Origin of the sequence: Salinibacterium sp. CAN_S4 (assembly GCF_015752305.1) — a bacterium.
Classification (GTDB): domain Bacteria; phylum Actinomycetota; class Actinomycetes; order Actinomycetales; family Microbacteriaceae; genus Rhodoglobus.
Genome location: NZ_JADOVB010000005.1, coordinates 112,983 through 170,653, shown reverse-complemented (window position 1 = coordinate 170,653; position 57,671 = coordinate 112,983). Strand labels below are relative to the sequence as shown.

At 65.2% G+C, this 57,671-nt stretch carries 52 protein-coding genes (1 of these 52 only partly in view); 18 read left to right on the top strand and 34 right to left on the bottom strand.

Annotation, left to right across the window (positions count from 1 at the left end):
• Window positions 1-369: the 5' portion of a Pr6Pr family membrane protein gene (locus IWX81_RS13040; protein ID WP_199281755.1), read on the bottom strand. The gene continues 279 nt to the left of window position 1, outside the view; only the first 369 of its 648 coding nucleotides appear in the window; its start codon is at window positions 367-369; its stop codon lies beyond the left edge, outside the window.
• 45 nt (window positions 370-414) lie between these two features.
• Between IWX81_RS13040 and IWX81_RS13035 the strand changes: the two genes are divergently transcribed.
• Window positions 415-1,779 carry an amidohydrolase family protein gene (locus IWX81_RS13035; RefSeq protein WP_199281754.1) on the top strand — a complete coding sequence of 455 codons (1,365 nt, stop codon included), beginning with the start codon at window positions 415-417 and terminating at the stop codon, window positions 1,777-1,779.
• 106 nt (window positions 1,780-1,885) lie between these two features.
• Here the strand turns inward: IWX81_RS13035 and IWX81_RS13030 are convergent, their stop codons facing one another.
• The 11 genes from IWX81_RS13030 to IWX81_RS12980 form a co-directional block, all read right to left on the bottom strand.
• On the bottom strand, window positions 1,886-4,771 hold the full coding sequence (locus IWX81_RS13030) for a cell wall-binding repeat-containing protein (RefSeq protein WP_334594252.1): 2,886 nt from the start codon (window positions 4,769-4,771) through the stop codon (window positions 1,886-1,888).
• Window positions 4,772-5,148: 377 nt separating this feature from the next.
• Window positions 5,149-6,177 (bottom strand): ketol-acid reductoisomerase, encoded by a 1,029-nt coding sequence (gene ilvC / locus IWX81_RS13025; RefSeq protein ID WP_199281752.1) that lies wholly within the window; start codon window positions 6,175-6,177, stop codon window positions 5,149-5,151.
• 58 nt (window positions 6,178-6,235) lie between these two features.
• Window positions 6,236-6,742: an acetolactate synthase small subunit gene (gene ilvN / locus IWX81_RS13020; protein WP_199281751.1), complete on the bottom strand. Its 507-nt coding sequence runs from the start codon at window positions 6,740-6,742 to the stop codon at window positions 6,236-6,238.
• Between the two features lie 25 nt (window positions 6,743-6,767).
• Window positions 6,768-8,567 (bottom strand): acetolactate synthase large subunit, encoded by a 1,800-nt coding sequence (locus IWX81_RS13015; RefSeq protein ID WP_199281750.1) that lies wholly within the window; start codon window positions 8,565-8,567, stop codon window positions 6,768-6,770.
• 40 nt (window positions 8,568-8,607) lie between these two features.
• Complete coding sequence (gene ilvD / locus IWX81_RS13010; protein WP_199281749.1) at window positions 8,608-10,323, bottom strand: dihydroxy-acid dehydratase; 1,716 nt, start codon at window positions 10,321-10,323, stop codon at window positions 8,608-8,610.
• 1 nt (window position 10,324) lies between these two features.
• Window positions 10,325-10,756 (bottom strand): monovalent cation/H(+) antiporter subunit G, encoded by a 432-nt coding sequence (gene mnhG / locus IWX81_RS13005; protein ID WP_199281748.1) that lies wholly within the window; start codon window positions 10,754-10,756, stop codon window positions 10,325-10,327.
• Window positions 10,753-11,094: a monovalent cation/H+ antiporter complex subunit F gene (locus tag IWX81_RS13000; RefSeq protein WP_442977800.1), complete on the bottom strand. Its 342-nt coding sequence runs from the start codon at window positions 11,092-11,094 to the stop codon at window positions 10,753-10,755. Before IWX81_RS13000 ends, mnhG begins: the two co-directional genes overlap by 4 nt.
• 8 nt (window positions 11,095-11,102) lie before the next feature.
• Window positions 11,103-11,762, bottom strand: a complete 660-nt coding sequence (locus tag IWX81_RS12995; protein WP_199281747.1) for a Na+/H+ antiporter subunit E — start codon at window positions 11,760-11,762, stop codon at window positions 11,103-11,105.
• On the bottom strand, window positions 11,755-13,332 hold the full coding sequence (locus IWX81_RS12990; protein WP_199281746.1) for a Na+/H+ antiporter subunit D: 1,578 nt from the start codon (window positions 13,330-13,332) through the stop codon (window positions 11,755-11,757). Before IWX81_RS12990 ends, IWX81_RS12995 begins: the two co-directional genes overlap by 8 nt.
• Window positions 13,329-13,838, bottom strand: a complete 510-nt coding sequence (locus tag IWX81_RS12985; protein ID WP_199281745.1) for a Na(+)/H(+) antiporter subunit C — start codon at window positions 13,836-13,838, stop codon at window positions 13,329-13,331. Before IWX81_RS12985 ends, IWX81_RS12990 begins: the two co-directional genes overlap by 4 nt.
• Window positions 13,835-16,747, bottom strand: coding sequence for a Na+/H+ antiporter subunit A (locus IWX81_RS12980; protein WP_199281888.1), 2,913 nt, complete (start codon window positions 16,745-16,747; stop codon window positions 13,835-13,837). The genes IWX81_RS12985 and IWX81_RS12980 overlap by 4 nt, the downstream gene beginning before the upstream one ends.
• A 125-nt stretch (window positions 16,748-16,872) precedes the next feature.
• Here IWX81_RS12980 and pdxH point away from each other — a divergent pair, with 125 nt between their 5' ends.
• A complete protein-coding gene (gene pdxH / locus IWX81_RS12975; protein ID WP_199281744.1) occupies window positions 16,873-17,514 on the top strand; it encodes a pyridoxamine 5'-phosphate oxidase in 642 nt (213 codons plus the stop codon).
• A 13-nt stretch (window positions 17,515-17,527) separates the two neighbouring features.
• On the opposite strand, the gene otsB is transcribed toward pdxH, so the two are convergent.
• Window positions 17,528-18,343, bottom strand: coding sequence for a trehalose-phosphatase (gene otsB, locus IWX81_RS12970; protein ID WP_199281743.1), 816 nt, complete (start codon window positions 18,341-18,343; stop codon window positions 17,528-17,530).
• On the bottom strand, window positions 18,343-19,848 hold the full coding sequence (otsA, locus tag IWX81_RS12965; RefSeq protein WP_199281742.1) for an alpha,alpha-trehalose-phosphate synthase (UDP-forming): 1,506 nt from the start codon (window positions 19,846-19,848) through the stop codon (window positions 18,343-18,345). The genes otsB and otsA overlap by 1 nt, the downstream gene beginning before the upstream one ends.
• A 58-nt stretch (window positions 19,849-19,906) precedes the next feature.
• On the opposite strand from otsA, the gene IWX81_RS12960 reads away from it, so the two are divergent.
• The 3 genes from IWX81_RS12960 to IWX81_RS12950 are packed head-to-tail and all read left to right on the top strand — an operon-like array spanning window position 19,907 to window position 22,100.
• Window positions 19,907-20,923 carry a magnesium and cobalt transport protein CorA gene (locus tag IWX81_RS12960; RefSeq protein WP_199281741.1) on the top strand — a complete coding sequence of 339 codons (1,017 nt, stop codon included), beginning with the start codon at window positions 19,907-19,909 and terminating at the stop codon, window positions 20,921-20,923.
• Window positions 20,924-20,972: 49 nt separating this feature from the next.
• Entirely contained in the window at window positions 20,973-21,353 is a 381-nt protein-coding gene (locus tag IWX81_RS12955) for a hypothetical protein (RefSeq protein WP_199281740.1), read from the top strand.
• Window positions 21,354-21,398: 45 nt separating this feature from the next.
• Complete coding sequence (locus tag IWX81_RS12950; RefSeq protein ID WP_199281739.1) at window positions 21,399-22,100, top strand: hypothetical protein; 702 nt, start codon at window positions 21,399-21,401, stop codon at window positions 22,098-22,100.
• Here the strand turns inward: IWX81_RS12950 and IWX81_RS12945 are convergent.
• Window positions 22,055-23,344 (bottom strand): glycosyltransferase, encoded by a 1,290-nt coding sequence (locus IWX81_RS12945; RefSeq protein WP_199281738.1) that lies wholly within the window; start codon window positions 23,342-23,344, stop codon window positions 22,055-22,057. The genes IWX81_RS12950 and IWX81_RS12945 overlap by 46 nt on opposite strands.
• The gene (locus tag IWX81_RS12940; protein ID WP_199281737.1) at window positions 23,341-25,497 is read right to left on the bottom strand and encodes a glycosyltransferase; all 2,157 of its coding nucleotides are present in this window, start codon (window positions 25,495-25,497) and stop codon (window positions 23,341-23,343) included. The genes IWX81_RS12945 and IWX81_RS12940 overlap by 4 nt, the downstream gene beginning before the upstream one ends.
• A 117-nt stretch (window positions 25,498-25,614) precedes the next feature.
• Between IWX81_RS12940 and IWX81_RS12935 the strand changes: the two genes are divergently transcribed.
• The 3 genes from IWX81_RS12935 to IWX81_RS12925 all read left to right on the top strand — a co-directional run bounded on the left by IWX81_RS12935 (window position 25,615) and on the right by IWX81_RS12925 (window position 28,883).
• Complete coding sequence (locus IWX81_RS12935) at window positions 25,615-26,805, top strand: polysaccharide pyruvyl transferase family protein (RefSeq protein WP_199281736.1); 1,191 nt, start codon at window positions 25,615-25,617, stop codon at window positions 26,803-26,805.
• A 210-nt stretch (window positions 26,806-27,015) separates the two neighbouring features.
• On the top strand, window positions 27,016-28,038 hold the full coding sequence (locus tag IWX81_RS12930) for a TerC family protein (protein WP_199281735.1): 1,023 nt from the start codon (window positions 27,016-27,018) through the stop codon (window positions 28,036-28,038).
• Window positions 28,035-28,883: a hypothetical protein gene (locus IWX81_RS12925; protein ID WP_199281734.1), complete on the top strand. Its 849-nt coding sequence runs from the start codon at window positions 28,035-28,037 to the stop codon at window positions 28,881-28,883. Before IWX81_RS12930 ends, IWX81_RS12925 begins: the two co-directional genes overlap by 4 nt.
• A gap of 199 nt (window positions 28,884-29,082) precedes the next feature.
• On the opposite strand, the gene IWX81_RS12920 is transcribed toward IWX81_RS12925, so the two are convergent.
• From IWX81_RS12920 to IWX81_RS12910, 3 genes are read right to left on the bottom strand one after another with little or no spacing between them, the layout of a single operon-like run.
• Window positions 29,083-30,786, bottom strand: a complete 1,704-nt coding sequence (locus IWX81_RS12920; RefSeq protein WP_199281733.1) for a YhgE/Pip family protein — start codon at window positions 30,784-30,786, stop codon at window positions 29,083-29,085.
• On the bottom strand, window positions 30,783-33,710 hold the full coding sequence (locus IWX81_RS12915; RefSeq protein WP_199281732.1) for an MMPL family transporter: 2,928 nt from the start codon (window positions 33,708-33,710) through the stop codon (window positions 30,783-30,785). Before IWX81_RS12915 ends, IWX81_RS12920 begins: the two co-directional genes overlap by 4 nt.
• A 43-nt stretch (window positions 33,711-33,753) precedes the next feature.
• Complete coding sequence (locus IWX81_RS12910; RefSeq protein ID WP_199281731.1) at window positions 33,754-34,302, bottom strand: TetR/AcrR family transcriptional regulator; 549 nt, start codon at window positions 34,300-34,302, stop codon at window positions 33,754-33,756.
• Between the two features lie 385 nt (window positions 34,303-34,687).
• On the opposite strand from IWX81_RS12910, the gene IWX81_RS12905 reads away from it, so the two are divergent.
• Both IWX81_RS12905 and IWX81_RS12900 read left to right on the top strand, forming a co-directional pair.
• On the top strand, window positions 34,688-34,879 hold the full coding sequence (locus IWX81_RS12905; RefSeq protein WP_199281730.1) for a hypothetical protein: 192 nt from the start codon (window positions 34,688-34,690) through the stop codon (window positions 34,877-34,879).
• Between the two features lie 2 nt (window positions 34,880-34,881).
• Window positions 34,882-35,433, top strand: a complete 552-nt coding sequence (locus IWX81_RS12900) for a hypothetical protein (RefSeq protein WP_199281729.1) — start codon at window positions 34,882-34,884, stop codon at window positions 35,431-35,433.
• A 197-nt stretch (window positions 35,434-35,630) separates the two neighbouring features.
• Here the strand turns inward: IWX81_RS12900 and IWX81_RS12895 are convergent, their stop codons facing one another.
• The 5 genes from IWX81_RS12895 to IWX81_RS12875 are packed head-to-tail and all read right to left on the bottom strand — an operon-like array spanning window position 35,631 to window position 40,639.
• Complete coding sequence (locus tag IWX81_RS12895) at window positions 35,631-36,356, bottom strand: FadR/GntR family transcriptional regulator (RefSeq protein ID WP_199281728.1); 726 nt, start codon at window positions 36,354-36,356, stop codon at window positions 35,631-35,633.
• Complete coding sequence (locus tag IWX81_RS12890) at window positions 36,353-37,141, bottom strand: 3-oxoacyl-ACP reductase (RefSeq protein ID WP_199281727.1); 789 nt, start codon at window positions 37,139-37,141, stop codon at window positions 36,353-36,355. The genes IWX81_RS12895 and IWX81_RS12890 overlap by 4 nt, the downstream gene beginning before the upstream one ends.
• 24 nt (window positions 37,142-37,165) lie before the next feature.
• Window positions 37,166-38,527, bottom strand: a complete 1,362-nt coding sequence (locus IWX81_RS12885) for an aldehyde dehydrogenase family protein (RefSeq protein WP_199281726.1) — start codon at window positions 38,525-38,527, stop codon at window positions 37,166-37,168.
• Entirely contained in the window at window positions 38,524-39,279 is a 756-nt protein-coding gene (locus IWX81_RS12880; RefSeq protein ID WP_334594164.1) for a gamma-glutamyl-gamma-aminobutyrate hydrolase family protein, read from the bottom strand. The genes IWX81_RS12885 and IWX81_RS12880 overlap by 4 nt, the downstream gene beginning before the upstream one ends.
• On the bottom strand, window positions 39,266-40,639 hold the full coding sequence (locus IWX81_RS12875; RefSeq protein WP_199281724.1) for a glutamine synthetase family protein: 1,374 nt from the start codon (window positions 40,637-40,639) through the stop codon (window positions 39,266-39,268). The genes IWX81_RS12880 and IWX81_RS12875 overlap by 14 nt, the downstream gene beginning before the upstream one ends.
• A 202-nt stretch (window positions 40,640-40,841) precedes the next feature.
• Between IWX81_RS12875 and IWX81_RS12870 the strand changes: the two genes are divergently transcribed.
• The 3 genes from IWX81_RS12870 (at window position 40,842) to IWX81_RS12860 (ending at window position 43,812) form a co-directional block, all read left to right on the top strand.
• The gene (locus tag IWX81_RS12870; RefSeq protein ID WP_199281723.1) at window positions 40,842-42,386 is read left to right on the top strand and encodes an amino acid permease; all 1,545 of its coding nucleotides are present in this window, start codon (window positions 40,842-40,844) and stop codon (window positions 42,384-42,386) included.
• A gap of 106 nt (window positions 42,387-42,492) precedes the next feature.
• Window positions 42,493-42,930 carry a DUF2269 family protein gene (locus IWX81_RS12865; RefSeq protein WP_199281722.1) on the top strand — a complete coding sequence of 146 codons (438 nt, stop codon included), beginning with the start codon at window positions 42,493-42,495 and terminating at the stop codon, window positions 42,928-42,930.
• A gap of 228 nt (window positions 42,931-43,158) precedes the next feature.
• Window positions 43,159-43,812, top strand: a complete 654-nt coding sequence (locus IWX81_RS12860) for a M23 family metallopeptidase (protein ID WP_334594161.1) — start codon at window positions 43,159-43,161, stop codon at window positions 43,810-43,812.
• A 10-nt stretch (window positions 43,813-43,822) separates the two neighbouring features.
• On the opposite strand, the gene IWX81_RS12855 is transcribed toward IWX81_RS12860, so the two are convergent.
• Window positions 43,823-45,127: an alanine racemase gene (locus tag IWX81_RS12855; protein WP_334594159.1), complete on the bottom strand. Its 1,305-nt coding sequence runs from the start codon at window positions 45,125-45,127 to the stop codon at window positions 43,823-43,825.
• A gap of 45 nt (window positions 45,128-45,172) precedes the next feature.
• Between IWX81_RS12855 and IWX81_RS12850 the strand changes: the two genes are divergently transcribed.
• A complete protein-coding gene (locus IWX81_RS12850; RefSeq protein WP_199281721.1) occupies window positions 45,173-46,222 on the top strand; it encodes an LLM class F420-dependent oxidoreductase in 1,050 nt (349 codons plus the stop codon).
• A 1-nt stretch (window position 46,223) separates the two neighbouring features.
• Here the strand turns inward: IWX81_RS12850 and IWX81_RS12845 are convergent, their stop codons facing one another.
• The 6 genes from IWX81_RS12845 to IWX81_RS12820 all read right to left on the bottom strand — a co-directional run bounded on the left by IWX81_RS12845 (window position 46,224) and on the right by IWX81_RS12820 (window position 51,022).
• A complete protein-coding gene (locus IWX81_RS12845; RefSeq protein WP_199281720.1) occupies window positions 46,224-46,904 on the bottom strand; it encodes a response regulator transcription factor in 681 nt (226 codons plus the stop codon).
• 56 nt (window positions 46,905-46,960) lie between these two features.
• Entirely contained in the window at window positions 46,961-47,584 is a 624-nt protein-coding gene (locus IWX81_RS12840; RefSeq protein WP_199281719.1) for an alpha/beta hydrolase, read from the bottom strand.
• Window positions 47,585-47,591: 7 nt separating this feature from the next.
• Entirely contained in the window at window positions 47,592-48,560 is a 969-nt protein-coding gene (locus IWX81_RS12835; protein ID WP_199281718.1) for a ring-cleaving dioxygenase, read from the bottom strand.
• 76 nt (window positions 48,561-48,636) lie between these two features.
• Entirely contained in the window at window positions 48,637-49,437 is an 801-nt protein-coding gene (locus IWX81_RS12830) for an ABC transporter permease subunit (RefSeq protein ID WP_199281717.1), read from the bottom strand.
• A complete protein-coding gene (locus IWX81_RS12825) occupies window positions 49,430-50,365 on the bottom strand; it encodes an ABC transporter ATP-binding protein (protein ID WP_199281716.1) in 936 nt (311 codons plus the stop codon). The genes IWX81_RS12830 and IWX81_RS12825 overlap by 8 nt, the downstream gene beginning before the upstream one ends.
• A gap of 102 nt (window positions 50,366-50,467) precedes the next feature.
• The gene (locus IWX81_RS12820; protein ID WP_334594155.1) at window positions 50,468-51,022 is read right to left on the bottom strand and encodes a flavin reductase family protein; all 555 of its coding nucleotides are present in this window, start codon (window positions 51,020-51,022) and stop codon (window positions 50,468-50,470) included.
• Between the two features lie 170 nt (window positions 51,023-51,192).
• Here IWX81_RS12820 and IWX81_RS12815 point away from each other — a divergent pair, with 170 nt between their 5' ends.
• Both IWX81_RS12815 and IWX81_RS12810 read left to right on the top strand, forming a co-directional pair.
• Window positions 51,193-52,599: an LLM class flavin-dependent oxidoreductase gene (locus tag IWX81_RS12815; protein ID WP_199281715.1), complete on the top strand. Its 1,407-nt coding sequence runs from the start codon at window positions 51,193-51,195 to the stop codon at window positions 52,597-52,599.
• Between the two features lie 87 nt (window positions 52,600-52,686).
• Complete coding sequence (locus IWX81_RS12810; RefSeq protein WP_199281714.1) at window positions 52,687-53,835, top strand: MalY/PatB family protein; 1,149 nt, start codon at window positions 52,687-52,689, stop codon at window positions 53,833-53,835.
• 137 nt (window positions 53,836-53,972) lie between these two features.
• Here the strand turns inward: IWX81_RS12810 and IWX81_RS12805 are convergent, their stop codons facing one another.
• Window positions 53,973-54,779, bottom strand: a complete 807-nt coding sequence (locus IWX81_RS12805; protein WP_199281713.1) for a restriction endonuclease — start codon at window positions 54,777-54,779, stop codon at window positions 53,973-53,975.
• A gap of 158 nt (window positions 54,780-54,937) precedes the next feature.
• On the opposite strand from IWX81_RS12805, the gene IWX81_RS12800 reads away from it, so the two are divergent.
• Window positions 54,938-55,687, top strand: a complete 750-nt coding sequence (locus IWX81_RS12800) for a site-specific integrase (RefSeq protein ID WP_199281712.1) — start codon at window positions 54,938-54,940, stop codon at window positions 55,685-55,687.
• A 25-nt stretch (window positions 55,688-55,712) separates the two neighbouring features.
• Window positions 55,713-56,345 (top strand): hypothetical protein, encoded by a 633-nt coding sequence (locus IWX81_RS12795; RefSeq protein WP_199281711.1) that lies wholly within the window; start codon window positions 55,713-55,715, stop codon window positions 56,343-56,345.
• On the opposite strand, the gene IWX81_RS12790 is transcribed toward IWX81_RS12795, so the two are convergent.
• Window positions 56,342-56,758: a hypothetical protein gene (locus tag IWX81_RS12790; RefSeq protein WP_199281710.1), complete on the bottom strand. Its 417-nt coding sequence runs from the start codon at window positions 56,756-56,758 to the stop codon at window positions 56,342-56,344. The two genes, IWX81_RS12795 and IWX81_RS12790, sit on opposite strands and share 4 nt — an antisense overlap.
• Before the next feature lie 46 nt (window positions 56,759-56,804).
• Window positions 56,805-57,632 carry a hypothetical protein gene (locus tag IWX81_RS12785; protein ID WP_199281709.1) on the bottom strand — a complete coding sequence of 276 codons (828 nt, stop codon included), beginning with the start codon at window positions 57,630-57,632 and terminating at the stop codon, window positions 56,805-56,807.
• Window positions 57,633-57,671 lie beyond the last annotated feature (39 nt).

Genomic DNA, 57,671 nt, shown 5'->3' with positions numbered 1-57,671 from the left:
CAGCGGAATCCAGACGTGCATGAGTTCACCGGGCCAGCGCGATTCGATGAATCCCTCCTCGGGGATGCCTCTCAGCAGCACGTTGTACACCACCGCGGTGACGACGGCGTAGGAGAAGACCGACATCCGCACGACCGTGTACAGCACGGTGTCGACGGGCAGGCGGAGGGCCATCACGCCTCCGACGATGAGGGCCACAGCAGCGATCAGCGACGACTGGATCGTGAAGTAGCTGAAGTACTGGTCAGCCACCATGTCGTTATTGGCGACCTTCTCGATGATCTGGAAGGTGAGGGCCGCCGCGAGGGCGAAGCCGGCGGCGAGGCGGAGGATGCCGACGATGCGGCGGGCGGGTGTCGACTCTGGCACGGGCTCACATTACCCGGTGTTGCGTCGGTGAGGCAGAATCGAACCATGCTGCTCGTGACGAATGCCAGACTCATCACCATCGCCCCCGTCGGCCCCGCCGTGATCGACGAGGGATGGATGCTCGTCGCCGACGATGGCCGCATCGATTCCGTCGGCTCCGGCACCCCGCCACGGGTCGAGGCGGCCGAAGTTCTCGATGTGGCTGGGTCGTTCGTGGCACCAGGATTCGTCTCGTCCCACAGTCATCTCTTCACGAGCGGATTGCGCGGACTCGGCGTCGACGCGACGCTCTACGGCTGGTGCGATTCGATGCTCGGCTTCACCGCCGCGATGAGTGCAAAGAATATCTACTGGTCCACCCTTCACGGTTCCCTGGACTTCCTGTCCAATGGCGTCACGTCGGCATTCGACTTCACGGATCCGAGGCTCAGCTGGGTGCCGATGGTCGAGGGTGTGCGCAGCGGCAACGGCACGCTGCGCGACATCGACTACGTCTTACGGCAGGCCGACGCGAAGGCCGACAGCGGCATCCGCTACATCAATGCGGTCGGTATGGATGTCACGGTCGGCAGCGATGACGAGATCTTCGAGCGATTCGCGGCTGCCGTCGCTCACGACGTAGCGGCTGACCCGTCGCGGATGCTCGGCTCGGCCGTCTTCGGGGCGGTGCAGTGGTCTCCCCGCCGGGATGCGGCAGAACTCGAGGTGGAGGCGATGCGCCGCTTCGGCGTGATCAACCAGGCGCACTTCCTGGAGACCCGCGAGGAGGTGGAGCTGCAGCGTTCGAAGTTCGAGTGGTACGCGGAGGCCGGTGCGCTCGGCCCTTCGCTGGTGTTCGGCCACTTCATCCAGACCACCGCGGACATCATCGACCGGGCGGCGGCGGCCGGCAGCGGGATGTCGTGGCAGCCGGCCTCGAACGGGCGCCTCGCGTCCGGGATCGCCGATCTGCCCAGGATGCGCGAGCGGGGCATGACGATCGGCGTCGGTCTCGACGACCAGGCCTGCACGGACGTCTCCGACCCGTGGCAGAACATGCGCATCGGCATCTTCCAGCAGCGCGCAGCCACGGGTGACCCGAACGCGATGTCCCCGGCCGACATGCTCAGGATGCACACCCTCGGTTCGGCGCAGGTGCTCGGCATCGCCGACCGCGTGGGCAGCCTCGAGCCCGGCAAGTTCGCCGACTTCGTCGTGGTCGACCCGCGCTCCCCCGATATGGGCCCGCTGTGGCATCCCATCGACAACTATGTGCTGTCGAGCAGCCTGCGCAACCTCAAGCAGGTCTACATTGGCGGTGTTCTCGTCAACGAGAACGGAGTCTCGACGAGCCCGCTGGCCGCCGAGGCATCCGCGAAGGTGCACGAGCAGCTGCCGGCCCTCGCCGCGAAGCACGGCTGGCCCGCCTGACGGTTCCCGCTTTCGCAACGTATGGCACTCCGCCATACCCTGCCCGCGAGCATCCATTCTTGGTCCGACATGACGAGGGACGCAAGCGCCACCTGCCGAAACGCTCCTACCTCGGAGGCTCCTCGGGCGCGACTCTGAGCGCTGGGCGATCTCCCGGTTGCCGCACCGACGGACCGACGGTGGAGGTTCCTGCCCCCCGCTCAACCTTCGCCACCGAGCGCGCGCCGCTGACGCAGGGCTTGAGGGAGGCGACCTCCGAGGTGAGGGTGGCAGTCCCCCCGAGAAGTACGATCTCCTGAGTTCCCAGGGTCTCCGCCTGCGCGAGGATTGCGGCAGGAACGCAATAACCAGGCACCGTGTACAGCGGCGCTTTCTCGGCTCCGGCCAGCGCGGCTCCTACGAGACCGTCCGGGAAGTTGAACCCGGTGGTTACGTAGATACGTGATCCAGACGGGAACACACCCTTCGCGATAGCATCCGCATTGATGGTTTGTGATGCGGTAAACCGGTCTGCGCCACCCAGGAATTCCACGGGCGCTAGGGTCTCCAACTCCGTCCGGATGGCTGGCCCTACCGAGCCACCCGCGACCTTGATGACCCCAGGGCTCATAGACTCGATAAGCGCGCGCGATTCAGCATCGAGCGTGGCCGCGTTGCCCTGGACCAGCAACACTGGTGCACCACTCGCTCCAGCAGCCGCACTCGCTGAGATGGCGTCGGGAAAGTTAGCGCCTGTCGCGACGTACACCACGGGAAAATCGGCGGCATCGACAGCCCATGTGTCAGCAATCACCGATCGTGATGCGGCGTAGCGATCTGCGCCTCCCAGACGATCGACATTGCCCTCCCCCACAATCGAGAGCAGGTCGGTCTCGATGGCGGGAGACACAGAATTCGTTCCACCGACGATGACGATCCGGTCAGGCGATAGCCTCACGATCTCCGCCCGCACCTCTGCTGGCAGCAGCCCGCTCGGCGTGAGCAGAAGAGGGCCACCGTTGGCCACCGCGGCCGGTGCTGCGCTGAGCGCATCCGGGAACTTCTCTCCGCTGGCGAGGTACACCACAGGGACGGCCCCCACCGGGTCTGGATTCAGTTCCTGGGAAACCGATACCCCAACGGCATATCGATCCGCACCGGCAAGACGCGAGGTTTTCGGAGGGACTTTGAGGACGCTGTTGTATTCCACAATGTCCCCCTCTTCAACCTGAATCGGACCCGACAGCGCGTTGACCGACCGCCCATCATCGACGTAGGAAAATCTCAGCCGATAAAGATCCGGGTAGAGGTCGTGTACGAAATATGAACCGTCCGCACGCACTTCCGACACGTCACCGGTCCTCGCCCACATTCCCGAGCCGTAGTCGAAAACCAGAACTTCGACAGTCGCAAGCCCACTGCTGGCAAGGTTGATCCTCGGAACACTCACTACCCCACGGATGAGGCCTCCGCGGTACATCGTCGAATCGAAACCAGAGTTGATGACGTCAGCCACGATCCTGAAACGGTCGCCGTAGTAGAACCGACTGTATCCCGGCCAGGCAGAGGCTGAATAGGGAATGGCTTGGTCAAAATACAACTCGTAATCGTATTCGGCGGCCAGGCGTGGAAGAGAATACTTGCCCGTCGGGCCAGAGTAAGTTACGACTTCGAGTGCCACCTCATTCATTTGGGTCCCGGATCTCGGAAACCCCAGCGCGGTTATGCGAGCGTCGTCTATTGGTTCTCCTGAGGAGTTGCGGACAATCCCCGAAATTATGGTCGATTTCGCGAATGTCGTATTGATACCCGTGATGTCAGATCCGTCGACGTCGGCGTTCAGCACAACGTAGGGCTCGAAAGCGTCCGCTCCGAGATATGTGAAATTCACCGAGTAGCTTCCATCGGGCAGCCCTGCCACGCTGAAATTTCCGTTCATGTCAGTAAGAGCGCTGTAACTCCCGGAGGTGTAGCGCTGGAGGAACCTTATTTTCACTTCATTTTGCCCTGCCGGGCAGTTTGCCCCGCCCAGAGTCACATGCCCAGTCGCGGTATACAGAGGATCAAAACGAAAATTTCGAATGATGGAGCTGTCTAAGATCTCCACAAATTCACTCGGCGGAGCCCTTAGTCCCGGCACCCCGGCACTCGAGGGGATGATCGAGTACCGGCCGCGATCGAGTCCAGAGATCGTGTACTGCCCTGAGCTATCGGTGACACTTCCTACTGTCGTCGGGACCCCATATCCAGTCTCCAAGTTGTAGTAGCTGAAATTGATAGTCGCCCCAGCAACCGGGAGATTCGAATTGGACGCCCGCACTGTGCCGGAAATACTGAGCGTAGGTGGAAGCGTAACGTGTCGAACCAAATCCGTTCCGGCTCCGAAGTCGAACTGCCGCTCGCCTGTCTCGGGAGAAATATTCTGAAAACCACCAGTTCCGAGATAGCTGAATTTGAGCTGGTAAAGGCCAGCCCGAAGCTGCGGAAAAATATATCGACCAGAAGCATCAGTTGTCACCGGCGCGCTCCAGGAGCCCGTTTGTATCCTCCACCAATCAATTGTTCTGTAAGACACGCTCACCTCGCCTGGGCCGGCCGAGATACCGGGCGCGCCCAGCGAAACTGACCCTGTGATCGCGGCGAGATGAGGCAATATGACGCTTGCGCCTGTTATCGAACCCGCGACGATCGGCACCGGTTGCAGCCCCGGCAGCCTGTCCCCCCAACCAACCCCTGAAAATGGGCCCGAACCCACGTAGTCAAACTCAAGACTGTAGAACTGTCCGGGTTCGAGATTAGAAATCACATAGTCACCGTTGGCATCCGTCAAAACAGTTCCCAACAGAACGGGTTGCCAGGTGGTGGATTTGCTGTACCGGATCGCTACCTCACCGGCGGATGCGCTAAATCCAGCAGAACCCAGAGACACATGACCACTGAGATTCGCCGTTGCGGCCGTGGCAGGTTCTGCTGCAAGCCCCACCCCAAGAGCCATGCTCAGCCCCAGGATCATGGCCACCGCTAGGTGACGAGCGGATGAGGTATGTCGCTCCATGAAGCTTTCTCCGTCACAGCCTGTTGAGGGCCACTTCGGCGGCACTGACGACAAAGTATCAGCCGATGAAGTGCTCCACATGCCGAGGACTTCAACTGAGATCCAAGAAACACCCCCAATTCGGGGGTACGACCGTCGTCCCATCCCTGCGGGCCAGGACACCTTTCGGGCCCTCGCGGCGCAGCACGGCTGGCCCGCCTGACGGTTCACTCCACGGCAACGTATGGCGCTCCGCCATACGTTACCGATCAGCCATTACCCTTCCGGAACGTACCCCTCCCGAACGCGAAACGGCCCCGATCCGAAGATCGGGGCCGTGGGGGACGCAGGGAGGGTCAGCGCGCGGCTGAGCCCTCGGTGTAGTCCTCGTCGGTCTGCTTCCACGCGAAGAGCGAGCGCAGCTTCTGGCCGGTCGCCTCGATCGGGTGGGCGGCGCCCTTGGCGCGGAGGTCGAGGAACTCGGGTGCTCCGGCATCCTGGTCCGCAATGAAGCGGGCCGCGAAAGCGCCCGACTGGATGTCGGCCAGCACGGCCTTCATGTTCTCCTTGACCGAGGGGTCGATCACGCGCGGGCCCGACACGTAGTCGCCGTATTCGGCGGTGTCTGAGACGCTCCAGCGCTGCTTCGCGATGCCACCCTCCCACATGAGGTCGACGATGAGCTTCAGCTCGTGCAGCACCTCGAAGTAGGCGATCTCGGGCTGGTATCCGGCCTCGATCAGGGTCTCGAAGCCGTACATGACGAGCTGCGAAGTACCGCCACAGAGAACGGCCTGCTCGCCGAACAGATCGGTCTCCGTCTCCTCGGTGAAGGTGGTCTTGATGACACCCGCACGGGTTCCACCGATCGCCTTCGCGTACGACAGTGCGACATCCCAGGCCTGGCCCGAAGCGTCACGCTCGACGGCGATGATGTCCGGGATGCCACGGCCGGCAACGAACTCGCGACGTACGGTGTGGCCGGGAGCCTTCGGCGCGATCAGAATGACGTCGACGCCCTCGGGCGCATCGATGTACCCGAAGCGGATATTGAAACCGTGAGCGAAGGCCAGGGTCTTGCCCTCAGTGAGGTTGCCCTTGATGCTGTCGTTGTAGATACCGCGCTGGTGCTGGTCCGGCGCAAGGATCATGATCAGGTCCGCCCACTGCGTGGCGTCAGCAACGCTGAGCACCTCGAAGCCGTCCTCCTGCGCCTTGGAGGTGGACTTCGATCCGTCCTTCAGGGCGATCTTCACCTCGACACCCGAATCGCGGAGGTTCTGCGCATGCGCGTGACCCTGCGAGCCGTAGCCGACGATGGCTACCTTCTTGCCCTGGATGAGGGCGAGGTCGGCATCCTGGTCGTAGAGAAGTTCTGCAGCCACTTTGTTATCTTTCTGTTCGGTTGTTGAGAGATCAGTTTTTCGTCGCCCGGAGGACGAGTCAGTTCTTGAAGACGCGCTCGGTGATGCTCTTGCCGCCGCGGCCGATCGCGAGAAGGCCGCTCTGCGCGATCTCCTTGATGCCGTAGGGCTCTAGCACTCGCAGGAACGCCTGGATCTTGCCGGAGTCGCCCGTCGTCTCGATCACGAGCGCGTCGGTTGCGACATCCACCACGCGCGCCCTGAACAGGTTCACGGCTTCGAGCACCTGCGAGCGGGTCGTGTTGTCGACGCGCACCTTGATGAGCAGGTGCTCCCTCGTGACGGATGTCTCGGGGTCGAGCTCCACGATCTTGATGACGTTGATGAGCTTGTTGAGCTGCTTGGTGACCTGCTCCAGCGGCAGCTCCTCGACGTCGACGACGACCGTGATGCGCGAAAGCCCGTCGATCTCGCTCTTGCCCACGGCGAGCGACTCGATGTTGAAGCCGCGGCGCGCGAACAGGCCGGCGACGCGGGTGAGCAGGCCGGGTTTGTCTTCGACCAGCAGTGACAGTACGTGACTCATGCGCCCTGCTCCTTCGATACCAACATCAGTCCTCGTCCCACTCGGGAGCGTGATCCCTGGCGTACTGCACACTGGAGTTGCTGAGCCCCTGTGGCACCATCGGCCACACCATCGCGTCACGGCTGACGATGAAGTCGATCACCACGGGCCTGTCGTTCGTGTCGAGGGCGAGCTGGATCGCGGCATCCACCTCCTCGGGCTTCGTCACGCGGATGGCGAGGCAACCGTAGGCGTCGGCGAGCTTCACGAAGTCCGGGATCATCGCCGTGCCGTGGCCGGTGTTCAGGTCGGTGAACGAGTGGCGACCGTCATAGAAGAGGGTCTGCCACTGGCGCACCATGCCAAGCGACGAGTTGTTGATGATCGCGACCTTGATCGGGATCTCGTTGATCGTGCAGGTCGCGAGCTCCTGGTTGGTCATCTGGAAGCACCCGTCGCCGTCGATCGCCCACACGACGCGCTCAGGATTGGCGACCTTTGCACCCATGGCGGCGGGTACGCCGTAGCCCATGGTGCCGGCTCCCCCCGAGTTCAGCCACGCGTTGGGCCGCTCGTACTTGATGAACTGCGCTGCCCACATCTGGTGCTGGCCGACGCCCGAAGCGTAGACGGCCTCCGGCCCCGACATCTGGCCGATGCGCTCGATGATCTGCTGCGGAGACAACAGACCGTCGTCGGGCATCGTGTAGCCGAGGGGATACTGTGCCTTCAGCTCATCGAGTCGACGCCACCAGTCCGAGTAATCGGCGGTCGTCGAGGTGGATGCCTCGGCGTAGGCCGCACTCAGGTCGACGATCACGTCTTTCGCGTCACCCACGATCGGCACATCCGCCGCGCGGATCTTTCCGATCTCGGCGGGGTCGATGTCGACGTGCACGATCTTCGCGAGCGGAGCGAACTCGCTCGGCTTGCCCGTGACACGGTCATCGAACCTCGCACCGAGGGAGATGATGAGGTCGGCCTCCTGCAGCGCGAGCACCGCGGGAACCGTGCCGTGCATGCCGGGCATGCCGAGGTTCAGTTTGTTCGAGTCGGGGAATGCACCGCGAGCCATCAGGGTCGTGACCAGCGGAGCCCCGACACGCTCGGCGAGCTCGAAGAGCTCCTCAGAGGCATTGGCGCGGATCACTCCACCACCGACGTAGAACACCGGGCGCTCGGCCTCCACCAGCAGCTGAGCTGCAGCCTGCACCTGCTTGCCGTGGGCCTTCACGACCGGGCGGTACCCGGGGAGGTCGACCTTCGGCGGCCAGATGAACGGCGCGCTCTTCTGCTGGCAGTCCTTCGTGACATCCACCAGCACCGGTCCGGGCCGACCTGTCGTGGCGATGTGGTACGCCGCGGCGAGGGTGGCTGGCACGTCTTCCGGCTTCGTGACGAGGAAGGAGTGCTTCGTGATCGGCATCGTGATGCCGGAGATGTCGACCTCCTGGAACGCGTCTGTTCCCATCGACGTGGAGAAAACCTGGCCGGTGATCGCGAGCAGCGGCACCGAGTCCATGTAGGCGTCGGCGATAGCCGTGACGAGGTTCGTGGCACCCGGACCCGATGTGGCGATGGCGACGCCGATCTTTCCTGAGGATGACGCGTAGCCCTCCGCAGCGTGCCCGGCACCCTGCTCGTGGCGCACGAGGATGTGGCGAACCGCGGTGGAGGCCATCAGTTCGTCGTAGAAGGGCATGATCGCGCCACCGGGGAGACCGAAGACATCCTTGATCCCGAGATGTTCGAGCGAGCGCAGGATCGCGCCTGAGCCCGTCAGTATCTCGGGTGCTGGAGTGTCTGACGTCGAACTCTTCGGCCGCGGCATCGAATCCGTGGACATGGTGAATTCCTTTGAATAGGACGGGGTGTGATCGCGGGTACTACCCGGTCACCGCACCCTCGGCTGCTGAGTGCACTAGACGCGAGTACTTCGCGAGAACGCCACGTGTGTAGCGGGGAGGAAGGGGAGCCCAGCCGTTTCGGCGAGCTTCCAGCTCAGCCGTGTCGACAAGTAGGTCGAGTGAGCGAGCTGCGATATCGACCCTTATTAGATCACCATCGCGCACGAAGGCAATAGGACCTGCGTCCACTGCTTCGGGAGCTATGTGGCCGATACACAGTCCGGTTGTGCCGCCTGAGAACCTGCCGTCTGTCAAGAGTAGTACATCCTTGCCGAGGCCAGCGCCCTTGATGGCTGCCGTGATGGCGAGCATCTCCCGCATCCCGGGGCCGCCCTTCGGTCCCTCGTAGCGGATGACCACAACGCTGCCGGCCTCGATGGTGCCCTCGGTGAGCGCATCCAGTGCTTCACGTTCGCGCTCGAACACCCTCGCGGGGCCTTCGAAGATGTCGGCGTCGAAACCGGCGGTCTTCACGACGGCACCCTCCGGCGCCATCGATCCCTTGAGGATCGTGAGCCCGCCGGTGGCGTGAATGGGGTTGTCGAGCGTGCGGAGCACCTCGCCGTCGAGCGGCTCGGGGTTCAGCTCGGCGAGATTCTCGGCCATGGTCTTGCCCGTGACCGTCATCGCGTCGCCATGCATGAGGCCGGCATCCAGCAGCGCCTTCATCAGAACGGGAAGCCCACCGTGACGGTCGACGTCGTTCATGACGTACTTGCCGAAGGGCTTGAGGTCACCGACGTGGGGAATCTTCGCGCCGATGCGGTTGAAGTCGTCGAGAGTGAGGGTCACCTCGGCTTCGTAGGCGATGGCGAGCAGGTGGAGCACGACATTCGTGGAACCACCCAGCGCCATGGCGACAGCGATGGCGTTCTCGAACGCTTCGATGGTCAGGATGTCGCGGCTCGTGTGCCCGCGCTCCAGCATGCCCACGACCGCTTCGCCCGAGCGGTGCGCGTAGTAGTCGCGTCGGCGGTCGGCGGATGCCGGGCTCGCAGACCCCGGCAGCGACATGCCGAGTGCCTCAGCGACGCTCGCCATCGTGTTCGCGGTGTACATGCCGCCACAGGCACCCTCACCTGGCGCGAACGCGCACTCGATGCGCTTGGCGTCTTCGAGGCTCATCTTGCCGGCCTTGACCGCGCCGACAGCCTCGAAGCTGTCGATGATCGTGATGTCTTTCTCCGTGCCGTCGGAGAGCTTCACCCAGCCTGGCGCGATCGAACCTGCGTAGAGGAATACGGAGGCGAGGTCGAGCCTCGCTGCGGCCATGAGCATGCCGGGAATCGACTTGTCGCAGCCGGCGAGCAGCACCGAGCCGTCGAGTCGCTCTGCCTGCATGACGACCTCGACGGAGTCCGCGATGACCTCGCGACTGACGAGGGAGAAGTGCATGCCCTCGTGCCCCATGGAGATTCCATCGGAGACGGAGACGGTGCCGAACTGCAGCGGGTAGCCCCCGCCGCCGTGTACACCCTCCTTGGCCGCCTGGGCGAGCCGATCGAGAGAGAGGTTGCATGGCGTGATTTCGTTCCACGAGCTCGCAATGCCGATCTGGGGCTTGTCCCAGTCTGCGTCGCCCATACCGACGGCGCGGAGCATCCCGCGCGAGGTGGTGGCTTCGATCCCGTCGGTGACCGTGCGTGAGCGCGGTTTGAGATCAGGTATCTGTGGTGATTGTGGACCCTGGGGCATGTTACGAGGGTACAGCGCCGGAGGGGTCGGTGCGCTCGCCGGGAGCCCTGTCCGGAGAGGGTGCTGATGCTTCCGCCGAATCCCGGGTGGCGCGTTCGATGACCTCATCGAGCTCGTCCACATGCAGGATCTCGGCGTTGAAGTTGCCGGTGCGATATCCCGCCCGACCGACCATATGAGCCGAGATCGGGGCGGTGAGCATCTGGAAGACGAGAATCGGGGCGAGCGCGAGCAGCGTCGACCAGCTTCGCGACATCAGGGCGATGGCCGCCAGGATGAAGATCAGTCCGAGGATCTGCGGCTTCGTCGCGGCGTGCAGTCGGCTGAGGGGATCCGGAAATCTCATTAGCCCCACCCCCGCCGCGAGAGAAAGGAAGGCGCCGAGCAGCAGGCTTACTGCCGCGAGCAGGTCGAGTATCTCGTCGAAGGTCACGAGTCGCCTTTCGCCAGCGGATCTCTGTCAGACAGCGGATTTCCGTCAGACAGCGGATCGCCGGGTTGCCGTTCAACTCCGGTGATCGCCCTGTCCTGTTTCGAGACGTATCGAGCAACCGAGACCGTGGCGAAGATCGCGATGACCGACAGCACGAGCATGACGGGGATGCTGCGGGTGTGGCCGTTGATGACCATGTCGGCTCCGACCACGAGCATGAGAGTCGTCAGCAGCACGTCCGAGGCGATCATCCTGTCGAGAATCGAGGGACCGCGCACGATCCTGAAGAGTGCGAGGAGGCCGGCTCCGACGAAGAGGATCGTGGCGGCGATGTACAGGATGTTCGTCACGACTCTGCTCCGTCCCTGGGCTCGACGATCGGTATGCCAGCGGTCGGGCCGCTGCCGGCGAGCACACCGGTGTCGCGCACATCCTCCGCAGACCCCAGCGCCCGGACGAGGCTCCGCTCGACCGACAGCACCTTCAGGCGCGTCTGGATCACGGCCTCGTCGTCTCCGACGTTGAGGGCGTGCAGGTACAGGATCGAATGTCGACGATCCACCTCCACGACGATCGATCCGGGGATGAGCGAGATCGCGACGGCGGTCAGAGTCATGATGAAGTCCGAGCGCGTCACGAGATCGACGGCGATGACGCTGTTGCGCCGGATGCCCCGGGGGCCCAACGCCTGGAAAGCGACCTGGAACGATGCGACGACCAGGTCGACCGCAAACCTGCCAATGAAGACGATGAACCAGAACGGGTTGAACCGGCCGGAGAGCTCGACAGGGGGCAGGTAGAACACACTCGTCACGGCGAACGCGACAGCCACTCCCGTGACGAGGCTGAACAGGCTGAACGTTCCCCAGAGCAGCATCCACAGCAGCACGAGCGCGATGATCAGCGGCAGCTGCACCCAGATGCGCCACCGGAGTTCGCGGCGGGTCACCGGAGTGGGCTGGCCGATCTCAGCGGTGCCGCTGCCGTCCGTTGCCAGGTCACTCATCGATGCCTCCCGACTCCGACGTTCCGGGGAACACGATATCGACGTAGGTCGACGGCCCCTCGAGATTCTGTCCGGCACGGCTGCTGAGCGCGAACAGCGGCCCGGCGAACACCGTCAGCGCCACACTCACCACGACCACTCCTGCGGTCGCGCCGATCATCAGGCGGGGCAGTCGCCTGGTCGCCTGCACGGTTCGGCCGCCCGGCGCTTCTGTCACATTGTCGAGAAGGGGTGACTCATATCCCTCCACGTCCTTGGCCGGCCGCCAGAACGCCATGTTCCACACCCTGATGAGCGCGTAGAGCGTGAGCAGCGAGACGAGCGCGCCCGCCCCGATGAGCACATACGCGAGCACCGATCCCTGGTCTGCGCTCGCCTGGAACAGGGCGAGCTTGCCGATGAAGCCGGAGAACGGCGGAATGCCCCCGAGGTTCAGGGCAGGAATGAAGAACAGCACAGCGACGATCGGCGCCGACTTCAGGAGCCCGCCGAGTTTGGTGATGGATGTACTGCCGCCGACCCGCTCGATCAATCCCGCCCCCAGGAAGAGGGTGGTCTGCACGACGATGTGATGAACGATGTAGTAGATCGCGGCGGAGGTTCCCAGGGCAGAACCGAGAGATACCCCGAGGATCATGTAACCGATGTGACTGACGAGCGTGAACGACAGCAATCGTTTGATATCGGCCTGTGCCACCGCCCCGAGCACGCCCACCACCATCGTGAGCAGGGCCACCACCATCAGCACAATGTTCAGTTCGGGGCCGGGGAAGATGATCGTCTCCGTGCGGATGATCGCGTACACGCCGACCTTCGTCAGCAACCCCGCGAAGACGGCGGTCACGGGAGCCGGAGCAGTCGGGTACGAGTCCGGGAGCCAGAACGACAGGGGGAATACTGCCGCCTTGATGCCGAAGGCCACGAGCAGCATGATGTGCAGGATCACCTGGACGTCGATCGGGATGTCGGCCATCCTAATCGAGATCTGCGCGATATTCACGGTGCCGACGGCCGCGTAGATCATCGCGATCGACGCGAGGAAGAGCATCGACGACACCAGACTGACCACGATGTACGTGGTACCTGCCCTGATGCGCGCTTCGGTTCCTCCGAGGGTGATGAGCACATAGCTCGCCACGAGCAGGATCTCGAAACCGACGTAGAGGTTGAACAGGTCGCCCGCGATGAACGCGTTGAAGACGCCGGTGGCCAGGATCAGGTAGGTCGGGTAGTAGATGGAGACCGGGGTCTCGTTGTCGCCGTCGGCGAGACCCTGGCCGACAGAGAACACGAGCACGGCCAGCAGCACCAGGGCCGACACCACGACCATGAGGGCGGCGAGCCTGTCGACCACGAGCATGATGCCGAACGGCGCAGCCCATCCCCCGACCGCCATGGCCAGGGGGCCCTGGGTATCGACGATGTAGAGCAGCATCCCGCCGATTCCCAGCACGATCACGAGGGAGACGATCGCAATGATGCGCTGCGCCGGCGGGTTCTTGCCGAGGATGAGCGCCCCGGCCGCTCCGATCAGCGGGACGAGTACGACGAGCGGTACGAGCCAGGTCATCGCGAACCTCCGCCGTCGGCAGCCGTGCCCGGCGCCATGCCATCGTCGCTCCGCGCGGAATCCCGAGCACTAGAAATCGCGGCCTCACCACGATTGCCGAACTCGGAGTCTGACGAATCCTGTTCATTGCCGTCACTCGGCACCAGCAGCGTGCCAGCACGGAGCGCGATGTCGTCGGCGTCATCCTCGACGCTGTCTTCCCGCGCGAGTCGCCACGACCGATAGATCAGGGCCATCAGGAACGCCGAGACACCAAAAGTGATGACGATAGCCGTGAGGATGAGCGCCTCGGGCAGCGGGTCGGTCATGTCCTCCGGGGCCACGCCGTCGGCAACGATCGGCGCAGAACCGACCTTGCCCGCTGTGATCAGGATGAGCAGGTTCGTGGCGTTGCCGACAAGCAGGAATCCGAGCAGCACCCTCGTCATGCTGCGTTCGAGCAGCAGATAGACGCCGCTGGCGTACAGAGTCGCCATGACGGCGAGCATCACGATGGAGACGCTCACGATGTCACCTTCCGTTCGCCGCTGGCTACCCTGTCTGCCGGCTTCTCCTGAACGCCGTCTTCCTCGTATTGCCGGTCGACTTCGGCACCGAGGCTGCGCAGCACATCCAGCACCAGCCCGATCACGACGAGGTACACGCCGATATCGAAAATCGTGGATGTCACGAACTCCACCTGTCCGAAGATTCCGAGGTCCCACTCGAAGAAGGTCGAGGTGAGCGCGTCGACGCCGAAGAACAGCGGTACGAGCGCGGTGCCCACGGAGAGCACGAGCCCTGCGCCCAGCAGCTTGCCGGCATCGACCGGGGCCGCGGCACCAAGCTCGTGTCGCCCTCCGGCGAGGTACCGCGCGACCAGCGCCATTCCGGCGACCAGTCCGCCGGCGAAGCCTCCCCCTGGCGCGTTATGGCCGGCGAGAAGCAGGTAGAGCGACACGACGATCACCGGGTGGAAGATCAACCGCACGACCACTTCGAGCAGGATGGATCGGTTGCGGTCTGCCAGTGTGCGGCCGGCGAGCAGCCACGATCCACGATCGGAGTTCGCCGGGTCCCTCGAGTTCAGCAGCCTGTCTCTCGCGGCCTTTCTCGCTACGCTCCGAGCGACGGTGGGCAGGTTGTCGACACCACGACCGCTGATGAAAATGAGGCTGGCGACGCCGGTCGCCGCGGCGATGACGACCGACAACTCGCCCATCGTGTCCCAGCCCCTGAGGTCGACGAGAGCGACATTCACGATGTTGCGACCGTGCGCCTCCTCGTAAGCGAGGTCCGCCCACGCCAGGGAGATCGGGAGTTCGGTGCGTGCCCCGAGCGCGACGGTGGCGACGACCGCCATCAGGATGCCGACGCTCGCCCCGATCAGTGCCCGGATGCCACCGTGGGCGGTGCCGTGCTTCTGGCCGAGCCGTGCTGGCAGCCTCCGCAACACCAGCACGAAGGCGACGAGGGTCACGATCTCGACCAGGATCTGGGTGAGCGCGAGGTCGGGAGCGCCCTGCAGCGCGAACAGCGCGGACATCCCGAACCCCGTGACGCCGACGAGCACCACCGCCTGGAAGCGCTTTCCGGCACGCGTCGCCGCGAGAGCCGCCACGATCATGATCACACCGATGGCCACCTGGGCCGGATAGTCCCAGGGCCTGACCTCGTCGGGCCAGGTGCGATTGAGGATGAGCGCCGTGCTGATCGAGACAGCGAAGACGGTGAGGATCACGCCCAGGTAGAACGGCAGTGAGCCGCGCTGCGTGAGGCTGGTCGTGCGGGCGGCGGTCCGGTCGATGGAGCGCATCGTCGCCCCATACGCATCCGCGGCTGATACCCCTGTGCCGAGCCTCTTCTGCAGCCTGGACACCCGCTCCCGAGCCAGAAAGAGCACAGAGCCCGCCATGAGAGTGACGAGAGAGATGCCGAGTGCAGGTTCGAGACCGTGCCACAGCGCAAGGTGATAGGGCTCTCCCTCGGATGGGAAAGCCGACGAGTATCCCGTCAACCAGCCGTCGACGACGCTGGCCAGCAGTCCGAGGATGAGTCCACCGGCCGCCAGCACGGCGGGGGCGGCGAGGAAATCGGCGTGCTCGTGAACCGGACGGCAGGATTCGACCCCCGGCTTCCGCGCGAACGCTCCCCACAGGAAACGGGCGCTGTACGCGACGGTCAGCACGGAACCGAGGGCGACCCCGACGAGCGCGATCCAGCCGAAGGGCTCCCCGGCCGTGGCATCCTCCAGCAGGGAGGTGAACACCGCCTCCTTGGCGACGAATCCGAGGGTGGGAGGCAGCCCGACCATCGACGCGACGGCGAGGGCCGTGATGATCGTGAGCACCGGTGCCTCACGCCCGAGGCCGGAGAGCTTGCGCAGGTCGCGCGTGCCCGTGCGGTGATCGATGATGCCGACGGCGAGGAACAGTGTCGACTTGAACATGGCGTGTGCGAGCAGCAGGGCGATACCGGCGAGCGCAGCATCCCGCGTGCCGTAACCCACGACGATGACCAGGAATCCCAGCTGGCTGACCGTGCCATATGCCAGGACCAGCTTGAGGTCGTGCTGCTTGAGCGCGTTCCACCCGCCGAGCAGCATGGTGAACACGCCGAGCCCGATGATGACCTCGTGCCAACCCGGGATCTCCGAAAATCCGGGGGCGAGCCTGGCGACCAGGTAGATGCCGGCCTTGACCATCGCCGCGGCGTGCAGGTAGGCGCTCACCGGCGTGGGCGCCGCCATGGCCGCCGGCAGCCAGAAGTGGAAGGGGAAGATGGCCGATTTGGAGAGCGCCCCGACGAGCACGAGCATGATGGCGACGATCGCAATGGCATCGGATGGCGCGGCCTCGATGATTCCGGAGAGGCTCGAGGTGCCGGCCTCCACGGCGAGCAGCACGAGCCCCACGAGCATCGCGAGCCCACCGAACGTCGTCACCAACAGTGCCTGGAGAGCCGCAGCCCTGCTCGCCTTCTTGCCGGTGTAGTGCCCGATCAGCAGGTAGGACAGCACGCTGGTGGCTTCCCAGAAGATGAAGAGCAGGTAGACGTCGTCGGCAACGACGAGCCCGTACATTGCCCCGGCGAACGCGAGCAGGACCGCGGCGAACCTACCCAGCGAATCTTCGTCGCTGCGGAAATACCGTGCGCAGTAGACCAGCACGAGTGCGCCGACACCGCTGACGACGAGTGCCAGCAGCCACGAGAGCGTGTCCATCCTGACCGACACCGTCATCGCGAGCTCAGTGACCCAGTCGACGCTCTGGACGATCGGCGAGCCCGACATCACCCGGGGGCCCGCGACGAGTGCATCGATGAACGCGGCCAGAGGAACCAGCGCTGCAACGAAGAACGCGTTGCGACCGAATCGTCGTACGACGAGCGGCATGACCAGAGCGCCCACACCGAAGGCCAGCAGTATGACGAGCATCTGTCCTTCCAGGGCGCTGATCGATCGAAGGGCGGCGGCATATGCGCGTCGCAGCATCCAATAGGCACTGGAGAGCATCGGGGTGAACCGTTGCCGCACGTCGATTCTACCGGTTGGATGGAGGCATGGATTCGCTCGAACGGCACACGGATTACGGATCGACCCCGCTCAACGAGAGCGATGTGTCGCCCGATCCGTTCGAGCAGTTCGTCATGTGGCTCGACACCGCGGAGCGCGAGGAGGTCTACGAGCCGAACGCGATGGTGGTCGGCACCGTCGACGCCGACGGCCGACCGTCGAGTCGGACCGTACTGCTCAAGGGGCTCGGGGACGGGGCCTTCGAGTTCGTCACCAACTATCGATCGGCCAAGGGGGCGCAGCTCGACAACAACCCGGCCATCTCCCTGCTGTTCCCGTGGTACTCACTGCACAGGCAGGTGATCGCGCTCGGCTCGGCCACGCGCGGCACCACGGAGTCGAGCGACGCACTGTGGGCATCACGCCCGCGCGATTCGCAACTGGCATCGATCGCCAGCGAGCAGTCCCACCCTGTCGACTCCAGGGCCGACCTCGAGCACCGCGTCGCCGAGGTGGAGAAGCAGTTCGAGGGCATCGACGTCGTCACGCGCCCGTCGTGGTGGGGAGCCGTGCGGGTCGTGCCGCGCTCGATCGAGTTCTGGCAGGGGCGCACCTCACGCATCCACGACCGCCTGCGCTACACCGCCACCGGTGCTGGCACGTGGAGCCTGGAACGACTTCAGCCGTAACCCCTCGGGCCGCCTACTGTTCGTGCACGTCGCCTTCGCGGAAGTCGGCCAGCAGCGCGAGAGTGCGCGCGACCTGCTCCGGGCCGTGCACCCGGAAGTTGGCGAGGGTGGATCCCTCGCCGCTCTTGAGCCCCAGGTCGTCTGCGCCCAGCGCGGCGAAGGCATCTTCATCCGTGACATCGTCGCCCGCAAAGAACACGGCATCCGCACCGGTGTATTGCCGGAGGTGCTCGACGGCCTCCCCCTTGGTGGTGGAGCGAACAGAGAACTCGAGCACGTTCTTGCCCTCGCGCACGGTCACGCCAGACAGCTCTGCCGCGACTTCCGATCGTGCGACCAGGTGCGCAACCCTGCTGTTGTGCTCCGTTGCGAGCCTGGTGTGCAGCGCGAAGCCCGCAGGCTTCTCTTCGAGCCAGACCTGATCCATCGAATCTGCGACTTCGCCGAGCACGAGGTTCAGCACATCGACCCTGGCCTGTTCGGTCGAGTCGAGCCCGGAGTGGTCGTCGTTGGGGTCGAGTCGGATTTCGATGCCGTGCGATCCCACGAGCAGCGCGGAATCGGGGAGCTCGGCAACCTGCTCGAGACTCTTCATCGCCCGCCCGGAGACCAGCGCGACCCTGGTGTACGGCATCTCGAGGAGGCGGAGCACTGCAGCTCTCGCTTCGGGAAGCGCGCGGGCTTTCTCCGGATCGTCGACCTCAGGCGCCAGGGTGCCGTCGAAATCCAGCGCGACAAGCAGGCGTTTGGTGCGAGCCAGCTCGCGAAGAGCGCCGATGAGAGGCTCGGGCAGCTTCGACCAGGGAGGATCGGTGTCGACGTCGACCATCAGTTGGTCCAGCGCTTATCTACTGTCCACTCGAGTTCATCCGGCAATTGCACGGGCACCAATCGGTCGTATCGACTGGCGCGGGCCTGATCCAGTGTCTTCAGGAAGTTGGTCGACCAGCGGGCGACATCGTTTTCGAGCACGCGCTTGCGCAGCGAACGCATCCGCGAGGTGCGCTCCTTTTCCGGCATCGAAATGGCCTGCAGGATGGTGTCCTTCAGCCCGTCGATATCGTGCGGGTTGATCAGCAGCGCCTTCTTGAGCTCGTCCGACGCCCCAGCGAATTCGCTGAGTACAAGCACGCCACCATCATCGAACCGGCTGGCCACATATTCCTTGGCCACCAGGTTCATGCCGTCCCGCAGGGCAGTCACGAGCAGCACATCGGCCGCAAGATAGAGCGCCACCATCTCCTCACGGGGGTAACCGTGGTGGTGGTAGCTGATCGCCGTGTGGCTCATCGTCGCGAAATCACCGTTGATGCGGCCGACAGTCAGCTCGATCTCGTCCCTGAGCTGCATGTAGGCGGCGACTCGCTCGCGGCTGGGGCTGGCGACCTGGACGAGCGTGACATCCTGCACGTCGACCCTGCCCTCGGCCAGCAGTTCGCCGAAAGCCTTGAGTCGGTGGCCGATGCCTTTCGTGTAGTCGAGCCTGTCCACCCCGAGCATCACGGTCTTCGGGTTACCGAGCCCTTCGCGGATCTTCCGCGCGCGCTCCTGGATGTGGGGCTCCCGGGCCAACTGCTCGAAACTCGATGCATCGATCGAAATCGGGAAGGCCCTTGCGACCACTCGTCGGGGTCGCTGGGAGTCAGTCGTGACCTCGACGACGGGATTCTTCGTCTGGTAGCTGGTGAGCCGGCGCACGGCGCGAAGGAAGTTGCCGGCATCCGCGACACGCTGGAAGCCGATGACGTCGGCCCCGAGCAGTCCCTCGATGATCTGGGTACGCCACGGCAACTGCGAATAAATGCCATATGGCGGAAAAGGTATGTGGTTGAAGAAACCGATGGTGAGATCGGGCCGCTGCTCCCGCAGCATCCGGGGAACGAGCTGGAGCTGGTAATCCTGCACCCAGACGACCGCACCCTGGGCGCTCACGTCCGCGGCGGCGTCCGCGAAGCGCTGGTTCACCTTCACGTAGCTCTCCCACCACTCGCGGTGGTATGCGGGAGACGAGATCACGTCGTGGTACAGCGGCCAGAGGGTGTCGTTACTGAATCCCTCGTAGAACTCTTCGATCTCGCTTGCGCTGAGGGCGACGGGAATGATGTGGATGCCGTCATTCTCGAAGCGCTCGATCTCGAGATCGGGTTGCCCGCCCCATCCGACCCAGGCGCCGTCGGCGTCACGCATGACGGGCTCGAGCGCGGTGACGAGCCCACCGGGAGATCGGGTCCAGCTGGCCACGCCGTCAGAGTCCGTGACACGGTCGACGGGCAAACGGTTCGAGACGACGACGAAATCGTATTCGGGTGTTGGGTGGTGCGTCGAGTCAGACATGTGACTTCCACGTTAGCAGCGCGGCCAACCGGCAAAGGGCGCGGCCTATCATGGCGAAATGCCCATCATCGACAACGCGATCTACCGCGATGGCGTGCGTGACGCGCACCCGGTCACTCTCGATCTCACCTTTGAAGACCTCAGGGATCACGGAGGCTTCGCCTGGATCGGCATGTACCGTCCGACCGACGAGGAGTTACGCGCGGTTGCCGTCGAGTTCGGTCTCCATCCGCTGGCGGTGGAAGACGCGCTCAAGGGCCACCAACGCCCCAAGCTCGAGCGATTCGGCGACACCCTGTTCGTCGTGCTGCGCCCCGCCCGCTACCTGGATGGCCCGGAGGAGGTGGAGTTCGGCGAAGTGCACCTCTTCATCGGTCCGAACTTCGCGGTGACGATCCGTCACGCGGAGTCCCCCGACCTCGGTCGGGTGCGAAAGCGGCTCGAGAAAACACCGGAGCTGCTCACGCTCGGCCCACAGTCAGTCCTCTATGCGGTTCTCGACGAGGTCGTCGACCAGTATCTTCCGGTCATCACGGGGCTCGAGAACGACATCGACGAGATCGAAGACCAGCTGTTCAACCGGGATCCTTCTGTACTCCGCCGCATCTACGAACTGGCCGGGGAGACCATGGCGTTCCAGCGCGCCACCCATCCGCTCGTCGGCATGCTGCGATCGCTCGAGGCAGGGTTCGCCAAGTACGACGTCGACATCGAACTCCAGCGCAACCTCCGGGATGTGCTCGACCACAGCCTCAAGGTGGTCGAGCGTGCCGACTCGTTCAGGGCGGTGCTCGAGAACGCACTGACCGTACAGTCAACACTGGTCATGCAGCGACAGAACGACGAGATGCGCAACCTGTCTGAGACCAGCATCCGCCAGGGCGACCAGGTGAAGAAGATCTCAGGATGGGCGGCCATCCTTTTCGTACCCACCCTCATTGCCGCTATTTACGGCATGAACTTCCGGTATATGCCCGAACTCGAATGGACCTTCGGCTACCCGCTGGCCCTGCTGCTCATGCTCGGCTCTGCCGTAGCCCTGTATTTCGTGTTCAGAAGGCGCGACTGGTTGTAGCGGCGTGTCGTTTCCGGCGACTTCGGTGTGCGTCCCTCACACTGAGCACATGTCCGAGCGACACACAGCATCCACCGAGGTCGAACAGCAACTTGTGTTCGACCTCATGCGCGAGCGTCTGATCGATATGTTCGGTCCTGGCGGAAGCTTCCGCATCACCATGGGGCGACCCGCAGCAGACGACGCATTCTTCGTCGCCACCGTCGCCGACACCATCGCCCACGAGGTCGCGGCAGCCTTCAACCCCGTCCGTCTGACTGAAGGTCGCCGGGTCGCGGAATCCACCCCCATGGCCGAGCACGAAAAGCTGTGGAAGCACATCGAGGGTGAGCTCGGCATTAAGACCACCGGCCCCGCGACCATCGCCGCAGACGTCGATCGCGAGATCGCGATCGTGCAGCACCGTACGCTGCTGTACCACGCTGCCTAAGTAGTCCCTGCAGCGCTGCGGCCTCCGCTCATTTAGGCTGGGCTGATGCTTACAGTGGTCATCCCGTGGCGCGCCCAGCCCACACGAATCCCTGCGCTCGACTCCGTGCGCAACTGGTATCTCAACGAGATCGGCGACGTGAACTTCGCTCTCGTCGATTCCCATGACGAGATCTTCAATCTCTCGCAGGCGCGCAATACGGGCATCGCTTCGATTTCCGATCCCGATCGGGTCGTGGTCGTCAACGACGCAGACACCATCCCCCAGCGCGAGCCCCTGCTGGAGGCGATCGCCGCGGCCCAGGACTCAGGGCTGGTGCACCTGCCGTACACGCGGTACCACTGGCTCGGGGCATCCGGTTCGGCTCAGCATGCGGCGGGGACCGAGCTCGACGATTGCGATTTCGAACTCGTGCGCGGCGCGTGCTCGGGCGTCTACGTGACGACCAAGCGCACCTGGCAGAGCCACGGCGCCCAGGATGAACGCTTCAGGGGATGGGGTTTCGAAGACGCGGCCTGGTACCTCGCCCACTCCACGCTGCTCGGCGAACCTCCGCGTCGCTCTGACGGCACAGTGTTCGCGCTCCACCACAAGGCCGAAGCCCGTGAAGGCGAGCACTACGATGCGAACGCTGCGCTCATGCAGCGATACACGTCAGCAGCGGGAGACGTCGACGCGATGCGAGCGCTGGTCGAGGAATCCTATTCCGTCATGGCAATGAACGCTCGGGCACTGCCCGGCGCCTGACGCAGGCTCTGCGCCAGCTCGACGAGTGGCTGTCGCGGAAGCGCGAGAGCCGCTGTGATGGCGTCCTCCAGTTCGGCGATGGTCGCCTCGTTGGGGGCCAGTGCCACTCCGAATCCTTCGCGCTCGATGGCTTCTGCGCCCGCGAACTGATCGGTCGAGAACGGCAGGACCACGAGCGGCACGCCGAATGTGACGGCTTCCGTCACGCTGTTGTTGCCGCCATGGGTGACGGCCGCGGCAGCGCTGCCGAGCAACCTGACCTGGGGCAGGAACTCGCGCACGAGCCATCCTTCCGGCAGGTCGCCGAGGTCGCTTCGATTGCCGGAGCCGAGCGCGAGAGCGACCCGCACCCCGAGCGACTCCAACGCCCGCACGACCTTCGCCGTGACATCCGTGCGCACCGAGAGGAAGCTACCGAAACTCACGTAGACGAACGGCTCCGCGCTCGAGGCCAGCCAGGCGTCGACCTCCGCATCGGGGGCTTCTTCGCGCACGGATGACCCGAGGAACACGTGCCTGGGCAGCGCCTGTTTCCTGGCGTCGTCGGCGAGTTCTTCCGGGTAGTTCAGCAGCAGCAGGTCACCGTGCTCCGCGAAGGCACTGAGCGATGGTGGTGCGGAAGGATTCAGTTCGGCGAGGGCGGCGTTCCACTCGGCGGTGAACGATTCGCTCACGCGGTCGCAGAGCTCGCGAAGCGCGCCGAGGTCCACCGGGTCCGGCTGGAACGCGGCGGGCCAGTCCGGCGGGAATCCGTAGACCTCGCCGGCGAGCGGCAGGGCTGAGGGATGCCCCACCAGCACATCCGCGTACGAGATGCCCGCGGCATCCAGTGCCAGCCTCGAACTGAAGGCGAGGTGATCGACGATGATCGCGTCCGGCGCGACGGATTCCACGACCTGCTGCACCGCGCGACCCACCCTGACCGGCTCCCACATGAAGTCGCTGAGTCTGGCCTCGGCCTGGAACGCGAGCGTGTCGACCATTCCGCGCCGGGTCGCGTCGAAGAAGCCGCGCAGCGCGTCGTCCTCGCCCTTCGGCTGGTCTTCCGGCCTGATCACTCCGGGATTGGAGCCCTTGCCGAGCTGCAGGTGCACCCTCTCGAAACCGAAGGATTCCACGATGGGAGCCGTCGCAGGGCCAGTGGCGACGACGACGCGCTCGCCGGCTGCCCGCCAGACCGTGCCGAGCGTGGCGAGCGGCAGAAGATGTGACGCGTAATCCGGGCAGATGATCAGCAGAGTCACGGTGTGGGTACTGCCGATCCGCGAAGCCCGGCCTGGTCTTTCGACACGTCGTTGTAGACCTCCGCGAGCGATCGCGCCATCGCCTGGATGGTGAAGCTCTCCTCGACTGTCGCCCGCGAGAGCGCCGGTCGCTCGTCGTCGGTCTCGGCGGACGCGAAATCGAGAGCGTCGACCATCGCCGCGCGCAGCAACTCGAGATCCCAGGTCGGCACGAGCAGGCCCGTCACGTTCTGCTGGACGTAGGTCGCTGGACCGCCACCGGCGGGGGCGACCACGAAAAGCCCGGTCGCCATGGCTTCGAGCAGCGCAATGCCGAACTCCTCCTTCAGGCTCCCGCAGACGTAGACGCCTCGCGGCGCCGCGAGCCCAGGGACCCCGAACCGGGCGGCGGCGACCCACCGTGCCGCGGTGTCGTTCGGCTGGTGGCCGGCGAGCAGCAGGCCGCGCTGCACGCGGTTGTCGGCGGGGATGACCGAGTCCATGGCCGCGAGCTGCTGCAGTTCATCCGCTGACGGCGACTGCAGGTCTCCCCCGATCAACAGCAGGTTGGCGCGATCGGCCAGCGGACCGTTGGCCCAGGCTTCGACGATCGTCGCCATGCCCTTGACCCGGTGGAACCGCCCGACGCTGACCAGCAGCGGAAGCCCCCTGCGCCATTCCGGCAGGGCTTCGAGCAGGTCTCGCAATTGCTCGAGCGGCTGCGAGCCGGCAAGGCCCGCGGCGAGGTCCGCAGCCTCATCAACGGCGCGATCCACGACACCCATGTCGATGCCCTCGGGCACGATCGAGTGCCGCTCGGGATGCGCGTTGATGTCGATCCCGACGAGCTCACGCATATCGCTCTCGAGGTTCGGCCTCGGGAACAGCACGGTGTGGTCGGCATTGGCCGCCAGGCGCTGCACGAGCCTGACCCTGAACCAGAAGTGTTCACGTTCGTCGACATCGCCGAAGTTCTGCTGGGTGAGCGCTCCCGAATTGTCGAGGGAGTCGATGACGGCGTGCGGATCCGGCGCCACGGTGAAGACGACGGGGATATCGAGTTCCCTCGCGACGTCGGCCGCGGCGAGGCTGCCGACATCTGCCATCCTGAGGTGCAGCACGTCGACGCCGCCCGCGGCTCGCAGCAATCTCCGGATGCCTCGGCGCACGGCGACACGGAGGGGCCAGGCGCTCGCGGACTGGATCGGCTCACTCAGGGTCGGGACGCGACCGTAGACGTGTCCGGATGCGGTGGTCGCGATCTCGGAGACGCTCGCCACCGCGTCCGCGGCGGTTCCCCGCGACAGGGTGATGACCCGCTCGACCCTGGTCGAGGCATCCGGCGCCGCGATGAGGGCGTCGCCGAGGCGCACCAGAAGTGTCGCGATTCCGCCGTTGTCTCCACTGCCGACCTGGGAGAGGTCAGCGTCGATATCGGCGTGCAGAAACAGCTGCGCCATGGTCAATCCGTCTGTCACGGGCTGGACTGCCAGCGCGGAGATGTCGAACTGGGACAGCTTCGCGACGTCGGCGAGGTAGCTGTCCGCCGCCGCTTCACTGTCGAGATAAGTGACGATGCGAGGGTCGGGACCGCGCTGGCCGAGGGCAGACATGGCGGCCACCCTGACGATCTCGAATTCGTTCTCATCGGCCGCCATGCGCAGCAGCGGCGCGATGGTCATGCTGCTGCGGACCAGGCCGAGCGTCTCAACGAGCCGGTACCGCGCATCTTCGTCGCGAACGCCGAGGAGGGCACCTTCGACACCGACGGCGATGATCTCAGGCGTCGCGTGGGACCACTGTTCGAGGGTGCGCTGGGCGACCATTCCACCGAACCCCCCGACGATGACGAGACCGATCAGCCGGCTGACGGCGTCGACCTGGGGAAGCCGCGAGCCCAGCGCCCAGGCCGCGTGCTCGCGCAGGAAGCCTTTACGGCTCGACAGCAGTTTCGAGATGGCTCGGTCGGCGTCTTCGTCGAAAATACCGGCCAGGGCGTGGGTTGCCGCGATCGCGACGAGCTGGTTGTCGTCGGCGATGGCCGCTTTCAGCACACGGATAGTCCTGACGCCACCCTCGCGGCTCGCCTCGAAAGCGAGCTCATCGGCGAGCCGCATGGCATCCACCAGCCTGGTTGCGTGCCGAACAGCATCGAGCGCGGTGAGAATACCCACGGTTCACACCCTTCCCGTATGTCGGCCTTGCGGCCTGGATCGTAATCCACCTCGATGATAAGCGTCAGCGACACGGTAAAGGATGAGCTAGCGTAAACGCGACCAAAAGGAGCACGGGTGCCACAGCGAATTGTCGTCATCGGGGATATCGGTGTCGTCGACGGGATGATCCACATCGGCGATGAGGCGATGTTCGAAGCGGCCGTCGATGCGCTGCGGGCACGCGGAATTGTGGACGTGACCGGCGTCTCCACGACACCCGAGGAAAGCGCAGAGCGATACGCCATCTCGGCCGTCCGCACCATCGGGTGGCCGGGATCCCGGGCCGACCGCGAAGACCGGCTCTCACGGGTCGTCGCTGCCGTCTCCTCCCCTGCGGCCCTCGACCCCGACGACCCCGCCCACGCGGTCATCGCAGCCATCAGGGACTCCGATGGGCTGGCCATTGCCGGGGGTGGCAACATGTCGACCCTCTGGCCTCACCACATCTTCGAGCGCGCGGCCCTCGGGCGCATCGCCGTCGCCCTCGACAAACCCGTCGTCATCAGCGGCCAGACGATCGGACCCGAGCTGGATGACGCTGACTCCGCGCTCGTGCGCGACCTGCTGGCCAGCGCTGAAGTGGTGGGGTTGCGCGAACCGAGCTCGTTTGCCCTGTGCGAGCGGTGGGGACTCACCAACCTCACCCAGACGATCGACGACGCCAGCTTCCTGGTCAGCGCTGAGGTGCCCGCATCGTCGACCTACTGTCTCGTGAGCGTCGCCAGCCATGTCGGCGATTCCTCCCGGCCGGAGGTCGTGGCAGCCCTCGCCGTACTGCTGGATAGTGTGGCGGAAAAGACCGGCCTCGAGATCGTGTTCTTCGCCCACTTCGGCCCGCTGGATGGACCCTCCCGCGGTGACGCTGTCATGCATGATGCCGTGATCGCCGCGATGTCCAGCCCGGCCAGGATCGTGCCACCCGTCGACTCGACCACCGGCGCGAGCCTGGCGAGGGGCGCCGCCATGGTGGTCAGCAGCCGATATCACCCCGTCGTCTTTGCCGTTCCAGCGGGCGTCCCGACGATAGGCATCCCCGTCGACGACTACACGGGCGTCAAACTCCGTGGCGCGCTGGGAAACTTCGGCCAGGACGGCCTGCTCCCCGTCGACGAACTGCTGGCGGGCAACGGCGCGGCCCTCGTGGCGAGGCTGTGGGCCGATCGCGATGTCATCCGTTCCGGTGCTGCCACGCTGGCACCAACAGCTCGGGCCGCGTCGTCGGCCTGGTGGGATCGAATCGCGGCGACCTTCGGCGCAGCCAGCTGATTGCAACCGTCCGCTGCCGCCCGCGCGCGACCTGACGGATCTCTTGTACACTGGAATACAACAAGGGGAGTACTCCCGACTGCGGTCGGCCCGTCAATACGAATGCATCGTCGCATTCCGGGCCGCCGGTTCTGAATCGATCATCACTGATCGGTTCGAGCGGAGGAGACCTTGGCGCCACATTCACGCCAATCCCTTTGGAGTACCCTCATGCAGGTCACACCCCTGATCTGGATCATCACCATCGCTGTGACGATCGCTTTCTTCGTCTACGAGTTCTTCGTTCATGTGCGCAAGCCGCACGAACCCACCATTGGTGAGTCTGCCCGCTGGTCGGTGTTCTACATCAGTCTCGCGCTGCTGTTCGGTGTCGGCATCGGCATGGTGTCGGGATGGACGTTCGGCGGCGAGTACTTTGCCGGCTACCTGACCGAGAAGGCGCTCTCGATCGACAACCTTTTCGTGTTCCTGCTCGTGATGAGCGCATTCGCCGTGCCGAAGGCCTACCAGCAGAAGGTGCTGATGATCGGCATCGTGATCGCACTGATCCTGCGCGGTGGCTTCATCGCGATCGGTGCGACCCTGATCGAGAACCTGTCGTGGATCTTCTACGTATTCGGCGCGCTGCTGCTCTTCCTGGCATACCGCCAGGCGTTCTCCAGTCATGAGACCGACCCGGCCAACAACAAGTTCATGCGTTTCGTGCGCCGCCACCTCTCGGTGACCGACGAGTATCACGGTGACAAGCTCACCGTGAAGAAGGACGGCAAGCGCTTTGTCACCCCGATGCTGCTCACCATCGTCGCCATCGGATTCATCGACCTGATCTTCGCGGTCGACTCCATCCCTGCCATCTACGGACTCACCGAGGAGGCGTACATCGTCTTCACGGCGAACGCGTTCGCGCTGATGGGCCTGCGCCAGCTGTTCTTCCTCATCGGCGGATTGCTGGAGCGGCTCGTGTACCTGTCGCAGGGACTCGCGGTCATCCTGGCCTTCATCGGCGTCAAGCTCGTCTTCCACGCCCTGCACGTCAACGAACTGCCGTTCATCAATGGCGGCGAGCCCCTGCTGTGGGTGCCGGAGATCCCGATCTCGTTCTCCCTGCTCTTCATCGGCGCCACCATCGCGGTGGCGACTGTCGCCAGCCTGCTGAAGACCCGCAAGGATCGCCCGAAGGACGACACCCCGCGATCCATCGATCCATCGACCGAGAAGGAGTACTCCGCATGAGCATGTTCTCGAAGCTGACCGGCCTCGCACAGAAGGCCCTCGACAAGTCGGGATCGTCGACCCCGGGCGGCAGCTCTGGCCAGACCGACTGGCGGGCCATCGTCCGCACCGCGGCAGACACTCTCACCGGCGATGGTCGCAACTCCGACCAGGTTCGGCAGCCTGAACCGCAGTACCGTCGTTCCGCGGCCCCGCCAGCCCAGGCAGGTGCGGCTTCTCCCTCGGCGCCGCTCAGCAGCGCCGATCGGGCCGCCATCGCTCGCTACGATTACCTGCTGCAGACGGCAGATCCGCACCAGGTCGAACTCGTGCACCGTGAAGCCTTCGAACGCCTGACCCCCGCGCAGCGCGAGCAGATCCAGCAGCGGATGACCGCGGAACTGCCCGCACACGAACACCCCCGCACGTCGACCGCCGACGACCTCGCCCGCACGGCAGCGAGGACCGAGGCGAGCCGCCCCGGAGTCCTGAAGGGCCTTCTCGCCCGCGCGGGTGGCGGAGCCGGCCGCGGTGTCGGTCGAGGCGCGCTGATCGGCGGAGCCGCGGCCGGAGCCGGCTTCGCTGCCGGTGGCGTCCTCACCGCGGTGGCCGGGGGCGCCATCCTCAGTTCGGTCGCCGGACCGCTTCTCGAACAGGCGGCGAACATCGGAGTGGACTTCGAATCCCTCGCCAATGGCATCGACCTCGAGTCGATCGCGGGCGGTGTGAACCTCGACGGCCTCACCGGAGGCGTCGACGAGCTCGCCACCAGCGCCGGCGATACCGTCTCGGGTCTCGGTGACCAGGTCAGCGAGTTCGGATCCGGCTTCACCCTTCCGGGGCTGGACGACCTCTTCGGGCGCTGATCGGGCGGAGGATGCCCGCAGGGCTCCGCGCTTGGAGCTTTCGGAAATTCAGGAACTGTGAACGAGCCTGACACTTCAAGTACCGCCAGTTCGCCTGCAGTGCACACAGCGTGACCGCTGTTCCTGAATTTCCAACGCCAGCGATCGAATCAGCCTGCCGGTTTGCCCTCCGGGACGCTTACGGGACTGCGCACCCGACCTAGGCAGTGACCGGCGCCAAGCCGAGGGCACTCGCCCGCCGCGAACGCCGCATGGCGACCAGAGCCAGCAGCGCGCTCAGCGCTCCGAACAGGAGCAGGACTGCCGCTGCCGCGACCACCGTTGCCACGCTGCCCGCCGCGATGATCCCCTGCATACCGCTCACGGCATACGTGAGAGGCATCAGCGGACTGACCGTCTGGTACGGCTCGGCGAGGGCCTGGATCGGGTAGATCCCGCCCGTCGAGGTCAGCTGAAGTGCCAGCAGGAATAGCGAAATCACGAGCCCACCGCGGCCGAAGGCCGTCGTCAGCAGGTAGTGGAACGCGGTGAACGCGAGGGCGATGAGCAACGAGAACCCGAGGGTGGCCGGCAGCAGGTTCCACCCGACACCGAGTGCACCGTGCAGCAGTCCGACGAGAAGAACGGCCTGCGCGACGGTGATGAGCCCCGCTCGACCGAGAGCTGCCGACACCAGACGGCCGCTGCGGGCTGTCGATGCGAGAGCCCGCGTGGTGGCAGGACGCATGACGAGGAAGACCGCGAGCGTGCCGATCCACAGTCCCAGCGGAATGAAGAACGTCGCGACCACCTGGCTGAGATCCGACACCTCATTGGCCGTCGACACCGACAACGTGACGGGGTCCGCCACGATCTCGGCAGTGGATGCCGCGGTGTCGGGGTCTCCGGCGGGCACAGAGTCGGCACCGGACTGCAACCCCGTGGCGAGGTCTGTGGCGCCGGTGGCGAGTCCGCTCGCCCCGCTCACGAGTGCGGGCCCGCCTGCACTCAACTGTGCAGCTCCGTCGGCGCTCTGGGAGATGCCGTATTGCACTCCCTCGATGCCGTTGGCGGCCTGCGAACTCAGTGCCGACCCGCCGGCGGCCGCTCCCGCGAGCTGGTCTGTGATGGCACGCAGTCCCCCGGAGATGGCGGGATCGACCGTGGGGTTGGCCTCGATGGCCGGAGTGAGTTGCGACAGCGCACCCGAGAGCTGGGAGACTCCGCCGGTGTAGCTGGTGATCCCGTCGGTGAGGTCGGTCAGGCCGTATGCACCGTCCCGTAGGTCTCTGAGGCCGGTGGCCAGCGACCCGACCCCCGCGGTGTATTGGCCGAGCCCGCTGGACAGCGTTGCCGCGCCGGTCGACAGCTGGGTGGCTCCCTCCGCCGCGGTTCCGAGCGAGGTCCCGAGGTCGCCGAGGCTCGCGTAGATGCCGCCGATGTACTGCGCGGTGATCGTCTTGCCGAAGGTGTCTGTCATGGTTTGGCCCACGACCTGCGCGACAGATCCGGTGAGGTAGCTGTGGGAGTCGTCGGTGCGGATCGAGATGTCCGCCTGCTGCGGTGTGGCGCTGGAGAGCGACAGGATCGACGTCGAGAAGTTGGACGGCACGGTGAGCACGGCATAGACCTCGCCGGCATCGAGCGCTGCCGCGGCATCCTCAGCGTTGGTGATCGTCCAGTCGAAACCCTCAGCACCGGTGAGCTCGGTGACGAGGAGTCGACCGGCGAACACCGGCGTTTCCGTGCCGTCCGGCGCCGTCGTATTCTGCAGGGTGTCGTCGTTCACGATGGCGACGGGGATGCTGTCGAGTGCCTTCTCGCCCTGGCCGAGAGCCCCGACGAAGAGGCCGGTGAACGCGAGGGGGATCAGGACGACCGCGGCGAGGCCGACGCGACGCCAGGTGCGAGTGGTGGTCGTCATCGGACGACTCCTTCCGAGCTGAGTTGCAGTGTCTCCGGCAGGTCGAACGGCCCGGAGAGATCGATGTCAATGTGGGTCCTTCCGCCGGTCGCGTTCGCGAATGACGCGGTGCGGACCAGGCGTGACGCCGGCGGGGTGCCGATGACGATGACCGTCGATGCCGTCGCCAGTGAACACACCGCCGCGACGAATGCGGCTTCATCACGCGGGTCGGCGAACGCATCAAGCTGGTCGAGCATGACCACCGTCGGGTGCTCGGCTATTGCGATCGTCGCGAGGGCGACCGCCCGCTCGAGCTGCGGGAGCCCCACGAGCGTGCTCTCCCTGGTGACCACCGTGCGCCCCTCCCCGAGCACCGAGTTGATCCTGTCGAGCCAGCGCTGCGACTGCCTCGCGATCGTGAACATGCGGTACCAGGGCTGGGTCAGCTCGAGTCGTTCGTCGAGAAGCTCCCCGACCGTGACACCCGGCTCTGACGGCTGGCTTCCGCCGATGTCGGCGAGCGCCACGATCGCGCGCACCGCAGCCGACTCCGATGGCAGTGGATGCCCGCCCACCTGTGCCTGGCCGGACAGTGGTTCGAGCCTCCCGGCCAGCGTCGCGGCCAGCCGTCGACGGTCCATGGCGTCACCGCTGGCGGTCACCACGGTACCCTCGGCGACCGAGAACGTGATGGGCCCGACGCTGTCGTCGGCGGAACCGACGACGAGGTTGTCTGCGCTCAGTACCGCCGTGGATCCTGCGGCCCAGTCGAGGGAGTGCTTGTGTTCGCGCAACTGCTCACCTTCGATGTCGACGTTCGGCAGAAGGCGACCGAGCCAGCGTGGCATCCACCATGCGGCGTTGCCGAAGAGGGTCATGAGCGCGGGAACGAGCGTCATGCGCACCAGGAACGCGTCGAGTGCGATCCCGACCGCCAGTCCCAGTGCGATGCCCTTGATGGTGCCGCTGCCTTCGGGCACGAAGGCGAAGAAGACGAAGAACATGATGAGAGCGGCGGCCGTGACGACGCGCGCGCCGTTCGCGAATCCGGTGCTGACCGAGTGTCTCGCATCGCCGGTCTTGACGAACTCCTCGCGCATGCCGGAGACGAGGAACACCTCGTAGTCCATGGCGAGGCCGAACAGCACGGCCATCAGGATGATCGGCATGAAGCTCAGGATCGGGCCGGGGTTCTCCACATGCAGCAATTCGGAGAACCAGCCCCACTGGAAGATGGCGACCACGATTCCGAACGACGCGACGACGGAGAGCAGGAAGCCGAGGGCGGCCTTGATCGGCACGAGCACCGACCTGAAGACGGCCATGAGCAGGATGATCGACAGCCCGACCACGATGAGCCCGAACGGCACGAGCGCGTTGGTCAGCCGGTTCGAGATGTCGATGCCGATGGCGGTGGCGCCGGTGACGAAGATCGGGGTGTCGTAGCGGGACTCGATGGTCGGGCCGAGCTCCCTGATCGCCTCGACGAGTTCCTTGGTCTCGACCGCGTCGGGAGCGCTCGACGGCGTGACCTGCAGGATCGCGGTGTCGAGGCCCTCATCCGGGATGCCCTGTGAGACGAAGGCGACATCCGGCAGCGTGCGCAGGTCGTCGGCAATCGAGTCGAGATCGCCCAGGATGTCCGTGGTCTGGGTGATGTCGACGGCGACGATGAGCGGGCCGTTGTAGCCAGCACCGAAGCCATCGCTCACGAGATCATAAGCTTCGCGCTGGGTGGAGCCCGCGGGCTCCGATGCGCCGTCCGGCAGGTTGAGGTCGAGGCTCAGGGCGGGGATAGCGAGAGTTCCGAGGATGCCGATTACCGCGATGGTGGCGAGGATCGGGTGCTTCATGACGCCCTTGACCCATCGCATGCCCATGCTCTTCTGCTGTCCGGGTTCTGCGTTGGCGCGCTTCCACGCTCGCGAGCCGGTCTTCGGCGCCAGGCGGCCCTTCGCCAGCCCCAGGAACGCGGGCAGCAGGGTCGTCGCGACCCCGATCGCGATGAGCACTGCGACGGCAGCGCCGACCCCCATGACACTCAGGAAGGGGATGCCCACCACGAGCAACCCGAGCAGGGCGATGATCACGGTGATCCCGGCGAACACGACGGCGCTACCGGCGGTGCCGACAGACATCGCCGCGGATTCCTCGGGGTCTTCCCCCCTGGCCAGCTGGGTTCGATGCCGGGACAGGATAAAGAGCGCGTAGTCGATACCCACCGCGAGGCCGATCATGAGCGCCAGCAGCGGGGCGGAGCTCGACACCGTCGTGAAGGCCGAGAGCGAGATGATCGCTCCCATCACGATCCCGACGCCGATGAGGGCACTGATCAGCGGCATTCCCGCGGCGAGCAGCGACCCGAAGGTGATGAACAGCACGACCCCGGCGAAGAGCACTCCGAAGACCTCGGTCACGGTGATGCCGACGGTGTTGTCCTGGAACACCTGCCCGCCGAATTCGACCCTGAGCCCGTCGTCCTCGGCAACTCCGGCCGTGGCTTTGAGGTCGGCGATCGTCTCCTCTGAGACGTCGGCCGAGGATCCGACGAGTTGGACCCTGATGATCGCCATGTCGCCGTCGTCGCTGATGGCGTCACCCGCGTATTCGCTGAACGGGCTGAGCGCGGAATCGACTCCATCGATGTTTCCGATGGCCGTCACGAGGTTCTCGATGCTGGCTTCCTCATCATCGATGGATGACCCTGACGGGGCCACGACGACGGCCGTCGCGCTGGCTCCCGCCACAGACGGGAACACGGCCTCGAGTCGGTCGAGGGCATCCTGCGACTCGGTGCCGGGGATGACGAAGGATTCCTGGGTCTGGCCGCCGAGCGCGATGCCACCGCCCAGCACGCCGACGATGAGCAGCAGCCACACGCCGAGAACCCGCCAGGGGCGCCGGTACGCGAAGCGGCCGAGTCGGTAGAGAAGAGTTGCCATTGGTGACCCCAGGGTGGTTTCGAGTGTGTCTATCGGGTGGAGATCAGCGGGCGCTGATCGGGACAAGCAGTTCGCTCATGATGGAGATGAGAGCAGCCCTGGTCTCATCAGCGGGAAATTCGAGTCCGTAGGTGGAGGCCGTGCACAACATGTACGCCGCCCCGCCGAGGGCGATACCGAAGCGCATGTTCTCTTCGAGGGACTGGGAGTTATCCGAGAAGAACTGCGCGAGCCGAACGACCAGGGCGCTGGCGCGTTCGATCACGGGAACGTCGACCAGGGACGGGCCCTGGTTGATGAACATGTTCACCTCGAGGCGATACATCAGCAGGAAGTCGACGAAGTCCTCGAGGAATCGCTGGCGGTCGTCGAGGTTGCCGATGGTCTCCAGGGGCGCGAGCACCATCTCCATCTGGTCGATCGCGGGGCTGATCGCAGCCTCGAGCAGGTGCTCTTTGGAGGCGAAGTGGTACAGCACGCTCGACTTCGACACCCCGGCGAGCTCGGCGATGCGCTGCAGGGAGGTCGCCGAATAGCCCGCGGAGGTGAATTCCGCGAGCGCAATGACCCGCAACTCTTCCTGGGTGGACATGGATTAGAGAGTAGCTGACCGATCGGTCAGATCCTTCGGGATCCCGAATCCTGTCAGCTAATTTCCAGTTCGGTACAGTGTCGTCAGCGAGTTGACGCGAGCGCGAAGGTGGATGCGGCCACCGTGAGCGGAGCCACGATCAGCCCGAGACCGACTAAACGCAGCCACGAGACCTCGACACCGAGCGAGGTCAGCCGGTTTCACGAGGCTCTCCGAATCCTCCCGAGTGCCGGCGCGAGCATGAGCGTCGCGAACGCCACCGGCGGGATTCCGCCGAGCTCATGCAGGGTCCCGCCGAGAATAGCCGTCTTCACAATCCTCAGTATCGCCCGGTGCGCGCAGCGGGGTGAACCGGGTAGCGTTGAAGAAAAGCTTCGGAGGCACCGTGCGTAAGTTCCTGTTCAACACAACCCTTCTCAGCGCCGTCGTCGGCGGCTGGGGAACCCTGCAGTCGACCCGGAAGGGTCCCCGTGACTGGCGGCTCATCCTGATGTGGGTCAGCTGGGGTGCGACAGTCGCGATCGCGGTCGGCACGATCGTCAAACAGGCCAACGGCGACGACGAACTGGAACGCTGATCGTGTTCGGGAATTCCTACGGCTGGGGCGCACTCAACCTCGTCACCACGTTGGTCGGCGGTCTTGTCTCCTTCTTCCTGATCCTCGCGACAGCCGCTGTGTTGTTCCTTCTCGTGCGATTCCTGCTGGTGGCGACCACCGCGGCGAAGATCTACGTGGCCAGGAACTCCCCGGCGAAGCCTGCGCCTGCGGCTTCGACGTCTGAACCCGGAGAGCCTTCGGCGCCGTCCGCCCCGTCCTCGGCGGCATCCGCCCCGTCCTCGGCGGCATCCACTCCGCAGAAGGCGCCCGCCGAAACAGTGCTCACCAAAACAGTGCCAGCCGAAACAGTGCCAGCCGCCACGACTCCCGCCTCGCAGGCAACCGCGACAGTGCCCCTGAACGCTCCGGTCACGAAGACTGCCGCGACGAAACCTGCCGCGACGAAACCTGCAGCCGCGAAGCCCGACGTCACGAAGCCGGCGCAGGTTGTTCCTTCCACGACGAAGCCCGTCACCAAGCCCGTCACTAAGCCACGCACCCCGCGCACGCCACCCACTCCGCCCGCGGTCTGACATGAGCGTCACCTTCACGACCGTGCTCGCCCAGTCCCCGGCTGCGCTGAAAGCGGCCATCGCCGCGGCATCCTGACTCCTGCGCGGCCAGAGATTGCGCGAGTGTTCCGCTTTCGTGACCAACAGGCCCGCATATTCCGCAAAAGCGGAACACTCGGCGGCCCGCGCGGAGCTCGAGGGCCCAACGGCGACCGACGTCAGCCCAGGAACGCCCGAAGCAGCGCGGCGGAGCCAGCCAGGTGCTCGCTCATGGCCTCTCCGGCGCGGTCGGGGCTTCCGGTGAGGATCGCGACCACGATGACCTCGTGTTGCTCGTTCGAGTGCGCGATGTTGCGCGCAAGCAGGGGAATCCCGTCCAGCAGTTCGTTGACGTGGGTGCGATTGTCGGCGAGCAGCGGCACGAGCGACGGCGTTCCGGCAAGCTCGGCGATGGTGAGGTGGAGCCGGGAATCGAGCCGGCGGTAATCGTCGACCGAGGAGGCGCCCACCTCTGCGAGTCGCGTCCACAGCAGTTCTCGATCGACAGCCTCCAGCTCGCGGGCGGCAGCCGCACGCGCTGCCCCGACCTCGAGGATGTCGCGGAGGCCGAGCACGTCGTCGATCTCGGCTGCGGTCGGCGGCGACCCATCCGGAACCTCGCGCTGCGGGAGGGGGTCGCTGACGAAGGTGCCTCCGTATCGTCCGCGCCGCGAGACCAGGTATCCGGCCTCCGACAGGGACTTGATGGCCTCGCGGACCGTGTCGCGACTGACGGAGAACCGTGCCGCCAGTTCGCGTTCCGGCGGCAGCACTCCCCCGGGCTCGACGATGCCGAGCCTGATGGTCTGCAGCAGCCGCGCGACCGTGTCTTCGAAGGCGTTGCCGCTGCGCACGGGACGGAACAGCACCCCGTCGGCAAGGCCGCCCGGCGCCGGATCACTCACAGCGGGGTGACGTAGGCCGAGCTGATACCACCGTCGACGAGGAACGTCGACGCGGTGATGAAGCTCGCGTCGTCGCTGGCGAGGAACGCGACGGCGGCGGCCAGTTCCTCGGGCTCGGCGAACCTGCCCTTCGGGATGTGCACGAGCCGCCGCTGGGCGCGCTCGGGGTCACTCGCGAACAGCTCCTGCAGCAGGGGTGTGTTGACCGGTCCCGGGCAGAGCGCATTGACGCGGATCCCCTGCCGGGCGAACTGCACGCCGAGTTCCTTCGTCATGGCGAGCACTCCACCCTTTGACGCGGTGTACGAGATCTGCGAGGTCGCGGAACCCATGACGGCGACGAACGAGGCCGTATTGATGATGGATCCGCTCTGTTGCGCCACCATGTGCCTGAGCGCGGCCCTCGAGCATAGGTACACGCTCTTGAGGTTCACGTCCTGCACGCGGTCCCACGCCGGCAGCTCCGTCGTCTCGATGGAATCGTCGTCAGGCGGCGAGATCCCGGCGTTGTTGAACGCGATGTCTACTGAGCCGTAGGTGGCGGCGGCGGTGTCGAACAGGTTGTTCACCTGGGCTTCGTCGGTGACATCCACCTGGATGAAGAGACCGCCGACCTCGGCAGCAGCGGCCGTTCCGGCCTCCGTGTTGAAGTCGCCGATCACGACGATCGCGCCTTCTGCGGCGAATCGGCGCGCTGTCGCGAATCCGATGCCGCCGGCTCCGCCGGTGATGACGGCGACTTTGCCTGCAAGGCGCTGGGTGAGGTCGATGGGGGTGATGGCCATGGGGGTCCTTAGATTGGTGCTGTATTAGTCGGTGCTGATGAAGACGTTTTTGGTTTCGGTGAAAGCGGCGGCGGCATCGGGGCCGAGTTCGCGGCCCAGACCGCTCTGCTTGAACCCGCCGAACGGGGTGGAGTACCGCACCGAGGAGTGCGAATTGACCGAGAGGTTGCCACTCTCGATGCCCCTGGAGACCCGGATGGCGCGGCCGACATCCCTCGTCCAGATCGAGCCGCTCAGGCCGTAGACGCTGTCGTTGGCGAGCGAAATCGCGTCGGCTTCATCGTCGAACGGCAGCACCGTCACGACCGGTCCGAAGATCTCGTCGGTGACGCAGCGGTCGGTGCGGGATTCGGGCAGCAACACGGTCGGGGCGAACCAGTAGCCCGGCCCGGTCGGGGCGCTTCCGCGGAACGCCACCTGCGCATCATCCGGAACATAGGAACTCACCGAATCGAAGTGCGTCTTCGAGACGAGCGGGCCCATCTCGGTCGCGTCCAGGGTCGGATCGCCCACGACGACTCCCTGCACAGCGGGCTCGAGCAGTTCGAGGAACCTGTTGTAGACGCTTCGCTCGACGAGGATCCTGGATCGGGCGCAGCAGTCCTGCCCCGCGTTCTCGAAGACGGAGTACGGCGCCGTTGCTGCCGCCTTCTCGAGATCGGAGTCGGCGAAGATCACGTTCGCGCTCTTACCCCCGAGTTCGAGCGTGACGGCCTTGACCTGCTCCGCACAGCCTGCCATGACCTGCTTGCCGACGGCGGTCGACCCCGTGAAGACGATCTTCCGCACGCTCTCGTGGGTGACGAAGCGCTCGCCGACGACCGATCCCTTGCCGGGCAGCACCTGGAACAGACCCTCGGGAAGCCCGGCGTCGAGCGCGAGCTCGCCGAGCCGGATCGCGGTCAGCGGCGTCCACTCCGCCGGTTTCAGTACGACGGCGTTTCCGGCCGCGAGCGCCGGCGCGAAACCCCAGCTCGCGATCGTCATGGGAAAGTTCCAGGGCACGATGACGCCGACGACCCCGAGCGGCTCGAGGAAAGTCACGTCGAGGCCCCCGGCGACGGGGATCTGCTGGCCGAGCATCCGCTCCGGTGCCGCCGAATAGTAGGTGAGCACGTCGCGCACGTGCCCGGCTTCCCAGCGGGCCTGTGTGACGGGATGCCCGGAGTTGGCGACCTCGAGGGCGGCGAGTTCCTCGACCGCTCCACCCACGGCGCTCGCGAAATCGCGCAGTGCACCGGCGCGGGCCGCAGGGGCAAGCGCGGCCCAGAGTTTCTGCGCGGCTACCGCCCGTGCGACGGCGTCATCCACCCCCTCGACGGTCGTGTGCTCGATCTGACGAATCGGGGCTTCCGTAGCCGGGTTGACGAGAATGGTGCTGCTCACTTCGAGCCTTTCTGCCGGGCGATGCTGTAGTCGCGGGCCGCCGAGACGAGCCCCTCGAAGAGCCTGATGTCGTCGGGATCCTGCTCAGGATGCCACTGCACGGCCACCCCGAAACGGAGGTCGGGCAGCTCGACAGCCTGCACGGTACCGTCGTCGGTGCGCGCGGTGACGACGAGGCCATCTGCTACGAGGTCGATCGACTGGTGATGGTAGGACTTGCCTATGACGGCACCGCCGATGAGGCCGGCAATGTGGCTGTCGGCATCGACGAGCACGTGATTGTCGACGAACACCCCGCCCCCGGCGTTGTAGCGTTCGGAACCGATGACGTCCGGCAGGTGCTGGTGGAGCGTGCCGCCGAGGGTGACGTTCAGCATCTGGGCGCCGCGGCAGATCCCGAGGAAGGGGAGGTCGCGATCGATAGCGGCGGTGAGAAGCGCGTCTTCCCACGCGTCGCGGTCACGACGGGGTTCGTCTGTGGCCGGATGCGCCGCCTGGCCGTATCGCGCCGGGTCGACGTCTTTGCCACCGCTGATGATGAGCCCATCGAGCCCGTCGAGCACCCGGCCCGCGATCGCGGAGTCGACGGCCTGGGGTGGCAGGAGCACGGCAATACCGCCAGCACGATTGACGGCATCGAAGTAGACCTGGGGCAGGAAAGCGGCTGGCACATCCCAGACTCCGGTCTGCGACTGCTCGAGGTAGGTGGTGAGGCCGATGACGGGCGCGGTGGGTCCGTTAGAAGCGCTCAAAGCCGCGCACCCTCTCCCAGTCGGTGACGGCGGCATCGAATGCGGCCTGCTCCACCCGCGCGTTGTTCAGGTAGTGTTCGACGACGTCGTCGCCGAACGCGTCCCGGGCGATTGCGGACTCCGAGAACAGCTGGGCGGCATCCCGCAGCGTCGTCGGCACCCTGGGGGCATCCGATTCGTAGGCATTGCCCTCGAAGATCGGCTCGAGTTCGAGCTCATGTTCGATGCCGTACAGGCCGCCGGCGATGAGCGCCGCCACGGCGAGGTACTGGTTGACGTCACCGCCGGGAACGCGGTTCTCCACCCTGAGCGAGCGGCCGTGACCGACCACTCGCAGGGCACACGTGCGGTTGTCGAGCCCCCAGGCGACGGCGGTCGGTGCGAAACTGCCAGCGACGTATCGCTTGTAGGAGTTGATGTTCGGGGCGAAGAACAGGGTGAGCTCGCGCATGGTCTTCAGCTGGCCGGCGATCCAGTGCTCCATCAGTTTCGAGAACCCGTGAGTGCCGTTCTTATCGGCCATGACGGGCTCGCCATCCGCACCGACGACAGACAGATGGATGTGGCAGGAGTTGCCCTCCCGCTCATTGAACTTCGCCATGAACGTCAGCGACTTGCCGTGCCTGTCGGCGATCTCCTTTGCACCGTTCTTGTAGACGGAGTGGTTGTCGCAGGTTCCGAGCGCGTCGGTGAACCTGAAGCCGATCTCTTGCTGGCCGAAGTTGCACTCGCCCTTGACGCCTTCGCAATACATGCCGGCGCCATCCATCGAGTTCCGGATGTCACGCAGCAACGGCTCCATGCGCGTGGACGCCATGAGCGCGTAGTCGATGTTGTAGTCGCTCGCGGGCGTGAGAGCCTCGTACTTCTTCTTCCAGGCGTCGCGATAGGTGTCGTCGAAGACGATGAACTCCAGTTCGGTGGCCGCGTAGGGGGTCAGCCCCTTCTCGGCGAGCCTCGCAATCTGGCGCTTCAGTACCTGACGCGGGTCGGGAGGCACGGGAGTGCCGTCGAGCCAGGTCAGGTCGGCGGTCACGATGACCGTCCCATCGAGCCAGGGGGCGCGGCGAAGGGTATCGATATCGGGCATCATCGCCATGTCGCCGTATCCGCGCGCCCAGGACGAGATTTCGTAGCCATCGACCGTGTTGTTCTCGACATCGACCGCGAGCAGGTAGTTACAGCACTCGGCTCCGTGCTCGGCGAACTCCTCCAAAAAGAGTCGCGCAGACACGCGCTTCCCGACGAGCCGACCCTGCATGTCGGTGAAGGCGATGATCACGGTATCGACCTCGTGGGCGGAAACCAGTTCCGCAAGCTCGTCCATCGAAAGGTTGCCCGTGGGTGGCGTCGACGTCATCGATTGCTCCTTTGAATTCGCCGGCAGTCGCCCGACCCGACCATTACACCACAGCCAATTCGACGGGTGCCCGCCCAATGTAACGCGTATTTAACATCCAAAGGTAGACACTGGGTACCAATAGAGGCCAAGCTCTCCGATAAGCGCAGACGCCGCCGTCTGGATGGTGTCGCGCACCCGAACCCGCTCTGGAAGGACAGTTATGGCAGACAGCAGGAGTGTCTCAGGCGTCAGTTACACCTCAGCAGGTGAAGGCTACTTCGAGAAACGTCGGCTCAAGCGAAGTGCGGGAATCTGGGGCCTATGGGGGCTGGCCGTCGCTGCCGTCATTTCTGGTGACTTCTCTGGCTGGAACTTCGGCATCGCCTACGCCGGTTTCGGTGGCATGCTCATAGCGTTCGCGATCCTCGTCGTCATGTATTACGGCATGATTTTCAGCATCGGCGAGATGGCGGCGGCACAACCGCACACGGGCGGCGCTTACTCGTTCGCGCGCTCCGCGATGGGGCCATGGGGAGGTTTCGTCACCGGGCTCGCTGAGACCATCGAATACGTAGCGACGACAGCGGTCATCGTCTACTTCTCGGCGTCGTACGCAGACAGCATTACCTCGGAGCTTCTCGGGCTTTCCCTACCCGCCTGGGTGTGGTGGCTTATTCTCTATGCCGTCTTCATCGGGCTCAACGCGGCAGGTGCCGCGATCTCCTTCAAGTTCGCGATCGTGGTGTCCATCATCTCGATCACCATCCTGCTTGTCTTCTCCGCAATGGCCGCATTTTCAGGCCAGTTCAGCTGGGACAAGGTCTTCGACATCGCTCCTGACCCCGGGCAGTCGGCCTTCCTTCCCCACGGAATCGTCCCGATCCTCTTCGCGCTGCCGTTCGCAATGTGGTTCTTCCTGGGAATCGAGGAACTGCCACTCGCAGCCGAGGAATCGCATGACCCCGTTCGCGACATCCCGCGAGCCGGCATCATCGCCCGCACGACTCTTATCGTGACCGGGCTCCTGGTGCTGTTCCTTAACACCGGCGTCGTCGGATCGGAAGCGATCGGCTCTGCCGGCGAGCCGCTCCTGGACGGATTCAGGGCTATCGTCGGGGACCAACTCGCGGCCGTGCTCGCACTGTTCGCTCTCATCGGTCTGCTCGCGTCCCTCCAGGGAATCATGTTTGCCTACGGCCGGAACATGTATTCACTATCCCGCGCCGGCTACTATCCGAAGTTCCTGTCGCTCACCGGCAAGCGACAGACGCCGGGAATCGCTCTGGCAGTCGGCGCAGTGATCGGATTCATCGCGCTCGTGCTCGTCGACTCCCTCGGCGGCGCCGCCGGTGTGGCGGGAGCCATTGTGCTCAACATCGCCATCTGGGGCGCTGTCATCGCATACGCGCTGCAGATGGTCTCGTTCGTGATCCTGCGGAGGAAGTATCCGAACGCGAACCGCCCGTACAAGAGCCCGTGGGGAATTCCTGGTGCTGTCATTGCCGGCGTGCTCTCGGTAGCGATCTTCTTCGGCTTCTTCATCAACGAGCCAGCCCGACCGGCCATCGTTGCTATTGCGGTCGTCTACGCCGTGATGCTCGCCATCTTCGCGCTCGTCGGACGGCACCGACTCGTGCTCTCCCCGGAAGAGGAATACGCCCTCAGCGGTGGTCTGCATGGAGACCCGCAGACCGAAGGATACGACGCCATGGAATCAGAGGTGTTCGACCCCGTCGCGAAGAAGGGACCGGGAGCGACCACCTAGTCACCACTGCCCGGCAATGGCCCCGGATCTGGGATCCGGGGCCATTCTCGTCGTCGGAGGACTTTCGGCCCTGCCGCAGACCCCTCGATAAGGACAGGATCCGGCTATGGAAACTCTTTTCGCTGTGCTCCACGTCACCGCCGCGGTCTTCATCATCGGGCCGATGGCGATCCTGCCGATGACCGGCCTCCGCGCCGTCAGGGCTGGCAATGCCGAGCAGGTCACCAGTATCGCCAGGTCGACCCGGCTGGTCTCATGGCTGTCCCTGCTCGTCGCCCTGATCGGCTTCGCACTCGTGTCGTTCGTCGATCCCGAGGACAAGCTCACGTTCGGCACGCCCTGGCTGCTCGCCTCGATCATCCTCTACACCGTGGCCGTGACGGTGAGCCTTTCTGTGGTCGCACCGCTGCTCGGGCGGGCCGGTCGCCACCTCACCGCCGCAAGCACCCCACCCTCAAACGTGTACGGCCGGATTGCGGGTTCGTCCGGGTTGGTGACGCTGCTTCTCGTCGCTGTGGTGGTGCTCATGGTCTGGCGTCCGTGACCCTGTCGAGCGCGGAGTTATGCACTTTCTGGGACCTGCGGTTGTGTCTTTCGTGACGAGAATGTAACTTAAAGGGTCCCGTTCAGACGTTCCGGCCCCGGTCGAACTAGAACGGTCGTCAGTGCCACCGGTTCCCAGCCCCGCCATAAGCGGTCGCAACCGGTCGGCGAAACGTGGTTTCAGCTGACGGTGTCCACCCCGGACACACGCAAACCCGAAACGAGATTCGTGAAACGAACACTGACAATCTGCGCCGTCGCTGCGCTGGTCATGGGTGCAAGTATCCCCACCTCAGCCCTCCCCGGATCCCCGCAGGTGGCCTTCGCCGAGTCCGGAGCCGCGTCCAACGCGAATGCCCGCACGGCGGCCCCGCAGGCCATCGTCGCGTCGGCAGCGGTCGCTGCCCCCACCGCGCGCGACGGCTTCAGCATCACAGATCCACCACCGCCGCCACCACCGGAGCCCGTCGCGGTTCCGCAGTTCACCGTCGCCTACGCCAACGTCACGGGCAAGCTCGCCGTGTGGCCGGCTAACGCTGGAGTCAACGACGGATTCGGCTACCGCGGCTCCGAGTTCCACGGTGGCATCGACATCATGGCCGGCTATGGAGCACCCATCGTCGCGGCGTCCGCCGGTGTCGTCACCGCCGTCACGCAGGACGGTGGCTGGGGCCAATACGTGCAAATCGACCACGGCGGCGGCATCACCACGCTGTACTCCCACATGATCACCGGCTCGCCGGTGGTTTCTGCGGGCCAGGCCGTCGAAGCAGGCCAGCTGCTCGGTTCAGTCGGAGACACCGGGTATGTGACCGTGGCCCACCTGCACTTCGAGGTCTGGGTGAATGGGTCCAAGACCGACCCGATGGCCTGGCTTCCTTAGGTCCATTCCGTCAGAAGTACGTCAGGACGACATCGACGACCGTCGGATCATCGACTCCTGAGTCGTCGACTACGGGAATCGCGCGCCATTTATCGAACGCCGTGCACGGGTGTGACAGGCCGAGCCTGAGCACATCCCCGACTGCCGGACCGTCGCCCGTCACGGGAAGATAGGCGTGCTGGTCATTGATTCGGTCGACGCGACCGACGTTCGATGTCGGTAGGCCGAGGTCGTAGGGGAAGTCGCGCTTGCCGCCATCCAGAATCGCCAGTGTCGGTTCCGGCCGGGAGAGCACGCGCGTCCAGCCGTGCACGGCAGATCGCAGGTGCGGCAGGGGCGTCAGCTCGCCATAGAAACCGTCGTCCTGCAACTGGTAAGCACCGGATCGAAGGATGACCGTGGCCGAGTCTGCCAGTGGCGCGAGTGCATCGCCGACGAGGTCGAAGAAAGCGCTGCCGCCCGCGGTGACGATGGGCCTGGTCTCCCACTGGATCGCGTCGTGGAGTGTGACGAGGTCATCGAGATAGTGGCGGACCGCAGTGACGGCACCCTCGCTCCTGTCGTTTCCATAGGAGCCCTCGTATCCCGCAACGCCAGTGAGCCGCAGCTCAGGAGCCGCGTCGACGGCAGAGGCCACCGCGAGCGCCTGCTCGAGGGAGCGCGCGCCGGTTCGGCCACCTGGCGCACCGAGCTCGATCGCGACGTTGACCGGGCGGGTGGCACCGGCGAGACCGCGCCGCATCAGGTCCACGGCATCCACGCTGTCGACCCAGCACAGGAATGTGAACCCGGGGTCGACGAGCTCGGCCCTGAGCCACGCGAGGCCGACCGGATCGATCAACAGGTTCGCCAGGATGATGCGCGAGAAACCGAAGGATCGGGCGAGCTGCACCTGCCAGGCGGTCGCAAGCGTGATGCCCCATGCTCCGCCGTCGAGAAGCTGCTGCCAGAGTTGTGGCGCCATGGTCGTCTTGCCATGGGGAGAGATCTGGAGGTTCCGCTCGGCCAGCCAGCCAGCCATCGTCGAGACGTTGTGACCGGTAGCGCTGCGATCGATCGTCAGCAGCGGGGTTGCGAACTGTGAGAGTCGAGGCCGCGAGCCCGCGAACTCGTGCACCGACTGCCCCCAGCACGACGGCGGGAACGACTTGGCCCACGGCCCGAGCACTGTCTCAACCACCGCTGTCTCAACCACCGCTGTCTCACCCACCGCTGTCTCAACCACCGCTGTCTCACCCACCGCTGTCTCACCCACCACTGTCTCAACCACCGCTGTCTCACCCACCACTGTCTCAACCACCGCTGTCTCAACCACCCGATCAGGCTAGCGTTGACTCATGACGATGAGGCCAGGTCAAGGATGAACGCACGACTCGGCGTGATCGTCGATTACTCGGATGACTTCGTCGAGGCGAGTCTCGATGTCGTCGAGTTCGAAAGGGCCGGAGCCGATCTGGTCTCGGTCGCCGAGGCGTACTCGTTCGACGCGGTGAGCCGGCTCGGGTACCTGGCGGCCGTCACCTCCACGATCGGGTTGTCATCGGGAATCATGCCGATCTACTCGCGCACCCCCACCCTCATCGCCATGACCGCCGCCAGCCTCGATTCGATGTCGGGCGGCCGGTTCGAGCTCGGCCTCGGATCATCCGGTGCCCAGGTGATCGAAGGATTCCACGGGGTGCCGTTCACGGCCCCGCTCGGCCACCTGCGCGAGACCGTCGAGATCTGCCGCTCGGTCTGGCGTCGGGAGAAGCTGGAACACTCGGGAAAGTACTACACGGTTCCGCTCCCCGCCGATCAGGGAACCGGGCTGGGCAAGCCCCTGAAGCTCATCAACACCCCGCTGCGCAGCTCCATCCCCATCGCGCTCGCCTCACTCGCACCGAAGGCGGTGGCGCAGACGGCCGAGATCGCAGACGGCTGGCTGCCGCTGTTCTACCACCCCGAAAAGGCCCACCTCGCATGGGGCGACGCGCTGGCCGTGGGCACCGCGAAGCGCAGCGCCGAACTCGGAGCGCTCGACGTAATGGTCTCCGCGCCCTTCTTCATCGGCGACGACGAACGCGTGCTCGAGGCGCACCGCCAGCGGGTCCCACTGTATGTGGGCGGCATGGGCGCCGTCGGCGCCAACTTCTACAACGACCTGGTCACCCGCTACGGCTTCGGTGACGAGGCCGCGCGCGTGCAGGAGCTCTACCTCGCCGGCGAGAAGCAGGCGGCGGCGGATGCCCTCCCCGACGACCTCGTTCGGGAGACGTCGCTCATCGGAACAGCCGCCGACGTCGAGCGGCGCCTGTCAGCCCTGGTGGCATCGGGGGTCACGACCGTGATGATCTCGCCCGTGGCATCCACTCGGCAGGGCCGGGTAGAAGCAGTCGAGCAGGCACGGGACCTGCTGGCGAGAACCTGACTCACGCGGCCGCGAGGAACCATCCGTCGCGGGCGTCGACGTGCACCAGCGGCGGCTGGCCAGCGTTGACGGCAGAACGCATCCGTTCGAGCATCCGCACACCGATCTCCCGGGGAATGCGCACGCCTCGCACCATCACGGCGCGCAGTACCTGCCCGAGGCTGAGGGTGGTGCCGGGCTGGTCGAGCAGCGCCCGCAGCATCTCGACCTCCATCGGCGTCAGGACGACCCGCTCGTCGGCACGCCAGACCTCGGCGGTCACCTCGTCGAGCACGAGGTCGGCGTACCGGCGGCTGCTCGGTGCGAGCCCGAGCCTGCGCACGACCGGGTTCAGCCTGTCCACCAGTTCGTCGAGGCTGAACGGCTTGGTGACGTAATCGTCTCCGCCGGCCGCAAAGCCGTCCATGCGGTCTTCCAGCGATGCCCGACCGGTAAGGAACACGACGGGCACGGCGTTGCCCTCTGCCCGGAGCGCCGCCACGACCTCGGTTCCGCGCATGTCGGGCAGTGTGACATCCATCAGCACGATGTCGGGCGCACCTGAGGCGATGAGGTCGAAGGCTGAGGCTCCGTCTCTCGCGACGGCCACATCCCAGCCTTCGAGCCCTAACGTCATCGAGACGATATCGGTGAGGGGTTCTTCTTCATCCACGACGAGGATGCGCACGGGTCGACTTGTCATGCATCAACTCTCGCAACCGGGATGGTCGGCCGCATCCGGCCGGAGGATGACTCCGACTACCGCGCGGGGAGTACAGCCAGCCACTCCCGGGCCGCATCCACGTCGCCGGAGTCGATCCCGTGACCGCCTGCACGCTCGTGGCGAGTGACCTCAGCGCCCTGCGCGCTGAGCTCTGCAGCGAGGCGTGCGACACTCGCGCTCGGGGCCATCGGATCTGCGGTGCCGTTGGCCAGGAGCATCCTGCTGCCCTCGAGGCTCGTGGTGAGCGGTCGACCGGCGAACGGATACATCCCGGAGAACGCGATGGCCTCCGGGAGCACCTGCGGGTGCAGGGCGGCAGTGGCAAGACCGACGTTTGCTCCGTTGGAGAATCCGACGGCGACGATGCGTCGACCTTCCAGCCCGTAGTGGCCCACGGCCCAGCCGATGAACTCGGCGAGATCGCCCGCGCGGGTGACGACGTCATCCACGTCGAAGACTCCCTCGGAGAGTCGTCGGAACCACCGCAGGGCACCGCCCTCGATCACCTGCCCGCGAGGAGCGAGCACGGCTGCCATCGGATCGATGGCACGAGCCAGCGGCAGGATGTCGCGCTCGTTGCCGCCCGTGCCGTGAAGCGCGAGCAGCACGGGTCCGTCGCCCGCCTCGAACAGGTGCGGCCATGCCTCGAACTCACTCATGGCAGGGTCATTCATGGTCGGCCGGGTTGTTCTCCTCGGGCACCACGATGGGGATGACCGCGTGCTCGATGTCGTCGCGCGACGGCTCGAGCCACGGCGGAAGCTTCAGGCTGCGGCCGAGCTCGAGCAGGGGCTCGTCGATGTCGAAACCGGGGGTGTCGGTGGCGATCTCGAACAGCACGCCGCCCGGCTCCCTGAAGTAGATGGAGGTGAAGTACTGGCGGTCGAGAATGGCCGTGACCTGGTGTCCGCGGCCGACCAGGTCCTGGCGCCAGAGCTCCTGGGTCTCGTGGTCAGGCACACGGAACGCGATGTGGTGCACTGTGCCTCCGGCGGTCAACCCGACGGGCGCGGAGGGGTCGGAGATCACGTCGACGATGTTGCCGGGCAGCGCGTCGCCGGCCGCGAGCCGGGTGCGATCGCCCGACTCAGACACGACCTTCAGTCCGAGGTCGTCGGTGAGAAGCGCGACGGTGCCCGCGGCATCCTGAACCGTCAGCACAGACGAATGCTGGCCGCGCACTGCGTATTCGGCGGGGACAGAGGCCGAATCCCACGGGTTGCGCGGGTCGGTGACAGAGCTGGCAACCAGGTCGAGCTGCAGCCCGTCGGGATCGCGCAGCGAGAGGCGTTCCTCCTCGGAGCCCTGCGTGGTGATCTCGCTCGGCACACCGAGCGCCGCGAAGTGTTCGCTCCACCAGCCGAGGCTTCCGGCGGGAATGGAGAATGCGGTCGACGTGGACTGCCCCGCGCCGATGCGACCCTTGGGCACGCCCTTCCACGGGAAGAACGTCATGAGCGAGCCGGGCTGCCCTGCCTCGTCACCGTAATAGAGGTGGTACGTGCTCGGATCGTCGAAGTTGACCGTGCGCTTGACCAGCCGCAGCCCCAGTCCGGTGATGTAGAAGTCGATGTTCTTCTGCGGATCCCCACCGATCGCGGTGACGTGATGAAGACCGGATGTAGCGGCGACCATAATTACTCCCTGAGTGTGTCCGTGCAGTTATTCTATACAAACGCATGGAGTCAGAAAGTATTCCCGGGCGTCCGACTCACCCCGTGATATCCCTGCGCCGCAGCGCGACGGTCGCGACGGCTACGGCCACCAGGCTGACTCCCGCCAGCAATGCCACCCCAGGCCCGTCCATCCCGCCGGTCAGCGGATCGTTCTGGAACGCCCACGCGTATGGAGATGCTGAACTCACCGCTTGGACGTCGCTCGATTGAAGCGCTACCGCGTTCAGCGCGTACCCGACCACGGCCACTCCCGCCCCCGCCACGGTCGCGAGAACCCGGCGCCCCGTGATGGCGCCCACCGCGAGCGCAACCGTGGCACTCACGAGAGCCAGGCCGATGAGGGCGATGGATGCCGCGACCACGTTGAGCGGATCGAGCTCCAGCGCCGATGGCACGTTCAGCACGATCACCAGCGCTGCGGCGAATCCGCCGAGCCACAGCATCCTGACGACGATGGACAGAGCCGACTCGAGCGAATACTGCACGCGACCCACGCCGTGAGCGAGGTCGAGCTCCAGTCGGCCCGACTCCTCAGCGCCACCGATCGCGGAAGAACCCCAGGATGTTCCGGCGATGGTCAACAGGAGCACGCCGATGAGCCCGAAGAACGTGCTCTGCACGTAGCCCGGTCCGGTGCTGATCTGCTGGAGGCCCATGGTGTTGACCAGCTCCGGGGGCATGTTGGCGATCAGTTGGTCCATTTGGCCGTTGCCATTGATGCTCGAGTACAGCGGCAGGTAGAGGGCAATCGCTCCCCCGACGCCTGCCGTCCAGCCGACCAATGACCGCCACGAGTCGCCGAGTGAGCGGCGGAACACGGGAAGCGCCTCAACCATTGTTCTCACTCCTCTCGGTTCGGCCCTGCTCGCCGTAGAGATTCAGCACAGACTCCTCGAGGTCGGGCTCTTCTACGGTCAGGTCGCTGATGTGGTACCTCGCGATCGTCTTGACGACAGCGTCGATGTCCCCCTGCACGGTGGCGGTGACGCGCACTGACGTGTCTCCGGATACCTCGAGATCGCGCAGGTGCGCACTCGAGGCGAGCGCGGCTCGCACTTCCTCGGCAGTCGCACCGGAAAGGGTGACCTGGAGTCGACGGATGCTGCCCAGCCGCAACGACGCGACGTCACCCTGCGCGACGATACGACCCCTGCTGAGAACGGCAACGTAGTCGGCTGCCTGCTGGATCTCGCTCAGGACATGCGAGCTCAGCAGCACGGTTTGCCCATTGGCTCTGGCCTCGCGGACCATCAGCAGAAACTCCCGCTGCACGAGCGGGTCCAGGCCACTGGTGGGTTCGTCGAGCACCAGCAGTTCCGGTTTGTGCATGAATGCCTGCACGAGACCGACCTTCTGCCTGTTGCCTTTCGAGAGAGCGTGGATGGGCCGGCCGAGGTCGAGGTCGAGTCGTTCGGCGAGGGCATCGATGGCGCCAGGGGCAACGGGGCCGCTCACGTCGGCATAGTGCTGCAGCAGGCTCCGGCCGCGAATACGACCATCCAACCGCAGATCGCCGGGCACGAATCCGATCCGCCGCCGAAGGGCTGGCCCGCCGACGCGGGGATCCTGGCCGAGCACGCGGATGGTTCCCGAGGTGGGATGGATGATGTCGAGCAGCATCCGAAGCGTCGTCGTCTTGCCCGCACCATTCGGCCCGATGAGTCCGAACACGGTGCCGCGCTCGATGGAGAGGTCGAGACTGTGCACGGCGGTGACGGAGCCGAACGCTTTATGCAGTTCGCTCGTGGTGATAGCAGCGATCATCGAGTGCTCCTTCTGTCGGCGGACAGGGACCTGAGGCCCAGCGTCACACTAGCGCCGCCACCTCGCGCACGATAGGGCCGAGTGGCCCGGAAGGCGTTGGGACTACACGTCGAGGGCAGAGTGCTGGCCGAGGCCGTGCCAGGACCGGTCGTGGTAGACGAGCGGAGAAGCCGAGTGATCGCCCTGTCCGGCTTCGAGAGCGTGCACGGCCACGACCGTGGACGCTCCGGCAACCATACGGTTGACGATCCGGCCGCGGATCCATGTCGCTGCCGCCGGGAAGAACGGCTCACCCGTGGCCAGCCGATCCCAGATAGAGGGATCGGCGAACCGGTCGACGCCGCTGGTCGCGCAGAGCTGCGCGATATCGAGCTGTTCGATGCCGAGCAGGTGTACCACGACCGTGTCGGCGCTCGCGATCGTGGGCGCGCTCGACGACACGGCGGAGATGGAGAACACGAGAAGGGCTGGATCCGCGCTCACCGAGAACACCGAGGTGGCCGTAAGCCCCGCGGGGCCGGCTCCGCTGTCGGCCGTGATCACGGCAACGCCGGCGGCGTGGTGACGGAAGGCAGCCGGGAACGCCTCGCTGTCGAGCCCGTCGAGCGTGTCGTGGGTGCCGCTGGTGGTGGGGTCGATCGTTGCGGTCATAGTCATCGTCAGCTCCCTGGTCACGGACAGCATCTCTCGTGGATAGCGCCGTGTGAATCCGGCCACCGTACGTCGCGCGTCTCGTAGAGCGCTCGCATGTGTCGAACTGAGTCGTCCCGTGTCGTTGTGCGACGCTGCCGGTTGGCTGGCGTCACTCTGGAGGCCACGATTGCCGGATGACGAACCAGACCCCTGCCCGCCAGATTCGTTTCAACGCCTTCGACATGAACTGTGTCGCCCACCAGTCTTCGGGAATGTGGCGTCACCCCGACGACCAGGCCTGGCGGTACAAGGACCTCGACTACTGGACCGAACTCGCTGCGCTGCTCGAGCGGGGAACGTTCGACGGCATCTTCATCGCCGACGTGCTCGGCACCTACGACGTGTACGGCGGCTCCAACGAGGCTGCCATCCGGCACGGCGCGCAAGTGCCAGTCAACGACCCTGTGCTGCTCATCTCGGCCATGGCGCACGTCACCGAGAACCTCGGGTTCGGCATCACCGCGGGCACGGCCTACGAGCATCCGTATCCGTTCGCCCGGCGCATGTCCACGCTCGACCACCTCACCAACGGACGCGTTGGCTGGAACGTCGTCACCGGCTACCTGCCGAGCGCCGCCCGCAACATGGGCCACGACGACCAGCTCGAGCACGACGACCGTTACGACGTTGCAGACGAATACCTCGAGGTGCTCTACAAACTGTGGGAGGGGTCGTGGGAGGATGACGCGGTGCAGCGCAACCGGCAGACCGGGGTGTTCACCGACCCGAGCAAGGTGCACGAGATCGGGCACAGCGGCAAGAACTTCACGGTTCCGGGCATCCACCTGTCCGAGCCGTCGACGCAGCGCACGCCTGTCATCTACCAGGCCGGAGCCTCGGGCCGCGGCATCCAGTTCGCTGCGGGTAATGCCGAAGCGATCTTCGTCGCCGCCCCGACGAAGGCCGTGCTGGCGTCGTCAGTCGCGAAGATCCGCGATGCCCTGGAGGCCGCCGGCCGCGATCGCTACTCCGCGAAGATTTACACCCTACTCACGATCATTACGGACTCCACCGAGGAGAAAGCCAAAGCCAAGCACGACGATTATCTGCAGTATGCGAGCGACGAGGGCGCACTCGTCTTCATGTCGGGATGGATGGGCATCGACCTCTCCCAGTACGACCTCGACGAGCCCGTCGGCAACGTCAAGAGCAACGCGATCCAGTCGGTGATCGCCAACTACGCCGAGTCCGCAGAGAACGGTGAGGAGTTCACCGTCCGCGACATCGGGCGGCTCGGCGCCATCGGCGGGCTCGGACCGTTCATCGTCGGCTCCGGCGTGCAGATCGCGGACCAGCTGCAGGAGTGGGTCGCCGAAACCGACATCGACGGATTCAACCTCGCCTACGCGATCACGCCTGGCACCTTCGAGGACATCGTGGAACACGTGATCCCGGTGCTGCGCGAGCGCGGCGCCTACCCGGAGAGCTACACGCCGGGTTCGCTGCGCCAGAAGCTGCACGGCCGGGGCGACAAGCTCCCCGCCGAGCATAAAGGCGCCTCCTTCCGCATCGGCGGATCCGGTTCCACTTCGCCCCGCTGATCTGCCACGGCAGCCCCTAACGTGAAGTGCGACTCCGGATGACGCACCGCACTGGCGCGGATCGCCGATGTGCCACAGGCTGGAGTCATGTCCATCGCATCGTCGGGTCCGGCGGATCTCCTCCGGTCGTCCCGCTCATCCCTGAAGTGGACGCGCTATCCGGAGGGTGTGCTGCCCCTGTTCGTCGCCGAGATGGACTATCCGGTCTCTGAGCGCATCCGCGAGGCGATCATCGAACGGGTGACGACCTCCGACCTCGGCTACATCGACTCGGCCGGTCCGCTCGCCGACGCGTTCTCGCAGTTCGCCCAGCGACGCTGGGGCTGGGCGGTCGACCCGGCCTGGGTGCGGGTCGCGACGGACGTGAGCGTCGGCATCGTCGAAAGCCTGCGTTTTGGCGTGGCATCCGGATCCCCCGTCGTCGTCTGCTCCCCCGTCTATCCGCCCTTCTTCGAGCTGGTGGAGGAGGCTGGGCTTCCGCTCGTCGACATCCCCATGCTCGAGCGCGTCGAGGGCTGGCAGCTTGACCTGGAGCGCATCGAGGAGGCGTTCATCACCGGCGCCCGCGCTGTGCTGCTGTGCAATCCGCACAACCCGCTCGGCGTTCCCCACGACCGCGAGGCTCTCGTCGACCTCGCGATGCTCGCGGCCAGGCACGATGTGCTCGTGATCGCCGATGAGGTGCACGCGCCGCTCACCCATCACGGCGCGGTGTTCACGCCGTTCGCGACAGTCGCCGCCGAGGTCGGTGCGCGCTCCGTCACCGTGACCTCCGCCAGCAAGGGCTGGAACATGGCCGGCATGAAGTGCGCCGTAATGGTGCCATCGGATGCCCGCGCCCTCACCATGCTCGACAGCTTCCCCCAGGAGGTCGCGTCGCGCACGAGCATCCTGGGACTGCACGCCAATGTTGCGGCGTACAGCGACGAGGAATGGCTGGATGCCACGATCTCCCGGATCATGCGCAACGACGAGCTGCTCGCCCGGCTGCTGCACCGCAAGCTCCCCGTGGTGCACTACCGTCGACCGACCGCGACCTACCTCGGCTGGCTCGACTTCAGGGACCTGGGTTTCGGGATGGATCCGGCGGAGCGGGTGCTACAGGATGCCAGGGTTGCCCTCAACTCCGGTCCCGCCTTCGGCGCTGCTGGCCGCGGACACGCGCGCATCAACTTCGCCTGCGATCCGTCCGTGCTGGAAGAAGCGGTCGAGAGAATGGCGGTGGCGTTCGCGTAGATGCTGTGCCCACGTGTGGTGCCCCCCCCCCCCCCGAGACTTGAACCCGGAACCCACTGAAGCGCCGACGCTGATCGAGATCGACGCGATGTGATCACGAGAAGTTCTGACTTCCCCGGGAACGAGGGGATGCTGGGTCAACTTGTTCTCGTGTGATTGCCGCTCCTAGCAGCGCGGTCCCGGGCTACGTCTGCGGCCCAAATCTGGGCATCTTCCGCTTCCAGTTCGTAGTTGAGACCAACACGCGCCGCGAGGCTCTGGGCGAGGCCTTCAAGCTGGCAGAAATCGTTGAGCCAAGCGCTGTTCCTGCGCGTTGAGGCTCCGTCCATCGGGATGCCCAGTGCGCTTATGTGCGCTAACTCGAGTTGCACCTTTTTCACGAGGTCGATAACCTCCGGGGCTCGGCCTTCGGAAATCAATCGCTCCGTCAATACTTTGGTCAAATCTGCCGATCGGCCGCCGATGTACATAGCGGCGTCGACCGTACGTTGACCAAAGCGTTGGAGGGCGACTTCGAATTCTCGATTGGCGGCGCTCGGCAATTGTTCCCACGAGGCGAACCCGATGTCGATAAGGCGCTCGGCGGCTTCAGACCGCGCTGTTACTTCGCCGAACAAGTCGTATTGAAAGAGCGCCACTTCATGTCCGTCTGCCAACCGCACTGCAGTAGCCGAGTAGCCGGTGAGGGCATAGAAGAGGGCATGTCGGTGTTTCGCTGCCGCGCCGATGAGCTGCTGGACCGACGGTGCACCCACCGCACCTCGCGAGAAGTGTTTGACTTGTGCGACCCCGCCGCGCGACGTCACGTCCCGCCCACCGTCAGCGCCGGGCGGCGTAACATCCGCATCGTCAAATCCGAGCGTTCGCATGTGACCGCAAGCAAATGCCTCGGCCTCGTGCCATGACGTGATGACGACGTTTTCTGGCGTGGCGTCTGGATCCATGCGCGGAGCATAGCTGTGCTTGGCCAACGCCGTATAACCGAGTCCGATTTTGGTTAGTGCATTTCCGTGACCTTCCCGGTAGTGAGGTAAACCGACTCGGTCACGGCGACATGCACCCTGACCTGTCTGTTGTAAAGTCCAGCGAGCGTCGCACGAATATGATCGGGTACGCGACGGCGCACCGCCTCGTCACCGCGAACCCCTGCACCGTCGTGGACAAGCCGACCGTCAAGAAGGAGGAGCGCGCGTTCCTAGACCCGCCTCAGGTCCGTGCGGTTGCCGCCAAGCTGGGCGCCTTCGAGCTGTATGGTCTGATCGTTCGGTTCGCCGCCCACACCGGCCTCCGCGAGGGCGAGCTTGCTGCGCTCCACATCCGCGATGTGAACTTCCTACATCGTCGCGTCGAGGCCCGTCGGACCCTCCACCGAGCCAAGGGCGGCTGGGAGATCGGTACGCCCAAGTCCGCACGCAGCACACGCGATCTGCAGCTTGGCCGCTCGCTCATCGGGGCGCTGACCGAGTACCTTTCCCGGCACCCGCGCCGCAACGAGCCAGAGGCGCCATTTTGGCCAGGACGGGTGCCTGGTGGCAGCGGCGACGTGCGCCTGCTCGACTACGACCGGCAGTTCGACGTGGCGAGCCTCATCCGCTATTGCTTCGAACCTGCACTCGCTGACTTCGGAATCAACGGCGTTCGCTGGCGCGACCTCTGCCACTTCTACGCGAGCGTGTGCGCGGCGGCGGGCATCGAGATTCGCAAGGTGAGCCGATGGATGGGCCACGCTAACATCAACACCACGGATACCATTTACACTCACCTGTTCACTGGCACCCACGAGGACGACATGGACAATCTCGACTCGCTCGCAGCTCGACCTGCCGCGATCCCCATTGCGCGTATTGGTTAGCCCGCCACACCACTAAGGTTCGACCATGAATCCAGAAGAACTGACCGCAGTGGCAACCGCTTGGGGCGTTGCCGTGGCAGCACTCGTCGGGGCTTCGGGGCTTGTAGTTGGAATCATCGGACTCGCGCAAGCACGCAAAGCAAAGAGGGCAGCAGCGACTGCCAACGAAATTTCCCAGGAATCAAACACGATCGCGAAAGACGCGAATGCGCTCGCCGAGGTCGCAAACCGTGTGATTCACGAGCAGGCCGAGCGCGAGACGGAGCGGAGCGATGTCGCTTGGGAGTGGCGCTGGGACTTCGATTCGAAAGGCCACGTCATCATCCAGAACATCGGGAAGAACGCAGCCAACGAGGTCATTGCGCAATTCTTCTTCGACACCTCAACCGAGGCCAACGACTATCCAATCGAGATTGAGGGGCGCGATCTCCTTCGGCTCCAGATTCCGGAGCTGGGCAAGAGACGCGAGGCCGCCCTATTAGCCGAGCGACGGTCGGTCGAACGGTCGGTCGACCAGCGATTCACGCTTCCCATTCCGGAACCAGTCGGGACCACGGCGCGAGTGCGTTTGCGTGTCACCTGGCTGACTCCGAAGGGCACGCCCAAGTTGCACGACACCGGATACAGCGACGAGTCACTACTGCACAACGCGCACTAGGCGAACGCCTCCACGTACCGGCGGACTGTAGCGACGTCGGTGTCCCTGCTGGGCACGGTAAGCGCGCGCTTTACGATGAAGTCAGACATGGGGATTGTCACCAGTTGGAGGCGGTGCTGCGGGATCAGCTCAATGCGGCGATTGTCGTAAAGCTTCCTCAGTGAGCCTCGATTCATGCCTGAGAGCGTCTTGCGATTGTCGAAGAGAGCTACGGCCTCCGTGTGCTGCTTCTCGTGGAACTCCATCACCAGGTTCAACGACTCCCAGTAGGCATCTACTGGCAGCGCCCTCCGTCGCCCGGTCACGGGCGACTCATCACCCATTAGCCAAGAAAAGCGGTGGTGCTTCGCGCTCGCGACGGCCAGCACCTCATCGCATAGGCCAATCGCGTACTTTTCGTTTTGCAGAGGCATGCTGCCGAGGCTACTGGGACTTCGGCGGCCCGCCAGGGGTTGCGCCCTAGCGCCGCGCTAGAACGGCCGAGGTGAACCACTGCACAAGTGGCACTGCCAGCAGCACAGCGGCCTCGGCTTCTTCCGGCGTGGGCTTGCGATAGCTGTTTCCACCGTGCCGACTTTCTTGCCCGGCCCAAAGCGCTTGCACCATCATGTAAGGCGCAGAGGCGGAGGGGTGCTTCGAGTCCTCGCCGAGCGGGAGAGACCAGTTGCCCTGACTTTCCATATCCCGCGCCATTGTCCCAAGAGATGCTCGGACGTTCTTCGGCGAAACCACCCCAGCGCCAGCCTCTTCGACGGCCTTGATCGCCTTCTCGTAAGCCTCTTCCGGGTCAGGTCCCCGACCAAACGCGGCATGCCATGCCTCGGACAGAAGAGCGCCAGCCGTGCTCGCGGTACCCATCACGGCCTCGGCTGCATCGGCAACGCCCTGGGGAACTCGCTTCTCCAGACCTACCTGACCGGCGCGCTTGCCTACACTCCACTCGGAGCCGCCTGCGCGGAGAATTCCTTCGAGCGACTCTTTCTCATTCTTCGACTGCGCTCGTGCGCTGGTGAACAGCACGAAATCAACGAGCGCAACTTGGTCGTTTTCGTCGAGGGAGTGCCAGAGCATTTCGGGGCGCTGATCCTCCATCCGCCGGGCCACGGGCGGATCATTTCGCATGGCGACGTCCCACTCCGTAAGGAACTGAAGCGTCATCTCGCCGTAGACGCCGGTAATGTTCTGCCCCACCCAGTCTGCAACGGGCTTGTCGATCCACACCGGAATTCCTGGCACGAGCGCCGCCTGCTCGACTGGATCAGCACCGGGAGGGAACCATGCATTCATGTTGGCATCAGCTTTTGATCGAAGGGGCCAGCGCGTCAA

Coding starts and splice junctions, on each gene's coding strand:
- IWX81_RS12920 (WP_199281733.1), bottom strand. CDS start 30,786: ATGACGACCACCACTCGCACCTGGCGTCGCGTCGGCCTCGCCGCGGTC.
- IWX81_RS12840 (WP_199281719.1), bottom strand. CDS start 47,584: ATGAGTGAGTTCGAGGCATGGCCGCACCTGTTCGAGGCGGGCGACGGA.
- IWX81_RS12915 (WP_199281732.1), bottom strand. CDS start 33,710: ATGGCAACTCTTCTCTACCGACTCGGCCGCTTCGCGTACCGGCGCCCC.
- otsB (WP_199281743.1), bottom strand. CDS start 18,343: ATGGTCGACGTCGACACCGATCCTCCCTGGTCGAAGCTGCCCGAGCCT.
- IWX81_RS12990 (WP_199281746.1), bottom strand. CDS start 13,332: ATGACCTGGCTCGTACCGCTCGTCGTACTCGTCCCGCTGATCGGAGCG.
- IWX81_RS12820 (WP_334594155.1), bottom strand. CDS start 51,022: ATGACTATGACCGCAACGATCGACCCCACCACCAGCGGCACCCACGAC.
- otsA (WP_199281742.1), bottom strand. CDS start 19,848: ATGTCTGACTCGACGCACCACCCAACACCCGAATACGATTTCGTCGTC.
- IWX81_RS12865 (WP_199281722.1), top strand. CDS start 42,493: ATGGAAACTCTTTTCGCTGTGCTCCACGTCACCGCCGCGGTCTTCATC.
- IWX81_RS12830 (WP_199281717.1), bottom strand. CDS start 49,437: ATGGTTGAGGCGCTTCCCGTGTTCCGCCGCTCACTCGGCGACTCGTGG.
- IWX81_RS12910 (WP_199281731.1), bottom strand. CDS start 34,302: ATGTCCACCCAGGAAGAGTTGCGGGTCATTGCGCTCGCGGAATTCACC.
- IWX81_RS12960 (WP_199281741.1), top strand. CDS start 19,907: ATGCCCATCATCGACAACGCGATCTACCGCGATGGCGTGCGTGACGCG.
- IWX81_RS12785 (WP_199281709.1), bottom strand. CDS start 57,632: ATGAATGCATGGTTCCCTCCCGGTGCTGATCCAGTCGAGCAGGCGGCG.
- IWX81_RS12800 (WP_199281712.1), top strand. CDS start 54,938: ATGATCGGGTACGCGACGGCGCACCGCCTCGTCACCGCGAACCCCTGC.
- IWX81_RS13030 (WP_334594252.1), bottom strand. CDS start 4,771: ATGATCCTGGGGCTGAGCATGGCTCTTGGGGTGGGGCTTGCAGCAGAA.
- IWX81_RS13035 (WP_199281754.1), top strand. CDS start 415: ATGCTGCTCGTGACGAATGCCAGACTCATCACCATCGCCCCCGTCGGC.
- IWX81_RS12995 (WP_199281747.1), bottom strand. CDS start 11,762: ATGAGTGACCTGGCAACGGACGGCAGCGGCACCGCTGAGATCGGCCAG.
- IWX81_RS12815 (WP_199281715.1), top strand. CDS start 51,193: ATGACGAACCAGACCCCTGCCCGCCAGATTCGTTTCAACGCCTTCGAC.
- IWX81_RS12925 (WP_199281734.1), top strand. CDS start 28,035: ATGAGCATGTTCTCGAAGCTGACCGGCCTCGCACAGAAGGCCCTCGAC.
- IWX81_RS12795 (WP_199281711.1), top strand. CDS start 55,713: ATGAATCCAGAAGAACTGACCGCAGTGGCAACCGCTTGGGGCGTTGCC.
- IWX81_RS12810 (WP_199281714.1), top strand. CDS start 52,687: ATGTCCATCGCATCGTCGGGTCCGGCGGATCTCCTCCGGTCGTCCCGC.
- IWX81_RS13015 (WP_199281750.1), bottom strand. CDS start 8,567: ATGTCCACGGATTCGATGCCGCGGCCGAAGAGTTCGACGTCAGACACT.
- ilvD (WP_199281749.1), bottom strand. CDS start 10,323: ATGCCCCAGGGTCCACAATCACCACAGATACCTGATCTCAAACCGCGC.
- IWX81_RS12790 (WP_199281710.1), bottom strand. CDS start 56,758: ATGCCTCTGCAAAACGAAAAGTACGCGATTGGCCTATGCGATGAGGTG.
- IWX81_RS12850 (WP_199281721.1), top strand. CDS start 45,173: ATGAACGCACGACTCGGCGTGATCGTCGATTACTCGGATGACTTCGTC.
- IWX81_RS12845 (WP_199281720.1), bottom strand. CDS start 46,904: ATGACAAGTCGACCCGTGCGCATCCTCGTCGTGGATGAAGAAGAACCC.
- IWX81_RS12835 (WP_199281718.1), bottom strand. CDS start 48,560: ATGGTCGCCGCTACATCCGGTCTTCATCACGTCACCGCGATCGGTGGG.
- IWX81_RS12890 (WP_199281727.1), bottom strand. CDS start 37,141: ATGGCCATCACCCCCATCGACCTCACCCAGCGCCTTGCAGGCAAAGTC.
- IWX81_RS12930 (WP_199281735.1), top strand. CDS start 27,016: ATGCAGGTCACACCCCTGATCTGGATCATCACCATCGCTGTGACGATC.
- IWX81_RS12955 (WP_199281740.1), top strand. CDS start 20,973: ATGTCCGAGCGACACACAGCATCCACCGAGGTCGAACAGCAACTTGTG.
- IWX81_RS12875 (WP_199281724.1), bottom strand. CDS start 40,639: ATGACGTCGACGCCACCCACGGGCAACCTTTCGATGGACGAGCTTGCG.
- IWX81_RS12870 (WP_199281723.1), top strand. CDS start 40,842: ATGGCAGACAGCAGGAGTGTCTCAGGCGTCAGTTACACCTCAGCAGGT.
- pdxH (WP_199281744.1), top strand. CDS start 16,873: ATGGATTCGCTCGAACGGCACACGGATTACGGATCGACCCCGCTCAAC.
- IWX81_RS12825 (WP_199281716.1), bottom strand. CDS start 50,365: ATGATCGCTGCTATCACCACGAGCGAACTGCATAAAGCGTTCGGCTCC.
- IWX81_RS12805 (WP_199281713.1), bottom strand. CDS start 54,779: ATGGATCCAGACGCCACGCCAGAAAACGTCGTCATCACGTCATGGCAC.
- IWX81_RS12950 (WP_199281739.1), top strand. CDS start 21,399: ATGCTTACAGTGGTCATCCCGTGGCGCGCCCAGCCCACACGAATCCCT.
- IWX81_RS12980 (WP_199281888.1), bottom strand. CDS start 16,747: ATGCTCGTCATACTGCTGGCCTTCGGTGTGGGCGCTCTGGTCATGCCG.
- ilvN (WP_199281751.1), bottom strand. CDS start 6,742: ATGAGTCACGTACTGTCACTGCTGGTCGAAGACAAACCCGGCCTGCTC.